Source organism: Paenibacillus sp. FSL A5-0031 (assembly GCF_001956295.1).
Taxonomy (GTDB): Bacteria; Bacillota; Bacilli; order Paenibacillales; family Paenibacillaceae; genus Pristimantibacillus.
On sequence record NZ_MRTD01000027.1, the window covers coordinates 1 to 57343 of the forward strand.

The 57343-nt window shown below is 44.7% G+C and carries 68 protein-coding genes (1 of these 68 cut by a window edge); 3 read left to right on the top strand and 65 right to left on the bottom strand.

Going from position 1 to position 57343, the window contains the following annotated elements; translation table 11 throughout:
• Positions 1-708: 708 nt before the first annotated feature.
• The 48 genes from BK120_RS30815 to BK120_RS31045 all read right to left on the bottom strand — a co-directional run bounded on the left by BK120_RS30815 (position 709) and on the right by BK120_RS31045 (position 40135).
• Positions 709-945, bottom strand: a complete 237-nt coding sequence (locus tag BK120_RS30815) for a hypothetical protein (protein ID WP_076271328.1) — start codon at positions 943-945, stop codon at positions 709-711.
• Between the two features lie 346 nt (positions 946-1291).
• Positions 1292-2383, bottom strand: coding sequence for a prephenate dehydrogenase (locus BK120_RS30820; protein WP_076271329.1), 1092 nt, complete (start codon positions 2381-2383; stop codon positions 1292-1294).
• Between the two features lie 4 nt (positions 2384-2387).
• Positions 2388-3485 (bottom strand): histidinol-phosphate transaminase, encoded by a 1098-nt coding sequence (gene hisC, locus BK120_RS30825; RefSeq protein WP_076271330.1) that lies wholly within the window; start codon positions 3483-3485, stop codon positions 2388-2390.
• Positions 3486-4212: 727 nt separating this feature from the next.
• On the bottom strand, positions 4213-5022 hold the full coding sequence (trpA, locus tag BK120_RS30830) for a tryptophan synthase subunit alpha (protein ID WP_076271331.1): 810 nt from the start codon (positions 5020-5022) through the stop codon (positions 4213-4215).
• A complete protein-coding gene (gene trpB / locus BK120_RS30835) occupies positions 5009-6214 on the bottom strand; it encodes a tryptophan synthase subunit beta (RefSeq protein ID WP_076271332.1) in 1206 nt (401 codons plus the stop codon). The genes trpA and trpB overlap by 14 nt, the downstream gene beginning before the upstream one ends.
• Positions 6211-6888: a phosphoribosylanthranilate isomerase gene (locus BK120_RS30840; protein ID WP_076271333.1), complete on the bottom strand. Its 678-nt coding sequence runs from the start codon at positions 6886-6888 to the stop codon at positions 6211-6213. The genes trpB and BK120_RS30840 overlap by 4 nt, the downstream gene beginning before the upstream one ends.
• Entirely contained in the window at positions 6885-7685 is an 801-nt protein-coding gene (gene trpC / locus BK120_RS30845) for an indole-3-glycerol phosphate synthase TrpC (RefSeq protein ID WP_076271334.1), read from the bottom strand. Before trpC ends, BK120_RS30840 begins: the two co-directional genes overlap by 4 nt.
• Positions 7672-8724: an anthranilate phosphoribosyltransferase gene (trpD, locus tag BK120_RS30850; RefSeq protein WP_076271335.1), complete on the bottom strand. Its 1053-nt coding sequence runs from the start codon at positions 8722-8724 to the stop codon at positions 7672-7674. Before trpD ends, trpC begins: the two co-directional genes overlap by 14 nt.
• Positions 8724-10295, bottom strand: coding sequence for an anthranilate synthase component I (gene trpE, locus BK120_RS30855; RefSeq protein WP_076271336.1), 1572 nt, complete (start codon positions 10293-10295; stop codon positions 8724-8726). Before trpE ends, trpD begins: the two co-directional genes overlap by 1 nt.
• Positions 10296-10654: 359 nt before the next feature.
• Positions 10655-11023, bottom strand: a complete 369-nt coding sequence (aroH, locus tag BK120_RS30860) for a chorismate mutase (protein WP_076271337.1) — start codon at positions 11021-11023, stop codon at positions 10655-10657.
• Positions 11023-12123, bottom strand: coding sequence for a 3-dehydroquinate synthase (gene aroB, locus BK120_RS30865; protein WP_076271338.1), 1101 nt, complete (start codon positions 12121-12123; stop codon positions 11023-11025). Before aroB ends, aroH begins: the two co-directional genes overlap by 1 nt.
• A gap of 2 nt (positions 12124-12125) precedes the next feature.
• Positions 12126-13295, bottom strand: coding sequence for a chorismate synthase (gene aroC, locus BK120_RS30870; protein WP_076271339.1), 1170 nt, complete (start codon positions 13293-13295; stop codon positions 12126-12128).
• Positions 13296-13590: 295 nt separating this feature from the next.
• Complete coding sequence (locus tag BK120_RS35615; protein ID WP_179089935.1) at positions 13591-13761, bottom strand: hypothetical protein; 171 nt, start codon at positions 13759-13761, stop codon at positions 13591-13593.
• Between the two features lie 73 nt (positions 13762-13834).
• Positions 13835-14614, bottom strand: coding sequence for a CheR family methyltransferase (locus BK120_RS30875; RefSeq protein WP_076271340.1), 780 nt, complete (start codon positions 14612-14614; stop codon positions 13835-13837).
• A gap of 29 nt (positions 14615-14643) precedes the next feature.
• Positions 14644-15087 carry a nucleoside-diphosphate kinase gene (gene ndk, locus BK120_RS30880; RefSeq protein ID WP_076271341.1) on the bottom strand — a complete coding sequence of 148 codons (444 nt, stop codon included), beginning with the start codon at positions 15085-15087 and terminating at the stop codon, positions 14644-14646.
• Between the two features lie 29 nt (positions 15088-15116).
• The gene (locus BK120_RS30885; RefSeq protein ID WP_076271342.1) at positions 15117-16091 is read right to left on the bottom strand and encodes a polyprenyl synthetase family protein; all 975 of its coding nucleotides are present in this window, start codon (positions 16089-16091) and stop codon (positions 15117-15119) included.
• A gap of 8 nt (positions 16092-16099) precedes the next feature.
• Positions 16100-16948, bottom strand: a complete 849-nt coding sequence (locus tag BK120_RS30890) for a menaquinone biosynthetic enzyme MqnA/MqnD family protein (protein ID WP_083682661.1) — start codon at positions 16946-16948, stop codon at positions 16100-16102.
• Positions 16911-17576 (bottom strand): UbiX family flavin prenyltransferase, encoded by a 666-nt coding sequence (locus BK120_RS30895; RefSeq protein WP_076271343.1) that lies wholly within the window; start codon positions 17574-17576, stop codon positions 16911-16913. The genes BK120_RS30890 and BK120_RS30895 overlap by 38 nt, the downstream gene beginning before the upstream one ends.
• Positions 17570-18445: a UbiA-like polyprenyltransferase gene (locus BK120_RS30900; protein WP_076271344.1), complete on the bottom strand. Its 876-nt coding sequence runs from the start codon at positions 18443-18445 to the stop codon at positions 17570-17572. Before BK120_RS30900 ends, BK120_RS30895 begins: the two co-directional genes overlap by 7 nt.
• 2 nt (positions 18446-18447) lie before the next feature.
• Positions 18448-19158: a demethylmenaquinone methyltransferase gene (locus BK120_RS30905; RefSeq protein WP_076271345.1), complete on the bottom strand. Its 711-nt coding sequence runs from the start codon at positions 19156-19158 to the stop codon at positions 18448-18450.
• Positions 19159-19176: 18 nt separating this feature from the next.
• Positions 19177-20037: a heptaprenyl diphosphate synthase component 1 gene (locus tag BK120_RS30910; protein WP_076271346.1), complete on the bottom strand. Its 861-nt coding sequence runs from the start codon at positions 20035-20037 to the stop codon at positions 19177-19179.
• Between the two features lie 125 nt (positions 20038-20162).
• Positions 20163-20738: a hypothetical protein gene (locus BK120_RS30915; protein ID WP_076271347.1), complete on the bottom strand. Its 576-nt coding sequence runs from the start codon at positions 20736-20738 to the stop codon at positions 20163-20165.
• Between the two features lie 160 nt (positions 20739-20898).
• Positions 20899-21120, bottom strand: a complete 222-nt coding sequence (gene mtrB, locus BK120_RS30920) for a trp RNA-binding attenuation protein MtrB (RefSeq protein WP_054024369.1) — start codon at positions 21118-21120, stop codon at positions 20899-20901.
• A gap of 227 nt (positions 21121-21347) precedes the next feature.
• Positions 21348-21650 (bottom strand): HU family DNA-binding protein, encoded by a 303-nt coding sequence (locus BK120_RS30925; protein ID WP_441883526.1) that lies wholly within the window; start codon positions 21648-21650, stop codon positions 21348-21350.
• A gap of 202 nt (positions 21651-21852) precedes the next feature.
• Positions 21853-23331: a stage IV sporulation protein A gene (gene spoIVA, locus BK120_RS30930; protein WP_076271348.1), complete on the bottom strand. Its 1479-nt coding sequence runs from the start codon at positions 23329-23331 to the stop codon at positions 21853-21855.
• 295 nt (positions 23332-23626) lie between these two features.
• Complete coding sequence (locus BK120_RS30940; RefSeq protein WP_083682663.1) at positions 23627-24379, bottom strand: hypothetical protein; 753 nt, start codon at positions 24377-24379, stop codon at positions 23627-23629.
• A gap of 129 nt (positions 24380-24508) precedes the next feature.
• Positions 24509-24856 (bottom strand): 2Fe-2S iron-sulfur cluster-binding protein, encoded by a 348-nt coding sequence (locus BK120_RS30945; RefSeq protein WP_076271350.1) that lies wholly within the window; start codon positions 24854-24856, stop codon positions 24509-24511.
• Entirely contained in the window at positions 24844-25458 is a 615-nt protein-coding gene (locus BK120_RS30950; protein WP_076271351.1) for a nucleotidyltransferase domain-containing protein, read from the bottom strand. Before BK120_RS30950 ends, BK120_RS30945 begins: the two co-directional genes overlap by 13 nt.
• A 32-nt stretch (positions 25459-25490) precedes the next feature.
• The gene (locus tag BK120_RS30955) at positions 25491-25787 is read right to left on the bottom strand and encodes a 2Fe-2S iron-sulfur cluster-binding protein (RefSeq protein ID WP_076271352.1); all 297 of its coding nucleotides are present in this window, start codon (positions 25785-25787) and stop codon (positions 25491-25493) included.
• A gap of 55 nt (positions 25788-25842) precedes the next feature.
• Positions 25843-26022 (bottom strand): DUF2768 family protein, encoded by a 180-nt coding sequence (locus BK120_RS30960; protein ID WP_076271353.1) that lies wholly within the window; start codon positions 26020-26022, stop codon positions 25843-25845.
• Positions 26023-26158: 136 nt separating this feature from the next.
• Positions 26159-26434, bottom strand: coding sequence for a stage VI sporulation protein F (locus tag BK120_RS30965; RefSeq protein WP_076271354.1), 276 nt, complete (start codon positions 26432-26434; stop codon positions 26159-26161).
• 81 nt (positions 26435-26515) lie between these two features.
• Positions 26516-27550 carry an NAD(P)H-dependent glycerol-3-phosphate dehydrogenase gene (locus tag BK120_RS30970; RefSeq protein WP_305953922.1) on the bottom strand — a complete coding sequence of 345 codons (1035 nt, stop codon included), beginning with the start codon at positions 27548-27550 and terminating at the stop codon, positions 26516-26518.
• A gap of 10 nt (positions 27551-27560) precedes the next feature.
• Positions 27561-28157: a glycerol-3-phosphate 1-O-acyltransferase PlsY gene (plsY, locus tag BK120_RS30975; RefSeq protein WP_076271355.1), complete on the bottom strand. Its 597-nt coding sequence runs from the start codon at positions 28155-28157 to the stop codon at positions 27561-27563.
• A gap of 12 nt (positions 28158-28169) precedes the next feature.
• Positions 28170-29492, bottom strand: a complete 1323-nt coding sequence (der, locus tag BK120_RS30980; protein WP_076271356.1) for a ribosome biogenesis GTPase Der — start codon at positions 29490-29492, stop codon at positions 28170-28172.
• A gap of 77 nt (positions 29493-29569) precedes the next feature.
• Entirely contained in the window at positions 29570-29749 is a 180-nt protein-coding gene (locus BK120_RS30985; protein WP_076271357.1) for a capping complex subunit for YIEGIA, read from the bottom strand.
• Positions 29742-30659: a YIEGIA family protein gene (locus tag BK120_RS30990; protein ID WP_076271358.1), complete on the bottom strand. Its 918-nt coding sequence runs from the start codon at positions 30657-30659 to the stop codon at positions 29742-29744. Before BK120_RS30990 ends, BK120_RS30985 begins: the two co-directional genes overlap by 8 nt.
• Positions 30659-31303 (bottom strand): YphA family membrane protein, encoded by a 645-nt coding sequence (locus BK120_RS30995; RefSeq protein WP_144376899.1) that lies wholly within the window; start codon positions 31301-31303, stop codon positions 30659-30661. Before BK120_RS30995 ends, BK120_RS30990 begins: the two co-directional genes overlap by 1 nt.
• 195 nt (positions 31304-31498) lie before the next feature.
• Positions 31499-32734, bottom strand: coding sequence for a 30S ribosomal protein S1 (gene rpsA / locus BK120_RS31000; protein ID WP_076271360.1), 1236 nt, complete (start codon positions 32732-32734; stop codon positions 31499-31501).
• Between the two features lie 81 nt (positions 32735-32815).
• Positions 32816-33394, bottom strand: coding sequence for a lysophospholipid acyltransferase family protein (locus BK120_RS31005; RefSeq protein WP_076271361.1), 579 nt, complete (start codon positions 33392-33394; stop codon positions 32816-32818).
• Positions 33395-33397: 3 nt separating this feature from the next.
• Positions 33398-34066, bottom strand: coding sequence for a (d)CMP kinase (cmk, locus tag BK120_RS31010; protein WP_076271405.1), 669 nt, complete (start codon positions 34064-34066; stop codon positions 33398-33400).
• 171 nt (positions 34067-34237) lie between these two features.
• Entirely contained in the window at positions 34238-34435 is a 198-nt protein-coding gene (locus BK120_RS31015; RefSeq protein WP_076271362.1) for a hypothetical protein, read from the bottom strand.
• Positions 34436-34488: 53 nt separating this feature from the next.
• On the bottom strand, positions 34489-35145 hold the full coding sequence (locus BK120_RS31020; RefSeq protein ID WP_076271363.1) for a flagellar brake protein: 657 nt from the start codon (positions 35143-35145) through the stop codon (positions 34489-34491).
• A 58-nt stretch (positions 35146-35203) separates the two neighbouring features.
• On the bottom strand, positions 35204-36556 hold the full coding sequence (ypeB, locus tag BK120_RS31025; RefSeq protein WP_076271364.1) for a germination protein YpeB: 1353 nt from the start codon (positions 36554-36556) through the stop codon (positions 35204-35206).
• A 103-nt stretch (positions 36557-36659) separates the two neighbouring features.
• Positions 36660-36821 (bottom strand): hypothetical protein, encoded by a 162-nt coding sequence (locus BK120_RS35620; protein WP_179089937.1) that lies wholly within the window; start codon positions 36819-36821, stop codon positions 36660-36662.
• A 74-nt stretch (positions 36822-36895) separates the two neighbouring features.
• Positions 36896-37591: a glutamic-type intramembrane protease PrsW gene (gene prsW / locus BK120_RS31030; protein WP_076271365.1), complete on the bottom strand. Its 696-nt coding sequence runs from the start codon at positions 37589-37591 to the stop codon at positions 36896-36898.
• Between the two features lie 15 nt (positions 37592-37606).
• Complete coding sequence (locus BK120_RS31035) at positions 37607-38857, bottom strand: Glu/Leu/Phe/Val family dehydrogenase (protein WP_076271366.1); 1251 nt, start codon at positions 38855-38857, stop codon at positions 37607-37609.
• 136 nt (positions 38858-38993) lie between these two features.
• Positions 38994-39608, bottom strand: a complete 615-nt coding sequence (locus BK120_RS31040; RefSeq protein WP_076271367.1) for a genetic competence negative regulator — start codon at positions 39606-39608, stop codon at positions 38994-38996.
• Between the two features lie 203 nt (positions 39609-39811).
• Positions 39812-40135 (bottom strand): hypothetical protein, encoded by a 324-nt coding sequence (locus tag BK120_RS31045; protein ID WP_076271368.1) that lies wholly within the window; start codon positions 40133-40135, stop codon positions 39812-39814.
• 178 nt (positions 40136-40313) lie between these two features.
• Here BK120_RS31045 and BK120_RS31050 point away from each other — a divergent pair, with 178 nt between their 5' ends.
• On the top strand, positions 40314-41171 hold the full coding sequence (locus tag BK120_RS31050; RefSeq protein WP_076271369.1) for a polysaccharide deacetylase family protein: 858 nt from the start codon (positions 40314-40316) through the stop codon (positions 41169-41171).
• Here BK120_RS31050 and BK120_RS31055 read toward each other — a convergent pair.
• The gene (locus tag BK120_RS31055; RefSeq protein ID WP_076271370.1) at positions 41161-41394 is read right to left on the bottom strand and encodes a hypothetical protein; all 234 of its coding nucleotides are present in this window, start codon (positions 41392-41394) and stop codon (positions 41161-41163) included. The genes BK120_RS31050 and BK120_RS31055 overlap by 11 nt on opposite strands.
• The gene (locus BK120_RS31060) at positions 41391-41984 is read right to left on the bottom strand and encodes a CPBP family intramembrane glutamic endopeptidase (protein ID WP_076271371.1); all 594 of its coding nucleotides are present in this window, start codon (positions 41982-41984) and stop codon (positions 41391-41393) included. Before BK120_RS31060 ends, BK120_RS31055 begins: the two co-directional genes overlap by 4 nt.
• 111 nt (positions 41985-42095) lie before the next feature.
• Here BK120_RS31060 and BK120_RS31065 point away from each other — a divergent pair, with 111 nt between their 5' ends.
• Positions 42096-43016, top strand: coding sequence for a hypothetical protein (locus BK120_RS31065; protein ID WP_076271372.1), 921 nt, complete (start codon positions 42096-42098; stop codon positions 43014-43016).
• A gap of 15 nt (positions 43017-43031) precedes the next feature.
• Here BK120_RS31065 and BK120_RS31070 read toward each other — a convergent pair whose 3' ends face one another.
• Entirely contained in the window at positions 43032-43358 is a 327-nt protein-coding gene (locus BK120_RS31070; RefSeq protein WP_076271373.1) for a rhodanese-like domain-containing protein, read from the bottom strand.
• Between the two features lie 240 nt (positions 43359-43598).
• On the opposite strand from BK120_RS31070, the gene serA reads away from it, so the two are divergent.
• Positions 43599-45191 carry a phosphoglycerate dehydrogenase gene (gene serA / locus BK120_RS31075; RefSeq protein WP_076271374.1) on the top strand — a complete coding sequence of 531 codons (1593 nt, stop codon included), beginning with the start codon at positions 43599-43601 and terminating at the stop codon, positions 45189-45191.
• 131 nt (positions 45192-45322) lie between these two features.
• Here serA and BK120_RS31080 read toward each other — a convergent pair whose 3' ends face one another.
• From BK120_RS31080 to ribH, 14 genes are all read right to left on the bottom strand, one after another.
• Positions 45323-46789: a HAMP domain-containing sensor histidine kinase gene (locus BK120_RS31080; RefSeq protein WP_076271375.1), complete on the bottom strand. Its 1467-nt coding sequence runs from the start codon at positions 46787-46789 to the stop codon at positions 45323-45325.
• Positions 46790-47506, bottom strand: coding sequence for a response regulator transcription factor (locus tag BK120_RS31085; RefSeq protein WP_053376699.1), 717 nt, complete (start codon positions 47504-47506; stop codon positions 46790-46792).
• A gap of 27 nt (positions 47507-47533) precedes the next feature.
• Positions 47534-48793 carry a cytochrome c biogenesis protein CcsA gene (ccsA, locus tag BK120_RS31090; protein WP_076271376.1) on the bottom strand — a complete coding sequence of 420 codons (1260 nt, stop codon included), beginning with the start codon at positions 48791-48793 and terminating at the stop codon, positions 47534-47536.
• Entirely contained in the window at positions 48790-50448 is a 1659-nt protein-coding gene (resB, locus tag BK120_RS31095) for a cytochrome c biogenesis protein ResB (RefSeq protein WP_076271406.1), read from the bottom strand. Before resB ends, ccsA begins: the two co-directional genes overlap by 4 nt.
• Positions 50449-50465: 17 nt before the next feature.
• Positions 50466-50996: a redoxin domain-containing protein gene (locus BK120_RS31100; protein WP_076271377.1), complete on the bottom strand. Its 531-nt coding sequence runs from the start codon at positions 50994-50996 to the stop codon at positions 50466-50468.
• 88 nt (positions 50997-51084) lie between these two features.
• Positions 51085-51831, bottom strand: a complete 747-nt coding sequence (locus tag BK120_RS31105; RefSeq protein ID WP_054026970.1) for a pseudouridine synthase — start codon at positions 51829-51831, stop codon at positions 51085-51087.
• 54 nt (positions 51832-51885) lie between these two features.
• On the bottom strand, positions 51886-52389 hold the full coding sequence (locus tag BK120_RS31110; RefSeq protein WP_179089938.1) for a spore maturation protein: 504 nt from the start codon (positions 52387-52389) through the stop codon (positions 51886-51888).
• 25 nt (positions 52390-52414) lie between these two features.
• A complete protein-coding gene (locus tag BK120_RS31115; RefSeq protein WP_076271379.1) occupies positions 52415-53071 on the bottom strand; it encodes a nucleoside recognition domain-containing protein in 657 nt (218 codons plus the stop codon).
• A gap of 71 nt (positions 53072-53142) precedes the next feature.
• The gene (locus tag BK120_RS31120) at positions 53143-54339 is read right to left on the bottom strand and encodes a D-alanyl-D-alanine carboxypeptidase family protein (RefSeq protein ID WP_256711078.1); all 1197 of its coding nucleotides are present in this window, start codon (positions 54337-54339) and stop codon (positions 53143-53145) included.
• Between the two features lie 129 nt (positions 54340-54468).
• On the bottom strand, positions 54469-54951 hold the full coding sequence (gene ytfJ, locus BK120_RS31125; protein ID WP_076271380.1) for a GerW family sporulation protein: 483 nt from the start codon (positions 54949-54951) through the stop codon (positions 54469-54471).
• Positions 54924-55616 (bottom strand): DUF2953 domain-containing protein, encoded by a 693-nt coding sequence (locus BK120_RS31130; RefSeq protein ID WP_076271381.1) that lies wholly within the window; start codon positions 55614-55616, stop codon positions 54924-54926. Before BK120_RS31130 ends, ytfJ begins: the two co-directional genes overlap by 28 nt.
• Positions 55617-55674: 58 nt before the next feature.
• On the bottom strand, positions 55675-56277 hold the full coding sequence (scpB, locus tag BK120_RS31135) for an SMC-Scp complex subunit ScpB (RefSeq protein WP_076271382.1): 603 nt from the start codon (positions 56275-56277) through the stop codon (positions 55675-55677).
• Positions 56246-57025 carry a segregation and condensation protein A gene (locus BK120_RS31140; RefSeq protein WP_076271383.1) on the bottom strand — a complete coding sequence of 260 codons (780 nt, stop codon included), beginning with the start codon at positions 57023-57025 and terminating at the stop codon, positions 56246-56248. Before BK120_RS31140 ends, scpB begins: the two co-directional genes overlap by 32 nt.
• A gap of 35 nt (positions 57026-57060) precedes the next feature.
• Positions 57061-57343 carry the 3' portion of a 6,7-dimethyl-8-ribityllumazine synthase gene (ribH, locus tag BK120_RS31145; RefSeq protein ID WP_053376708.1) on the bottom strand. It continues 188 nt past the right edge of the window, so the window shows 283 of its 471 coding nt (coding positions 189-471); its start codon lies off the right edge, out of view; it ends in the stop codon at positions 57061-57063.

Sequence of the window (57343 nt, forward strand, 5' to 3'; positions counted from 1 at the left end):
CATGCTTTTTTACCAGTATAGCACCCTTCGTTTTCTTCATTAATAATTAAATATTGACAGCCTATTGGCTGGTATAGCTTAATGAATCGTCTTCCTCGAACCCCCTTCAATTTCTCTTAAATTATTCTTAATCGCTATATACCTTTGCGATCCTAATAATAATTCACTATATAAATACATGTATTGTAGGTGATACCTCATATCAAATTTATTTTTGTGATATTTCAATAAATGATCTACATAGTCCGTAAAGAAGAATAAAACATCCTTTGACTGTTTATTGAACTTAATGGTATTCAAATAATTTGATATTTCATTTAGTTTCTTTTGAGTATAGACTAAAATACTTTGAATATCTTCTTCTGGTAGCGATTCATAAGCTTCTGTTCGTGCTTGCCAATGATCTTCAAAGACTTCTTTATTTTCATGCAAAATGACATGTATTGGTTTGAGTAATTTTAATTGGTGTTTAAGTCGTCGAGTCTTGAATAGGTTTCTGATTTTTTGGAATATGAGAAATTCCTCCTGGATAGAGTCATAAGAGTCGCTGTACTCAGCATACTTCCTTCTAATTACGAAGACGAATTTTATTTTGTTTCGCATAACTGCCCGTTAGATTAATAAAACGAGCAGGCTACCGCAGTGCCTGCTCATCGTTGTGTGCTATTGCCTAACCTTCTCCGTTAGTTGAGCAGCGTGGTGATGTTGTTAAATATAACGAATAAAACTAATCAAGACTGCTACCGCACCCATTAACACTAAAATTGAAAATACAAAGTAGCCGAAGATCTTTAGAGGACGCGGCATTGAATTTAAATCTATTTTTTTCATTGGTCCTCCACCCTCAATACTTTGAATAGAGCGAAGGTTCTCATCTAAATAATTATAGTTACTGTGCAAATGTTCCTTTTCGGGCTGGGTTTCATGGATCTTGTTTGTGCTCATTCCAAGTCCCCTTTCAATTCGGTTTACATGGAATATTCTACCACATTTACGAAAATCATGTAACCCACCAAGCACCATGCTAACCTGCCCGTTCATATTAAGGTTCAACTAGATAGATCCTTATACCGCAGCCATTGTCAGATAGGTCACCTTATAAACAAAAAAAAACCACCCCGAAGGGTGGTCCGTACTCATGATGAGCACTATAGGATTTGGATAGGAGTGGAGAGAAACCATACTGTACCTTTATTATATGTATACGCTTCCATTTTGTCAATAAGCGTTTTCATTTTGTTCGAAATAAATTGTAAACGCTTTTTTTAATCAAAAAATGACGAACACCCGATTAAAGGTGTACGTCATAGCCTTTAGCAGTAAGTACGATAACAGCCTGATCCAAATACTCTTGACTTCGGAAAGAAAGTCTTAGAACGCCCGGCACGTCTTCTCTGCTCTCAATAATATGAATGTTGCTCAGGTTGATAAGGCTATTCCCAAGCTCACTTGTGATTTTACCGATAATACCAGGATGATCTGGAATATCGACATAACAGTCGAATGCAGAATGAATCATGCCTTTGCGACGCTCAGGCATTTTGCTGCGGAATTGACCTGCTGTTCCAAAAGCTTCAGCAATCGCATCCCCATCTGAACTCTCCAGCATGGACACAAATTTATCTGTTTCCTTGCTCCAATCGCGCAGCAGCTCAAGCAAAACCTTGCGATTATTAATTAATATATCACGCCAAATAATCGAATCGCTTGATGCTATCCGTGTAATATCGCGGAAGCCCCCTGCTGCTAACGATTCATATAGCATATTATTTTCATTATATCCACGAACCTGGTTCACAAGCGATACGGCAATGATATGCGGCAAATGGCTTATCGCGCCTGCAATCTCATCATGCTCTTTCGCATCAACTTTTACGATATTCGCTTTTGTATGGCTGAGAAGTTCAACTAGACGCTCCACTGCTTCCTCAGGCGTATTCTCATCAGGTGTCAGCACATAGAACGCGTTCTCGTAAAGATGCGATGAAGCCGCTTCAACTCCTGTACGCTCAGAGCCGGCCATCGGATGCCCGCCAATAAAAGTAGCTTGTCCAAAATCGAGTGATTTTGCACATGCCATAACAGAAGCCTTCGTGCTCCCAGCATCTGTAATTATACAGCCGGGTTTTAATTTAAACGCACTGAGTTTCTCGATATATTCCTCAATGTTGCCGACCGGTACACAAACGAATATAAAATCTGCTTGCTCGGCCGCTTCTTGCATTGAAGTCGTTGCAAAATCAACCACACCCCGCTGCATGTACTTCTCTACCTGCGAGGGACGGTTTGAATGTCCGATTACTGTAATACCTGGTTTTCCTTTAAAACAAAGGGCGATCGAACCACCGATCAGCCCTACTCCAAAAATCGCTACAGTCGTCATAACTTTATCCTTGCACCGCCGATTCCTGCAAAACCTGTTCTAGTGCTGTAATGAATTTTTCATTTTGCTCACTTGTACCAACTGTAATCCGAATATGATTCGGGTAGTAAGTCCAGCGCGGTCTTGAAATAATTCCTCTGCGCAGCAATCCGTCGAATACTTCAGGTGATGGACGCTTCACATCTACCATTACGAAGTTGCCGTATGCAGGGAAGTAAGATAAGCCAAGACGATCAAATTGCTCCGACAAATAAGCAAGACCTTGTTTATTTTGGTCACGACAATATTCAATAAATGCTTTGTCAGCAAGTGCTGCTTTCGCTGCAGCTTGTGCCGCTCGCGACGTGTTGAATGGTTCACGTACCTGATTCGTATAGCGAATGACATCAGGATGCCCAACGCCATAACCAATCCGCAACGCAGCTAGGCCAAAAATTTTCGAAAAAGTTCTCAGCACGATTAAATTGCGGTGCTCGCGCAGCAATTGTATTCCGTCTGGAAACTGCGGATCATCGATATATTCCCCATAGGCTTCATCAAGTACAACAAGCACGTTCGTTGGCACCTGCTGCAAAAACTCAGAAAGCTCAGGCAGTGTGACAATGGTACCCGTTGGGTTGTTCGGATTGCAAATCCAAATGATTTTAGTTCGCTCAGTAATTTTAGACAGCATTGCAGGCAAATCATGCTTGCCTTCTTTTAGAGGAACCTCTATGATCGTTGCATTCTCAATTTCTGCATTATGCTTGTATTGCGGGAAAGTTTCGTCCGCCATAATCGTTTCGTCGCCAGGAACGATAAACGCTCTATTAATCATAAGAATAATTTCACTGGAACCTGTGCCAAAAATAATTTGGTTTGAATCAACGCCAAGCTCTTCCGCAAGTGCAGCCGTTAGTTCAACGCTCGCACCATCTGGATAAATATTAAAATTGCCTAATTCTTCAATGACTGCTGCTTTAACTTGTTCAGAACAGCCAAACGGATTTTCATTAGATGCAAGTTTGATGACTTCTTTTAACCCTAGCTCCCTCTTAACATCTTCAACCGGCTTTCCGGGTTGATAGACGGGAAGGTGGACGATATTACTTTTGGGCTGCATGAGCCGTTCACCTCTTTTATAATTGACTAGTCTCATTACTCGACATCCATTGTCTCATATCTGTGTTAGGTTTTAAAGTTTTTTTAACACAAGATTGGTCTATTGCGCAAGATTATATCGAAATTGTGATATATGTTTGATGAACTTATTAACCGGAAGGCACTTTTTTAATCAATGGTTCTGTTTCTGTATATAAAATGAAGTGAAGAATCACCGCTACCATGCCAATAACACTTCAAAATCATCATTAGAAAATGATTTTTTAAGTTCTTCATTCAAATAACGGACATCAGATCCCTTATTTGATGATAATCATGCTTTTTCTCGATATAACGGACATAGGATCCCTTATTTCTTAAATTTACATACAATTGAACGCCTTTTAGATAAAATAGCGGATTCTATGTCCGTTAAATAATATTTTTAGCCAATTATTTTAAAATAAAGGATCCTATGTCCGTAAGCTAGCTTCAAAAGTTACTTTTCAAATCAACAGCTTCGTGCTTCCCCATTTATCCTTGTGCTTTACCATCCGTCCTCTCCACCCCCGAATCACTGTACCGAAATCCCTCCAAAACAGCTCCCTGCTACAAATTCCTCTCTTAACCCGATAAAGCAAAAAAAGCTCTCCTAGACCAAGTCTAGAGAGCTTTCCGCTATTATTAATATCCTATGTCACTTACAAACCACTTTCGTAGGGTATAATTCCATCATCAAAAAATTCCATTTACCCTTTAAGCTGTGCAACAAAATCGCCGATTTGTTTAAGTCCCGCTTCACGCGTATCTGCAGCATTCAGCAGTGGAATAGCATCTTCTATCGTACGCACAATCGCACTGCCCACGATCACGCCGTCACATTGCTTTTCAAAGCGAGCAACCTGCTCACGGCTTGAAATGCCAAAGCCTACCGCGATTGGCAAATCGGTCGCTTCGCGAACCATCGAGAGGAATTCATCAATACCCGTATGAAAATCAGCTCTCACGCCTGTTACGCCAAGCGATGAAACGCAGTAGACAAATCCTTTTGCTTTGCGTGAAATACGTGTTACCCGATCCTTGGATGTCGGTGCCACAAGAGGAATAAGATGCACATTAGCTGCTTCCGCAAGCTGCCTAACCTCTTCATCTTCTTCGATTGGCAAGTCAGGAATAATAAGACCACTGATGCCTTTGCTCTGTACAAGCTCGAAAAACGCTTCAAGCCCATATTGAAACACCGGGTTGTAATAAGTGAACAATATGAATGGAATTTTAACGCCGGCCTCACGTGATTGCTCAGCTATTTCAATACAATCCTTAATTGTAATGCTGTTATGGCGCAATGCTCGCTCAGATGCACGCTGGATAACAGGACCATCTGCTAGCGGGTCGGAATACGGCACGCCAAGCTCGATCATGTCAGCGCCTGCCTTCTCGAGCGTTTGGATGATAGCAACCGAAGTAGCTAGATCAGGATCACCCATCGTAACAAAAGGAATTAACGCCGTTTTGCCTTCAGACTTCAGTCTTGCAAATGCTGTATCAATGAGATTCATGCTTATTTACCCCCAAGTAACCCATAATTGCTTCTACGTCCTTATCTCCACGTCCGGATAAGCTGACAACGACGACTTTGTCTTTATCAAGCGTAGGCGCAAGCTTAATCGTCTGAGCGATCGCATGTGCTGATTCCAGAGCTGGAATAATGCCTTCTGTGCGCGATAGCAGCTGCAACGCATCAAGCGCCTCGGCATCCGTTACAGGAACGTATTCAGCGCGTCCGGAATCTTTCAAGTAGGCATGCTCTGGTCCAATACCAGGATAATCAAGTCCCGCTGAAATCGAATGCGCAGGTTGAACCTGTCCATACTCATCCTGCAGCACATAGCTCATCGAGCCCTGGAATACACCGTGACGTCCTTTGGTCATTGTTGCCGCATGCTCAATCGTATCTACACCGCGGCCAGCAGCCTCAACGCCAAGCAGCTTCACGCTGTCATCATTAATAAATGGATAGAAAATCCCCATTGCGTTGCTTCCGCCGCCAACAGCTGCAACAACATAATCCGGCAATCGACCTTCTTCAGTCAATATTTGCTTACGAGCCTCGTCGCCAATGATACGCTGGAAATCACGAACCATCATCGGATAAGGATGCGGGCCTGTAACTGACCCCAAAATATAATAAGTATCTTCAACATGGCTGACCCAGTAACGAAGGGTTTCGTTACATGCATCTTTAAGTGTTCTTGTTCCAGATAGAACTGGCACAACTTCAGAGCCAAGCAGCTGCATCCGGAAAACATTAAGCTGCTGACGCTTCATATCTTCCTCGCCCATAAACACTTTGCATTCTAGACCAAGCAAAGCTGCTATCGTTGCAGAAGCAACGCCGTGTTGCCCTGCGCCTGTTTCTGCAATGATTTTTGATTTTCCCATACGTTTGGCAAGTACGCCTTGACCAATCGTGTTATTAATTTTATGTGCACCTGTATGGTTCAGGTCTTCACGTTTTAAGTAGATTTTTGCGCCGCCAAGATGCTCGCTAAGTCGTTCTGCATAGTATAGTGAAGTCGGACGACCTGAGTACTTATGCAACAAATAAGTAACCTCGTCTTGAAACGCTTGATCCTTGGAATAATGCTGATAAGCTTCCTCTAGCTCTAATAATGCTGTCATTAATGTTTCTGGCACATATCTACCGCCAAATTTGCCGAAGCGTCCATTCTCATCTGGTACTTGTGTCATGCTTCCATCACCCTTCTTACAAATAATCGGATTTTCTCAATATCTTTCCGTCCATCCGTCTCAACACCGCTTGATACATCTATCCCGTTTGGCGCATATGTCCTTAGCAGCTCTTGTACATTTCCTTCATGTAGACCACCTGCTACATACAGTGTAATGCCAAGCTCTTCAGCTGCTTGCATATATTCTTTTATCGCTTCCCAATCGAAGGTTTGACCCGTGCCGCCGCCAGGTGCGTCTATCAGTACGGCATCAACAGCATCTCGGTATGGCGTTAATCGCTCTAGAGCAGACATTGGCGAGCTGCCCTCGGCTTCCTTCTTCATGGAAAATACTTTCCATACTTGAACGTTCAGCTGCTCACGCACCATTTGGCAAAACGCTGCCGATTCATTGCCATGCAATTGAACCACGTCTAAAGGAGCGACTAACAAAAGTTCTTGCAGATTAGTAAAGGTTTCATTTACGAATACGCCAACCGTTCTCGGGCGCTCACCGCCAGCTGCCTTTAACTTCGCAGCCGCTGATATAAGCTGCGATGCAGTCGCCTTTTCCACCAATCGCTTGCTGGGAGCAAAGATGAAGCCGATTTCGTGAATGGGCAATCCATCCATCTGCTGAATCGTTTGCACATCCATTAGACCACAAATTTTGATACGTGTCTGCTGCTTCATCGAACGGTTACCGCACCCATTAAGTCAGTAACCGATTGTCCTACTTGCTCATGCCGCATAAAATATTCACCAATCAATACACCATGAGCGCCGATTGACTTTAAGTAATCCATATCACTATTACCCGCAATTCCGCTCTCGCTAATGACAGTAACATTTTTCGGCATAAGTCCGATTAACTCTTCGGTCGTTTTTAGATCCGTAGCGAATGTTTTCAAATCACGGTTATTAATACCAATGAGCGTTGCTTTGTCCAGCTCAAGAACACCTTCCAGCTCTTCTTTGTTGTGCACTTCTACGAGCACATCCATCCCAATCGACTTCGCAAGATCATGAAACTCACCAAGCTGCGTTGGCGTCATAATAGCTGCGATGAGCAAGATTGCGTCCGCTCCGATTAAGCGAGCCTCATAAATTTGACGATGGTCAATCGTAAAATCTTTTCTTAATAGAGGTACCTTAACCGTTTTTTTCACGGCCTGCAGAAATTCATTAGATCCTTGAAAGTAATCACGATCCGTCAACACTGAAATACAATCCGTACCAGCTGCTTCATATTGTGCAGCAAGCGTGGTTGGCTCAAAATCAGCACGAATCAGTCCTTTTGATGGCGACGCCTTCTTTACCTCGGCAATTAGTCCCATACTTCTGTTGCGGCCAGCTGCCGATAATGCATGTTCAAAGCCGCGGCATGCTTCCATCTCCGAAATTTGTTTCTCCACCTGTGCAAGGTCAAAGCGAGCCGCCAGCTCCTCAACCTCAGTTCGTTTTGTAGCTACAATTTTATCCAGAAACATTTGCCAACTCTCCTGTCGTATGAATAAGACTAACGAGCTTCCGCTGCGCCTCGCCTGAATCGATCACCTTGGCAGCAATCTCTGCCCCCTCGCGAAGCGATTGTGCTTTCCCGCCTACATATATACATGCACCCGCGTTGGCAAGCACGATATCACGATAAGCCCCGCGCTGCTCGCCTGAGAAAATAGAACGAATAAGTGCTGCGTTAACTTCCGGCTCACCACCCATAACTTCCGCAATCGGCCAACGTGTTAGTCCAAGCTCCTCTGGCGTAACATCGTAGGTTTTCACAACACCGTTTAATAGCTCAGATATTTGTGTAGGTGCAGAGATGCTAATTTCATCAAGTCCATCATGACTGCTTACAACCATGGCACGTTTCAGTCCAAGCTCACCGAGCACCTCGGCAACCGTAGAGGTGCGGCTCCGATCGTAGAATCCAAGAAGCTGTCTATCTGCTCCAGCTGGATTTGTGAGCGGTCCAAGCATGTTGAAGATTGTTCGAATACCAAGCTCACGCCGCGGAGCAGCAGCATGGCGAAGCGATGGATGATACAACTGAGCAAACATAAAGCAAATGCCGATATCCTCCAAGCATTGTGCAGCTTGTTCAGGAGTTATCGTAATTTGTACGCCAAGCGCCTCCAGCACATCAGCACTGCCCGTTTTCCCAGACATCGCGCGATTGCCATGCTTGGCAACTCGGATGCCTGCCGCCGCAGCAATAATGGAGGAAGCAGTTGAGATGTTGAATTTATGAATACCTGATCCTCCGGTGCCACATGTATCGAGCAAACCTTCTTGTTCGGTATGGAGATGGCTGGAATGCGCGCGCATTGCCTCAGCGAACCCGGTTATCTCCTCCTTCGTCTCGCCTTTCATCCGCAGCGCAGTTACGACGCCAGCTATTTGAACAGCTGTTGCTTCGCCGTTCATGATGATGTTCATCACCATTTCTGCTTGCTGCCTCGTCAAACTTGAGCCGCCAATAAGCTGGTTCAGCGCTTGCTGCATCGTTATCGCTTCGGTTGCCTGCATTATTGACCAATCCCCTCTCCGACCTTGACGTAATAATCCGAGTTAATGGAATTGAAGGAATCCGGTGCACTTTTTGGCTGTGCAAAAATCGCTTCAGCCGCACGAATGGCTTTAAGGCTGCCTTTCGCCTTGTTGACCGTCTCCAAATATTCGCTCTCCGGAACAGAATCCCAAACGATTCCCGCTCCTGCTTGTACATAGGCTTTGCCGTTCTTGAAAATAATGGTGCGGATCGTAATACAAGTATCCATTGTACCGCCAAAGCCCAAGTATCCAATTGCGCCTGCATATGCGCCGCGTGCTTCATTCTCCAGCTCCGCAATGATTTCCATTGCTCTTAGTTTAGGTGCGCCAGATACAGTGCCTGCCGGTAAACAAGAGACAAATGCGTCAAAAAAGTCTTTATCCTTGTGCAGCTTGCCAGAAACGTTCGATACAATATGCATGACATGGGAGTAACGCTCAATTTCCATAAACGAATCACATGTTACCGAACCAAACTCCGATACGCGTCCGATGTCATTGCGGCCAAGATCAACCAGCATCAAATGCTCAGCGCGCTCTTTCTCGTCCGCAAGCAGTTCTACCTCGTAAGCCTTATCCTCTTCCGGCGTCTTGCCGCGCGGCCTTGTTCCCGCTATCGGTCTTGTCTCCACACGGTCGCCCGTTACTTTCACTAACGCTTCCGGCGAAGCGCCAACAATAACTTCCTCGCCCATCTTCAAATAATACATATATGGTGAAGGATTCATCATACGGAGCACGCGATATACATGCAATGGATCAACATCTGTATCAATGCTAAAGCGCTGTGACAATACGACCTGGAAAATGTCACCTGCGCGAATGTATTGCTTCGCCTTCTCAATGTTTCCGATGAATTGCTCCTTCGTCACATTGGATTGTACGTCACCTAACTCGTAATCAACTTCAATTGAGCGTCCAGATGTTACTGGAATGGTCACCGGCTGCTGCAAACGTTCAATAGTTGCTTCAATTTTGGCAACTGCCGCTGCATAGCTCTTCGCGATTTCCGCATCCGTAGAGCATTCGGCGATATGAACATTTCCAACGATTTGCAGCTGCTGCTTAAAGTGGTCAAACACAATGATTTGATCACAAAACATAAATTGCATGTCATTCATATTCAAATCGTCGATGCGGTGGGCAGGAAGCTTCTCATAATATTGCAGCAAGTCATAGCCGAAAAATCCGATTGCTCCGCCTGTAAAGGGAGGAAGCTCTGGCAGCGACGGGCTGCGGAAAGAACGCAAATGAGCTTTTAGAAGCTCAATCGGCTTGTCATTAAGCACATGCTTCACGCCGTGATGCTCAAGCACCATCTCACCATTTTTACCGTAAAGCATCATGAACGGGTCCGTTCCTATAAACGAATAACGCGCCCATTTCGCTCCACCCTCGACACTCTCCAGCAGAAAAGCATGATCCTCTTTCGCAAAATGCTGGAATAGTCGAATTGGTGTTTCAGTGTCCGCCATCATATAGCGAACGATTGGAATTAAATTGTACTGACTGGCAAGACGGGTGACGTGCTGCAGCTCATTTGACATTCCGAACAACCTCCCTCAGTAGTGAAAATTCTATTATTAAAAACAAAAAAAGCTCCTGCCAGAGCAGGAGCGTTGGTTTAGATGATGACGGAAGTGTGTAAGCGGAAAAGACGCATGTGTAGATACGTTGAAGCAGCACTTTTACAATCCTGTGTGCCATTGCACATAAGATCGTTCAGCTTTTTCTCAAACTCGCGTATCTCTCATTGCCTAACTCTGCTTCTCTCAACTAATCTCGACTCATCTCTACTCAGCTCATAAAACTACTCTGCTACTCTCACTTACGTAACTAAATATACAACAACGTACAGCTATGCGTCAACAAAGGGATTTGTTCTTTATGAGCTAAAGTCACAGCTTTATGCTTTAGATAAGTCCGGACGAAGCGCCTGCGCGCCGTTTAAATAAACGTGACGAATCTCCGCTTGCGTCTTGTCCGTGTTGATAAGAACCATTAATCTAATACAGCGCTCAAGACTGCCTTTAACCGGAACTTCAAGCGCGCACATAAGCGGAACAAGCTCCCAGCCCTTCATTTGGCGAATAGCTCTAGCAGGGAATGTCTCGTCCAGATCGCTGGTAACCGTCACGAACACGCTGCAAATATCGTCAGGTACGATCTCATTATCGGCCACGATTCCATTCAACATTTCAATCGTTGCATTCAAAATGGGCTGTTCTTCATTAGCATCTACAGTAATAGCACCACGAATTCCTCTAACACTCATTATTGTTGCACCTCCTGCTTTAATTGCTCTACGATCTCACGTACCCATTGGATGCGGACATCGGATTTTATTTCAACTGAACCTATTGCAGTTGGCACAACAAAAACCATCGTACCCTCAGCAAATTTCTTGTCATGCATCATTGCTTCCATAATCTTATCTACGTCCAAATGCTCAGGGAGCCGCACTGGCAGTCCTGCTTTCGCAAGAACGCGCTTCGTTATGGTATATACCTCTTCTGGAGCACCATATCGCATACCCAGCTTAGCAGAGCCTACCATCCCGATGGAAATGGCTTCCCCATGGAGCAGCTCCCCATATCCAGCTACCGCTTCTAGGGCATGACCAATCGTATGACCCAGATTCAAGATCGCTCTCAAATCGTTTTCACGCTCATCCTTCGATACGACTGCCGCCTTCACGCTGCAGCCTTTATACAAAGCATAACCAAGTGCTTCCGCATCAAGAGTGCGCAATTTCTCCGCATTCTCTTCACACCATGCGACAAACGATTCATCCCAAATTAGTCCATGCTTGATCACTTCCGACAAACCAGCGCTTACTTCTCTTGGGGGAAGGGTTTGCAGCGTGTTCAAATCATACAGGACAAGCTCAGGCTGATGAAAAGCACCGATAATATTTTTGGCAAGCGGATGATTGACGGCGACTTTGCCGCCTACACTGCTGTCATGCGCCAATATTGTCGTTGGAACCTGTACGAATTTGATGCCTCTCATGTATGAAGCGGCAACAAATCCTGCAAGATCTCCAACAACACCACCGCCAAGTGCAACGATAGCAGATTTGCGGTCGAGACCTTCCTCCAAAGCTTTAGCGACAAGCGTTTCGAGCATTGCTAGCGACTTTGAGCTTTCTCCAGCTGGAACAACGACGCTTGCCGTTTTAAAACCTGCGCCAGCAAGCTCAGACTCAAGCGTTTGCAAATGAATGTCTGCAATATTCGAGTCAGTAATGATGAGCAGCGGCGATTTTTGGCTAATGCCATGCTTAATAAAATAAGAGGATGCCTCCTTCAAGAGGCCTTCCCCGATATAGATAGGATAAGAGCGATCACCAAGTTCAACTGTAAGCTCGCGCATTTTTAATACCGCCCTAGCTGTTCAAGATAATTGTTCAAGTTGGTGCGAATTTCCTCAATGGAATCGCCGCCGAATTTTTCAAGGAATGCTTTGGCAACTTCCCATGCAACGACATGCTCCATCACGACGCTTGCCGCTGGCACAGCACAGCTGTCCGAGCGCTCTACTTGAGCCGTAAACGGTTCTTTAGTATCAATATCCACACTGCGAAGCGGCTTGTAAAGCGTCGGAATCGGTTTCATTACACCTCTTACGACGATTTGCTCCCCGTTCGTCATGCCGCCCTCGAAGCCGCCGAGTCGATTCGTTGCACGATGATAGCCGCGCTCTGCATCATACATAATCTCATCGTGCACTTGCGAGCCGCGAAGCTTGGCTGCTTCGAAGCCAATTCCAATCTCACAGCCTTTAAATGCATTGATCGATACGACCGCTTGCGCGATACGTCCATCGAGCTTGCGATCCCACTGTACGTGGCTTCCTAGACCAATTGGCACGCCTTCGATAATACATTCCACGATTCCGCCAATCGAATCGCCTTCTGCTTTAATTTGATCGATATAATCAGTCATCTTTTGTTCGGTTTCTTTGTCAACGACACGAACCGAGGACTCCTCCGTCAAACGGATCAACTCATCCACGGAAAGCTGATTAGCTGGTGCTTCGATTTCACCGATGCGAATAACTTGTCCAGCAACTTTAATTCCGAATTCCGCGAGAAATTGACGAGCTACCGCCCCTACAGCTACACGCGCAGCAGTTTCACGGGCACTAGAGCGCTCAAGCACATTGCGTAAATCCTTCAAATCATATTTAAGTCCGCCATTCAAATCCGCATGACCAGGACGCGGACGATGAACGCGGCGCTTCTCTTCATCGCTGCCTTCAATCGGTTCAATATTCATAACGGAAGTCCAGTGCTTCCAATCGTTGTTTGCAACGATCAGCGCTACAGGAGCACCAGTCGTTTTGCCGTGGCGTACGCCCCCAACGATGTTTGCTGTATCCTTCTCGATTTGCATCCGGCGTCCACGACCATGACCCTTCTGACGACGGTGCAGCTGGAAATTCAGTTCCTCAAAATCAATTTTCAAATTGCTTGGCAATCCTTCAATAATAGCGGTTAATTGGGGACCGTGTGTTTCCCCTGCGGTTAAATATCTTAAAGTCAACTAAAGCTCCTCCTCAAGTGTAAACGACTAACACAGTCCATTGACGGCACAAGCTCGTTTCGCGATGAAATTTAAACCATTTTATAAATGCATCACTTATAAAATTATAAATTTTCAAAACAGCTTTCAAGCGCCTGCTATGCTTTACAGCACTAAACATCTTTGCTCATTATAGTACACAGTTACAGGTTTGACAAGAATTTGGACACCTTGAAAGCCGCTGTAACCGTATAAAAAAAGGGCTGGTGGAACTGTCATCTAAAATGACAAATCCGCCAGCCCGGGCAGCGTGCAGTTAATTTGCTGTTAACCGATCTTTTCTAAGTATCGCCGTGCCTTCACTCGTCAGCAATGGATCATCAACAAGTCTTGTCATTTGTCCACTGTCCACTCCGATAATTTGCGCACATTCCTGAATAGAAATAAAACCACGCCTATAGGCAGCTATAACCTTACGTTTATCCATCGGTTGCTTCATCCTCCAAGTTTATTACATACTAACTAGTATAGGAGAAGATGGAAAACGGTATACATGCCGCTTATACCCGGCGATAAAAGAATGTATCAGCGGTCTCAAATCCGTATTGAGCAGGGGAAAAAATTTGTTCCGTACTGCCTACAAACAGCAGTCCACCCGGTTTAAGTGCATTAGAAAATTTATGATACAATAAGTGCTTTGCTTCTTCTGTAAAATAAATCATTACGTTTCGGCAAACAATTAAATCAAATGATCCATCAAACGTATCATGCAGCAAATTTTGCTGCTTGAATTGAATAAATTGCTTCAGGGAGTCTGAAATCAAATACGCTCCCTCTGCCTGCTTAAAATATTTTTGCCGGCAAACCTGCGGAACATCGCGCAGCGATCGCTCTAAATAACTGCCTTCCATTGCCTTTTGCAGCACATTTGAATCGAGATCAGTTGCAAGAAGCGAGGATCGCTGCAAGGCACCGAGCTCCGATAAAATCATAGCGAGCGTGTAAGGCTCCTCGCCTGTTGAGCATGCCGCACTCCAAACCTTTAGACGATTAGAAGCAGCAAGCATCTCGGGAAAAAAGCGCTTTTGCAAAACTTCCCAGCGGGAAGGATTTCTCCAAAACTCAGAAACATTAATTGTCATACGGTCCAAAAACTCATTTAGCATCGTCCGATTTTGCTCAATCGCCTTCCAATACTCATCGAACGTTTGATAGCCGTGCTTCATTCGTAATGTAGTCAGCCTGCGTTTCATTTGAGCTTCTTTGTACTGCGACAAATCAATGTCGGTCTTTTGCTTTATTCGAGCAATAAACTGTGCAAAATCACGATCTTCAAGCATAGGCTCCTCCATCGCTTGTGGGCGAAATATTAAATCCACCGTTGAATTGTATGCTCGTATTGCACCAGCTCCGCTGGCGTGAAATAAATGCCGATCTCTTTTTCGGCATTAGCTGCCGAATCCGAGCCATGAATAAGATTGAAATTCGTATGTACAGCAAAATCAGAACGAATAGTGCCGGGATGAGCATCTAGTGCATCCGTTTTGCCAATAAGGGCACGCGTCAATGCAATGACATTGTCACCTTGCCATACCATCGCAAATACAGGACCTGACGTTATGAATTCAAGCAATGGCTCATAAAAAACTTTGCCTTTATGCTCCTCATAGTGGCGCTCAGCAAGCTCATGGCTCAAAACCATAAACTTGGCTGCTGCAAGCTGCAATCCCTTTTTTTCAAATCTCGAAACGATTTCGCCAATTAATCCGCGCTGAACGCCATCAGGTTTAATCATCAGAAAAGTTCTTTCCATCCCCAACCATTCCTTTCTATTTTGCACGATTAATAATTACGTTTACCAAACAAAATCGCAATATCACTCAAGTTCTTCTTCGCTGTGACGTTCGGCAATCCCTCTAATGCTTTGAGAGCTTTTTTAATATAACGGTTTGCAAGCTGGTCTGCTTGATCACCGCCATCGCTCTTGCGTATCATTTCGATGGCTCGTCCAGCATCTCGTTTCCCGCCTTGCTCCCTGATCAAAGCAATTTCCTTTAACAAAGGGTCGCGGGTTTTGGGGTCCTGCAACGCAAGTAGAACCGGCAACGTAATATTTCCTTGACGCATATCTGAGCCTGAAGGTTTGCCGATCTGTTTCTCTGTTCCATATAGATCAAGCAAATCATCACGGATCTGGAATGCCATACCCACATTATAACCATAGCGATATAAGCTATTTGCTGTTTTTCGGTCCGTTCCCGCGGCAACAGCGCCAAGCTGACAGCTAATAGCAATTAATAAAGCTGTTTTGCGTCTAATCCGAAGCAAATAATGCCGTACCGATTGTTCTGTGTTGAAGAAATCACGAATTTGTTCCATTTCTCCGATACACATTTGAACAAGGGCATGCGACAAAATTTGATGTATCTGCGGATTTGGAAGCTGAGCAGCGATTGACAATGCTTTGCCATGAATGAAGTCGCCCGTATACATCGCTATTCGATTGTCCCACTTGGACTTTACAGTGAGCTGTCCACGACGTGTTTCCGCGTCGTCAATAACGTCATCATGTACAAGTGAAGCCATATGAATAAGCTCGAGAGGGACGGCGACGCGCTTCATTACTTCAAGCTGATAATCGCCAAACTTGCCAGCCAGCAGGACAAACACCGGTCTAATCCGTTTACCCCCAGCTCTAAGCAAGTGCAAAGAAGCTTCGCCAAGCAGCACATGATCATCCGAAATGCTGCGCTCAAGCTCCTGCTCGATCTGATTTAGGTCGCCTTTCATCTTTGCATACAAATCTAGTAGTTTCATTCTTTCACCTATTGGGCAGATTGGTCTTCAAAAAAAGTAAGCTCCACGTCATTCGCTAGCAACCCTAGCTGCTTAGAATAATTGAAATATAATTTAAGTCCTTCTTGCAGCTTGCTCCCAAAATCATATTGAAGCGAATGAAAGTACATCTCCCAGTAAGTTGATTCTCCTCCAAGCTGCATACAGGCCTGTTCAATTAGTGGACCAAGATGGCTCTTATTATACTGTTTGCTCGCATTTAACGCTTTATATACAGCACGAACGGCTTCTGGGTCTGCAAGAGCTGCTTCTTTACGTACAGCAACAACAGCGTAAGTCATGCCAAGTCCCGTCCACTCATTCCATAATTGTCCTAAATCAATGACATGAAGGCCGTGGTTTTGCCAAGAAGCATGAATGGCGGGATCGCCAATGATGAGTGCAGCATCGGCAGTCTCCAGCATACTTTCCAGATTTGGAGCTGCAGTGACATACTCTGGGTTGCATTCAAAGTGCAATGTCATCAAAATTTTCAACAGATTAACTGAAGTTGCTGATGTTGTCGTTACTGAAATTCGCTCAGGACGTTTACGGCTGATCGGCTCTTTCAGAAATAAAAAGATCGAGTTGACCTTCCCTACCGAACCTACGGACAATTCTGGCAGCAGCACATAATCTTCCGCATTTAATCCGTAGGCAAATGATGATATAGCCGAAATATCCAATTCACCAGCTTGCAGAAGCCTATTTAATTCAGAAGGTACACGTTTAATGACCTCAAAGCTATCCCCATCCATTCGCTCCTCGAGCTGATGGAAAAGAGGCCATGCATTCGCGTAATCAATTCTTCCGATGGTGATCGGGCGATTCATGCCCATTCTGTTCATCTCCCCATCTTCTGTACAAATCATGTTCGATTGTCATATTATCAAGTACTTTACCAACTAAAAAGTCAATCATTTCATCCATCGTTTGCGGTTTGTAATAAAAAGCCGGCATAGCCGGTATGATCCTAACGCCAAGACGAGCCAGCGTCAGCATGTTTTCAAGGTGAATCGCATGAAGCGGCGTTTCTCTTGGGATAATAAGCAGCTTCCTGTTTTCCTTCAACATAACATCGGCGGCTCTAGTCATCAAATTATCGGAAATGCCGTGCGATATCGACGCAAGCGTCCCCATCGAGCACGGCACAATAACCATTCCTTGAACCCGGTAAGAGCCGCTTGCAATGCTTGCGCCAATATCCGCATTGGGATGAAAAACGAGTCTAGCTTCCGCGATAGCATCGCCAAAACGTTGTTCAAGAGCTGCTGAACGACGAGTCGTCTCAAAGCCTAGTTCTTCTTTTAGTACTCTCCAACCAGCTTCTGTTATGACGAGATGAACCTCGTATTTCATCTGAAGGAGAACTTCAATAAGCCTTATTCCATAAATTGAACCGCTTGCTCCTGTAATGCCTACTACCCATCGATTCGTCCAGTTGGTTTCGTTGCGGCCGTCTACCATTGGTGAATAACCAATAAATCAACGATAACAAACAGAAAGAGCACGACGCTTAATGTACCGTTCATTCCAAAAAAAGCAGTTTGGACGCGCGACAAATCATGTGGCCGTACCATCCAATGTTGATAGAACAGAAGCGAAATCGATATCAAAGTACCAAGCAAGTACATCCAGCTAAGGTCTGTCAGCCAAAACAAAGCTATAAAGCCGATTGCCGTAACGACATGAAAGGACCGAGCAATCCAGATAGCCCCTTTAATACCGAATCGAGCTGGAATCGAATGCAAGCCAGCATTGCGGTCATACTCAAAATCCTGCGTTGCATAAATAATATCAAACCCAGCAATCCATAAAGAAACGGTAATATATAATATCCAAGCAGCTAGATCAAATTGACCTGTTATGGCAACCCAGCCGCCAAGCGGCGAAAGTCCAATTGTTAATCCCAGCACAACATGGCATAACCATGTAAAGCGTTTTGTATAAGAATAAAGAACAAGCAAAGCTACTGCGATTGGCATAAGTTTCATTGCGATTGGCGCTAAGTTCGCAGTTGCTACAAACAACAAAACGAAGGAAACAATGATAAATAACATAACTTCTGCTGATTTAAGCAAGCCAGCCGGAAGTGCTCTTTTTTCAGTACGCGGGTTGCGTAAATCGATAGCCTTATCAATCAGTCGATTCAAGCTCATAGCAGCGCTTCGAGCACCAAACATCGCAAGCGTTACCCAGCCGATCTCCCCCCATGAAGGAAGGCGCTGCTCCATCATTACTGCACCTAGAATCGCTCCCATAAAAGCAAAAGGCAAAGCAAACACAGTATGTTCAAACTTAATCATTTCCAAAATAATACGTAATTTGCGAATCATTGCTATTTCTTCTCCTTTGTCCCCATATGCAGCGCAGCTACTCCACCGGTCAGAGGATATGCCTTCACCTGATGAAGACCCGCTTCTTCAAACAGCTCAGCGAGCTGCTGTCGACCGGGAAACATTTTCAGTGATTCGGGCAGCCATTTGTATTCACTGAAGCTTTTGGCTACCACTTTACCCATAACTGGCAATATACGTTCGAAATAAAGGTTGTACATCGATTTAAATGGCTGCCAAGTTGGTTTGGATACCTCTAAACATACAACTAAACCGCCTGGTTTAACAACGCGGTGCATCTCCTTCAGTACCTGTAAATAATCAGGAACATTGCGCAGACCAAATCCAATCGTAACATAGTCAAAGGAATTATCCTCGAACGGCAAGCTCATTGCATTTCCTTGGACTAATGTAATTTGCTTATTCAAGCCCATTTTGTTTACTTTGACAGCACCCACATCTAGCATGTTTTGGCTAAAATCAAGTCCTACGATTTGTCCATTACCGCTCGCTTCTGCAAGAGCAACCGTCCAATCACAAGTGCCGCAGCAAAGGTCAAGTGCTGTTTGTCCTTTTGCAACGCTCATTTTTTTCATCGTAAACTTCCGCCATGCCTTATGTCTTCTAAAGCTGATCAGATCATTCATCAAATCGTATTTTGGAGCAATCCTCTCAAATACGCCATGCACATGGCTCTTGGAGTTCGTATCCACCCTTGCAAGTCACCTCGTCTAATTGAGTGCAGGCGTGTAATCGGTTTTTTCGGTCAATAGATTATCGACGATAGTCGTCAATTCTCCGAGCAACTTGTCCGATTCCAGCTTGCCAGCCAAAACCTTCACTAAATCTGCTGATACATTCAGCTTCGTTATAAGCTGGCTGCGCACCTTATATTTTTCCACCAAACTGTTAATAAATGCAGGTTCAAAAATACGCTGAGAGAGCTGCATGCGCTCATCTTCTGACCCCGCTTGCATGATATGCCAATAGGACCAGCTTTTATCGAACGTGGCTGGATTCTCACTGCGCTTGATTTCATCAACTATAACCTCGCACCGGCTAATGCTATCCAGAATCCCTGGCCAGATGCGAGAAAGCTCGCCCTCCAGCACATCAGTGAAAATCTGAAACAACGTGCTCTTAAGCTGAACCGCAAGACCTAAATATTCTTCTGAGGTCATTTTAAGCTGCCTCATTCGAACGTAAAGATTAACCTTTAGTCTGTTGACCTCGCTAACCGCGCTGCTGATTTTGGAAACCATCTCAATTTCGCCGGCTTGCGAGAGCAATTGATAAAAAGTTGCGCTAAAGTAGTCCCCTGCCAGCACCTTAAGCTGCCTTGAACGCATCTCCGGCTCAGAGCGCTGCTCTTGGTGTGTGTCGATTAAATCATGCGTATCCATTCCTAGCTGAACGAGAGATACGACGAGCGTGTAGAGCTCACTGTGGGTCTGTAGCGACGCTTGCTGGCTCAGGAAGGCGTATAGCAAGCGAAGCCTTGCATTCGCTAAGTCAGGAAGAGACGTATGCTCCTCGATCATGTCATATTTCACATATTTTTGAGCTATTTCAGGTATACGGTATGTTCTCATTGGGGAAGCCTCCGAACAGAGAAGCGCAAATCGCCGCTCAATAATCTAAACTATTATAGCACAACTTATTCTAAAGAACATATGATTGAGCCTGCTTGTTCAACAAATTGCAATATACATCACCTTTATTGCTGCGAAATGGAGGAAGGCTTTACAGTAAATCCCGATACTGGTCCAAAACGTTTTTCCCAGGCCGAAGTAAAGCTAACTCTTAGCCTCTTTCTCCACAGCTCATCATGCACAGGATCCGCTTGCGCAAGATGGTCCAGCTCCGAAATAAGCCAATCGTCGGTTTTCCGCACATCAACAGCAGCTAGCAAAGCATCGCCTTCCGCTTGCTCCTCAATGATTCGAATCAGAATACGTTTCACATTCTCTAGCTGTATGAATGAGACACGAATAAGCTTCTCAACATCCGAGAACCAAATTGCCGGCCGGCCTTCAATGGTGCTTACCCGCATATCGATCGATAAAACGCCGTTATTCCATTCCGCCTTATTCAACCGCTCATGAAGCTGAGTTGCAATGAGCACATCTACTATATTGTTGTTGGAGAGCCGTACGACCGGCGTCGTGCGAAAAACAGCCACGTCGCCGCGATTTGCCGAATGCTGCCATCCTGCATGAGGAAGCCAAGTAAATAATAATGTAGCTGCTAACGCAGTCACACAAGCTGTTAGAAGTGGTTTTCCGATGTTCACTCTGCACCTCCGAAAATTAACTTATCACCTTAACCTTTAAATTCATTCGATCCGCATGAATATAAAGTCCCATCTCTCATTGTACGAGCGGTGCAGGATGATTATTCGGACTGCAGGCAGGCAAAAAAAAGCAGGCATAGCCTGCTTTGCACATTCGTTGTTACTGATCGGTTTCCATCGTACCGTATTTCGTCATCACAACCGCTTTACCTCGAATTTTTATAGCTGAAGTATGATCGGTAAATTGGCAAATTAATATTTCGTTTTTATCCAACTTTTCCGTATGATGAAATTTTGTGTCAAGCCCGCGTGTTAATCCGATGACTTGAACGCCTTGATCTTTTGCCTTTACGACAATGTACTCGCCATGTGTAGGCTCCATCGTTATCCCTCCGCATCCGTAATTCCATACTATCCATGTGAATTATAGTGGATGTGTAACGTTTGTGCAATCCATTCTATCATGCAAATAAACAAATAACGCCCGAACGGTATCCCGTTCGAGCGAAATTAGGCCGAATTATAAGCAGCAAAATCATGCTTATATTCCGTGGCATATGGATGCTTGCCGCCAAACATCGGCGTCAATGCAGTTAAGCTGGAGTATGCTTAATTGGATACGAGGTCCTTGAGTGATTTTCCTGGTTTGAATGCAGGCGTTTTGCTTGCTGCGATCTCAATAGGATCTCCCGTTTGCGGATTGCGGCCTTTACGTGCTTGGCGCTCGCGAACTTCGAAATTACCAAACCCAACCAATTGGACTTTATCCCCGCTTTGCAGCGCATCGGATATCGCATCAAAAACAGCGTCAACTGCTTTCGTTGCATCTTTCTTCGAAAGATCAGTCAATTCAGCTACTTTTGTAATCAAATCTGTTTTGTTCATTGTTTCACCTCCTCCAAAGTGCATTATGTACTTTTTTTTGGTGTAAGCATATAAACTCTCATCTTATCCCTCTTATTAACGGAAAACTTCAAAAATATACCTTTTAACCGAACAAACCTATAGTAATACAGCCGTTTGCCAATTTCAAGTGCCAACCAGCATTTCCTGCAAAACAAATAAAACCGCTCCCTTTACGGCAGCGGCTTATTCGTATTCTAGTATCGATCAACTACAGAATGATAGCAATCAATCCGCCGGAGCCCTCGTTGATAATACGTCCGAGCGTTTCCTGCAGCTTGTAGCGGGCATTATCCGGCATCATTGCAATTTTGCCTTGAATGCCTTCTCTCACAATCGAATGCAGGGAACGACCGAATATATCAGACTCCCAAATCTTGATTGGATCATTCTCAAAGTCTTGCATTAAGTATCTTACCAGCTCTTCGCTTTGCTTCTCCGTGCCGATAATCGGAGCAAATTCCGATTCCACGTCGACGCGGATCATATGGATGGATGGTGCTGTTGCCTTCAGTCGAACCCCAAAGCGTGAACCTTGGCGGATTAACTCCGGCTCGTCAAGTGCCATTTCCGCAAGTGTCGGTGCTGCAATGCCGTATCCAGTTGTCTTGACCATTTCCAGCGCTTCGGCAAAACGGTCATATTCCCTCTTGGCATGAGAGAACTCCTGCATCAACTGTAGCAAGTGGTCTTTGCCGCGAATCTCAACGCCGACTACTTCCATCAAAATACGGTCATACAGCTCATCTGGCGCGTACAAGTCGATTTCTGCTACGCCCTGCCCCATATTCATGCCGCTTAGTCCAGCTTTGGCGATGAAGTCATATTCCATGAACTGGGTGACTACTCGGTCCACATCGCGCAGCCGGCGAATATCTTTAACCGTATCGCGAACGGAGCTCTCATAGTTGCTGCGCAGCCAGTGCCGATCATTAAGCACCATGACCCAGCTTGGTAAATTAACATTTACCTCATGGACAGGGAATTCATAGAGTACTTCCCGCAATACCGAGATGACTTCTTCCTCACCCATCGTAGCTACGCTAAGCGTCATTACTGGAATGTCATATTTAGCTTGCAGCTCGTTTCGCAATTGAAGCGCCTCTTCACCCTTAGGACGAGTGGAGTTGATAATGAGGACAAATGGCTTGCCGACTTCTTTCAGCTCGTTTATAACACGCTCTTCTGCTACAACATAGGAGCTGCGCGGAATTTCTGCGATAGAGCCGTCCGTCGTAACAACAACACCGAGTGTAGAATGCTCTTGGATTACTTTACGCGTCCCGATCTCAGCCGCTTCCTGGAATGGGATCGGCTCATCGAACCAAGGAGTTGTAATCATACGTGGACCATTTTCATCCTCATAGCCCTTCGCGCCTTCAACCGCATATCCAACACAATCGACGAGTCTCATGTTTACCTCAAGTCCATCGGTAACCCTGAGCTGCACCGCTTGATTCGGAACAAATTTAGGCTCTGTTGTCATAATCGTCTTACCTGCGGCGCTTTGAGGAAGTTCGTCCACGGCTCTCGCACGGTCTGATTCGTTCGCAATGTTCGGAAGTACAACCGTCTCCATAAACCGTTTAATAAACGTTGATTTGCCCGTCCGGACAGCCCCGACAACCCCGAGGTAAATATCCCCGCCGGTTCTTTCGGCTATGTCCTTGAAAATATCTACTTTCTCCACTGAATATCCCCTCCCAATTGATTTTTCCGGTTCGCCGCCATCCACCGGTCAATAGGGCAGGCCAGCGACGCAACTCGTACATGCTTTTTGGACTAGTAACATCTTATGTGCAAGCTTTCCGATTATGACGATTCCTTCAATGAAATCTTTTTTTGTGCCTCTGCGGGGCTTCCCTTCCAAGATTGAGTTATATGAGAAAAAAAGCAAATCTATGACCCAAATAGCCAAAAAAACCTCTCCGAGACGATAGTCAAGGAGAGGTTTGGAACTAGCTTATTGAGGAATGAACATGGATTTAAGGTTTTACAGCCTGCGGCTCATTATTTACAAAGTGATAGACCGGAGCTTTGACAGGGACAAAGTCTGATCCATCGACGAGCAATGTACGCAAATCAAGATCTGCCTCAAAATCATTTTTTCCACTCTTTTGTATGTATTGCATGATATCTATCCCGTAATCGGAAAATACTACCCCATTCTCATCCACGATTGCTTGAATCGTTTGCCCTGAGAACACGCTTCGAATCGTTGGGGCTGTTTTGCTCATTGCTTTGTAATCGATTTGATAAAACCCTGGATATGTTTGCTCGCCCTTTGGAAGGACACTGTTTGTTTGGATATAAGAAGTTACCCAGCTCTGAATATCATTAATTTTTTGAAATGCCAAAATATCAAGCAGCTTCACTCTAGGCTTACTCTCTTCATCAATAATAAGGTAGCTGTAATTGCCGCCCTTCTCAAAAGCAGAAGAAGGTATATCCGACATATAGCCTGTCCGATTTAGCACTCCAAAATCAATATAAAATTTCTCATACTTCGGCGTGTTAGCGGTACTGTTTTTCATGGGCAGCATGCCCGTTTCGGACTGATATTGATCAATCGCTGCCTGAACATTACGAACAGCTTCTTTCGGAGCTACTTGGTTTTGCTTCATTTGACTTTTTGGATACATACACCCCGATAAAGCAAATAGCAAAACAATTAAAGCAGAGAATGCTGCGAACTGGCGTATGTAACGGGGCAGCCTTCCCATAAATAATTCGTTCATTTTTTTGTAACCTCCTAAAGGTTTGCGCAGCAAACCTACTTCGTAAGGATATGCTTAGGTTTGTGAAGCAAACCTACTTCGTAAGGATATGCTTAGGTTTGTGAAGCAAACCTACTTCGTCATTCAGGCCTACCATAAATCATCGTTTTCCTCTGCTTGCCTTGCAAGCTGCCTTGCAACTGCCGCTCGCAGCGGATCTAGTGGAATTTCCACATCCACTTTCCCAGCTACTCTAGCTTGGCATGACAAACGTTCATGATTTCCGTCTAATCCAGACAGCTTGTTTCTCTCCACCTCACCAATCGGCTGCAGCTGGCTTCCCGGCCTCACAGTGACCTTGCACATGAAGCAAGCAGCTTTTCCCCCGCAACGTGTGCGAATCGGTATATTCGCACGCCTGGCAGCGTCTAACAGCGTTGTGCCCGGCTTCACCTTAATGCTCTTGCCCAATGGCCAAAAAGTAACTACTCCGTCCATGACAAGCCACCCGCCTTTCCATACGACAATAGCTGATGGAGAGTACGCCTTGCCTCAGCGGTGAATGCATTGTTAGTTTCAATCGCAAGGAATGCACCCTCATGCTGAGCAGGCGCTTTTGCAATCGCTTGAACGATTAGATCAACGCGATCCATCCGATCTCGCAAAAAATTAAACCACAGCTCATGCGCAAGCGGAACGATCGCTACTGAATAATTAGCATCGTTTAACTGCACTTGCTCTGAGAAAGGCATTAGTAATTTATTAACCATCGTCTCATACTTACAGCCTTTAGCACTCACCTCGAACCCGCCGACTAGCTCTACCTGTATTCCTTGTATAATAAAATGGCTAAGCGTTGATCGATACATATCTGTCACGCTTAATGTTGGTTGATCCTGGGCAAAAGGCTCGAGAGCATCATAAATTTCTTCTACATTCTCTTCATCACAATAAATGTCCAAATCACGCGGATTGTTTGAAAGTTCAAGTCCTCGAAGCATTAGACTGGCGCTTCCGCCAATAATCCACTGCGCCTGACTTGATTCTGTCGCTTTTTTAACGGCAGCCAGCGCTTTATGAATGCGTTCATTTTCTGACATCGCCGGCACTTCCTTCATCAGTAGCTTATGCATTAAAAATAAGGCTTGTTGGCTGCAGCGATTTTCGCATCAGCACTTTTGACGATGGCCTGGCAGCCGAGCCGGTAGCCTTCTTCAAACTCCTCCGGCTCAAGACGGTCCCACTCCTCGTCCGTAATGCCTTCAAGATGCTCCATGCCTTCTGTAACCAAGCAGCGGCACCGGGCACAGGTTCCTCTCGCGCAAGAGAAGCTCCAATCAATCTCATGCTTAAGTGCATGATCAAGTAGCGACAAGCCTTCTTCTGCTTTTACAACAGCTGTTTTGGTTCTACCCTTTAATTCAATCATTGTATGTCAAAATCTCCCTTTTGTTAGTGAACGACCGTCCCCTATGTAATAAGTTCTAAATAATGGATATAAGTCCGCATACAAAGCCAATGATTAGAACAATAAATGCAATTAACGAAAGAATAAATTTCACTGCGCCTTTCGTTTTCAAACGAGCAAACGTAATTAAAAGGGCCGCAATCGCCATCATCCCAATGCCGAATAGCGAAACCCACATTTTTGTCATAGCATCCATAGAAATTCCATTCTCCTAATCTATATCATAATGAATTCTCACCCATTATAACATCGCACAAAAAAAAGGACAAAAGCTGACAGAACACTTTGCCGAATAAAATATTCGGGGCGTTCCACGCTTTTGCCGCAATTTTTTATTTTTTTATCATCATTTTCATGATTGCTTCCATATTGCTGGCGCTCATGCCGCTGGCTTTGACAGCTCTTACGATATCATTAATCGTAGATTCCGTAACCTTGACCTTAGCCACTTCCGACACTTGCTTAATCAGCTTGCGAAGCTCAGCTTCGTCAGTCATCGTCTGTGCTGTAACTCCGCTGGCAAGCTTCTTGACTGAGCTCTCGGAAATTCCTTTGCCCGTCTTTTTATTGATCGAATTAAGAATGTCCTTGGAGAAATCCCTCGCCATACTCTACACCTCCAGCATGCGCATGTGTATTGCTCCATGCATCATATGAGAAGGCAAGAAGATTGGTGTAGGCGCTGGTCCTTAGCCTAACTCTTCGATCTCATGCGTCCGCAGCCTGCCCATCAAATGCTCAACAGCAGTCCTAGGCGCTTTGTTCGCGAACAATACCTCATATAACTGAAACGTAATCGGCATCTCCACATCGTACTCTTTGGCTAAACTGTAAGCCGCACGCGTCGTACGAACACCTTCTACGACCATGCCCATCCGAGTGAGCACCTCATCTAGAGGCGTGCCATCTGCAAGCATGTAGCCAGCACGCCAATTTCGACTGTGCTTGCTCGTGCAAGTAACGACAAGATCGCCGACGCCAGCTAATCCTGCAAAAGTGAGCGGATTCGCCCCCATTGCCGTTCCAAGCCTGCTGATCTCCGCTAGGCCACGGGTTAATAAAGCTGCCTTGGCATTGTCGCCAAACTGCAGCCCATCCGTCAAGCCTGCACCTAATGCAATAATGTTTTTGATGGCTCCAGCCACTTCCACACCTACGACATCCGGATTTGTATACACTCGGAAATGCGTATTCATGAGCGCATCCTGGGCTTGCTCAGCTGCTTTCAAATCAGTTGAAGCAACAACTACTGTAGTAGGCTGCTTCAAAATAACCTCTTCAGCATGGCTTGGTCCTGATAAAACAACAAGCTGCTCCATCGGCCTGCCAAGCTCTTCCGAAAGTACAGTTGTCATCCGCTTCAGAGTATCTGTCTCAAAGCCCTTTGTTGCATGAACAACAAGTGTCTTATCCGATAGAAACGGTGCCGCTTGCTTAGCTACCTCGCGCATTGCACCAGAAGGCGCAACGAACAAAGCGAGCTCAGCATCCTGCAGTGCATCCTTTAAGTCCGTAGTTGCATGGATTAGCTCAGGAAGCTGTACACCAGGCAAAAACTTGCTATTCTCATGGCTGAGGTTAATGTTCTCCGCTTGCTCCGCACTGCGCGTCCATAGCTTTACATGATAGCCATTTCTCGCGAGTACAGAAGCAAGAGCAGTGCCCCAACTTCCAGCAACCAGCACTGCCGCATTTTTCATTGTTGATGAATCCAGCTTTGTCATGCGACGCTCACTACCCTTTCTTTGCACCTAACTTGTTTTCCGTTCCTTGAAACAGCTTTACAATATTCGACCGATGGCGTACGAATGCAAAAATACATATCAGAAGACTTGCACAAAGTAAAGGAACCGAATAATAGAACAAAGTAATAAATAATGGCGTTAAAGCAGCAAACAATAATGAGCCAAGCGATACGTATCTGGTCAAAGCAATTGTCGCAATGGCAATGGCTCCTGCACAAAGTGCAGGCACGAAAGCAAGGGTCGCAATGACACCTACAGTCGTAGCAATGCCTTTGCCTCCTTTAAAGCGGAACCAAATCGGCCAGTTATGGCCTATGATTGCGGCTAATCCGCACAAAACTGGAATCCAGTCGTTTTCACTTAGAGCGCGGCCAATAAATACAGCTGCAACCCCTTTGCCGATATCGAGTAAAAACACCAGTAAGCCCGGCCCTTTGCCGAGCACCCTGAGTGTATTCGTAGCACCAGCGTTTCCGCTGCCGTGCTGACGTATATCGATACCTTTCACCCATTTGGCAATAACAATGCTAAATGAAATTGAGCCTAACAAATAGCTTAAAGCAACCGCGATTACTCCGTATAACAAGCTACTTCTCCCCTAATCTTCTTCGGACTTACGACGCGAGAATATGCGTATAGGAGTCCCTTCAAAATTAAATGCAGCACGAATTTTATTTTCCAAATAGCGCTCATACGAGAAATGCATAATTTCCGGATCGTTGACAAAAACAACAATCGTCGGTGGTTTGATCGCTACTTGTGTAACATAGTTAATGCGCAGACGTTTACCTTTGTCGGATGGCGGCGGATTAATCGCTACTGCATCCGAAACAACGTCATTAAGAAGATGAGTCTGAATGCGCATGGCATGCTGTTCAGAAACATGCTTCACAACAGGCAACAGCTTATGCAAACGTGTTTTGGTTAATGCTGATAAATAAACGATCGGTGCATAAGACATGAACAAGAAATGATCACGAATATTTTGCGAGAAGTTTTGCATCGTCTTCTCATCTTTTTCGATTACATCCCACTTGTTCACAACAAATATCGATGCTTTTCCTGCTTCATGAGCATAACCAGCAATATGCTTGTCCTGCTCGATGATGCCTTCTTCACCGTTAATCAGCACTAGAACAACATCCGCGCGTTCAATCGCTTTCATCGCACGCATTACGCTGTACTTCTCTGTGGACTCATACACTTTGCCTCGTTTACGCATGCCGGCTGTATCAATGAGCACATAACGCTGCCCATCACGCTCGAAAGGCGTATCAATGGCGTCACGAGTCGTACCCGCTACATTGCTTACAATTACGCGGTCTTCGCCAAGCAGTGCATTCACTAGAGATGATTTCCCAACGTTAGGACGGCCGATTAATGCAACACGGATGACATCCTCATCGTAGCCATCATCGGTTAGATCCGGAAGCAAAGCGACAGCAGCATCAAGCAAATCACCGATACCTAGCCCATGCGAGCCGGAAATTGCGATTGGTTCACCAAAGCCAAGTCCATAAAACTCATAAACTTCATCCATGCGGCCATGATTATCAACTTTATTAACTGCAAGCACAACGGGCTTGCCCGAACGGAATAGCATTTGAGCAACTTCATCATCCGCATGCGTCAAGCCTGTTTTCGCATCCGCCATAAAGATAATTACATCTGCTTCTTCAATTGCGAGTTCAGCCTGCATACGCACAGATTTCATAATTTCATCTTCGCCATCGATTTCAATACCGCCAGTATCAATAATGCTGAACGGTTTTCCATTCCATTCTCCGGTGCCATAAAGCCTGTCACGAGTGACGCCCGGTTTATCCTCAACAATTGCTAGACGGTCGCCGATGACCCGATTAAAAATCGTGGATTTCCCCACATTCGGACGACCGACAATAGCGATAACGGGTCTTGCCATGTTTGTTTTCCACTCCTTCAAAAATACTCACGCTATCCATCATAGCAAAAAAGTGCGTTCTTGGCTAACTTTTCATATTATCGGTGATTGACCAGTATGATTGTACCGTTCTTTAAATCATGCGCACTCGCATCCAAAATCTTCTCGAGCAGAAACGAGGTTTCTTCCAATTTATCTACATTTTCTGCAATAAAAATCGGAGCTCCGCCACTAACCGCATCTGCATGAATGGATACCACAGCTAAGATTTCAGCCATTTTCCTCTGCCCCTTTCTTGTTCACAGATGCTTCTGTCGGCATGCGAACAGCAGATTCCAAAATCGGCACTCGCATGATAACTGCTTTCCCTTTATCTGCATCCAACTCCTGTGGCAATATAAATACAGCCAATCGCCCATCCTTCATATCCAGCTTCGCCATTGGTATTAAAGCAGGTTCTCCATCATCGCGATATACCCCTAAAATCGTAGCCAAATCGTAAAGAATAGCTTGCCGTTGACCAAGATTGCTTAAAGTAACCTTGCCATTTGAGTTGAAGGGAGTCAAAATAAACCCCATGCCACGCGCTGCAATGATTTCTTGGTTGCTCTTCAAACCTACGTTCATAATATAAACGTTATCGACAAACAAATCCGGTCCATCCACTCGAACCTTCGCGGCTTGCACCTCAGCAATATGGGAGACAGCTTTGCCTGATTTCAGCTTCTCAACGACTAATAGCGAGATAACTCCCGCTATCATCCCTACCCATATATTTACTAATATCCCAAATAGACTTGTAAGCAATGCCGTCATAATAACTAAGTAATTTCGCCCTTCAAAAACCATGGCGATTCCTTCAATATATGTCGAACCGCGTCCTACCAGCTCCATACTGTCGATTTTCGTCAACGTTTCGCGTTCCATTTTTCGCACATCTCTAAATTGCTGAGCAGCTAATGTAAGGAAAGTAATTGCAGTGTAATCTTTGTTAAACAGCGCCGGCACAGCAACAGCTCCTAATGCCGCTGCAATTACACCTAATGATATATGGATGATTCGTCCATGAGGATAAGTTGGATACTGGCGATAATCCGTTCTTAGCATGAGCAAGCGTGAGATAAGCCCAAAGGCAATCCCAAGGAGAACACCGACCAAATATTTGTTTTCAACAAGAAAATGCTGCATTAGGATGGACGTCCTCCCTTTATATGCCAAAGTATTACGCTGAGCTTGGAAAACACTAATCGAACCGATTTCAACAGCAAACTGCATGTCATAGCTGCAGCCAGCGCAATCCAAAAACTGTCCCACCAAGCTAAATTGCCAATATGAGCGGTGTGTGCTCCAAATTGAAGGGCAGTGTTTAACGTTTCGCCAAGTACCGCTCCCCAGACGATCATCCCAAATTGATGTTTTACATGCGAGGTAAACGCGCCGCAAAAAATTCCACAGAGCAAAGGAGCATCCCAGCTCGGATCAATCCAATGAAAAACGGGATCAAAGCTATACATTTTGCGGATGAACCCCCATATGACAGCAATCATTATTGTGCACAATATTAAGTAACCTAGATAACTCCAATCCTCGGCTTTCTTAAATGCGAGTATGCCTAACAGCAATAGAAGACAAACACTCATATGGAGCTCGACCTGAATATGGCCTTGTAACGGCTTCCACCAAAACGAAACACCCATCAGTGCGATTAACGCAATGCTAAGAAGCGACAGCATACGACGGCTAATATCGGGAGCTATAAACGGCTTCCAGCCTGTCGTAATAAGGATAAACATAATAATCATAATCCAAATCGACATATATCCGGGATTCAACGTTATCTCACCTCTTGTACCCCCTATTATGCACCAAAAAAAAGGAGCTATTCCTGCGAGTTTTCGCAGAAATAGCTCCTTTTTGTAAATATAAGAAAGTATATCATTTGCTTCTACTTATCTTACATTTCTCCGTCAAAGCTGCCTCAGCATCCAGAGGACGCTGAAGGCGTTTTTGATTGATATAAAAAAATATTATTTAAGGTTTTTAAGCTTGTCGCCGAAACGCTCTGCAAGTGAGTAGCTCATGCTCTCATTGCTCAAGCTTACATTCGGGTTATCGATTTTCTCGATTTTTGGTGAACGTGGTGCACGATCAGGTCTAGCGCTAGGAGCTGGTTGCTCAGGCGCTTCTTCTGTTTCTTTGATGCTTAGGCTAACGCGTTTTTCAGCAGGGTTAAAGTCAAGAACTTTCGCTTGAACTTCTTGGCCTTCTTGAAGAACTTCGTTAGGTGTAGCAATGTGACGGTGTGCGATTTGCGAGATGTGAACAAGACCTTCAACGCCTGGAGCGATTTCAACGAAAGCGCCGAATGGAACTAGGCGGCGAACAGTACCCGTTACGATATCGCCAATTGCAAATTGACCACCTGCAGAATCCCAAGGACCTGGTTGAGCAGCTTTCAAGCTAAGGCTGATTTTTCCAGCAGCTGGATCAACTTTAAGTACTTTAACGCGTACCGCTTGACCTTCAGAAACTACATCCTTCGGATGTGCAACATGCTGCCATGACAACTCGGATACGTGAACTAGACCGTCAATGCCACCGATATCAACAAAAGCGCCGAATGGTGTAAGACGTTGAACCGTACCATCAAGTTCTTGACCTACTTCAAGCGCAGCAATAACTTGCTTTTTGCTGGATTCGAACTCAGCGTCAAGTACTTCTTTTTGAGACAAGATCACTTTGTTGTTCTCACGATCGATTTCTTTGATCTTAACGCGAAGCGTGCGACCTTTGTAACCTGCGAAATCTTCAACGAAATGACGCTCAACCATCGATGCCGGAATAAATCCGCGAACGCCTACGTCAGCAACAAGGCCGCCTTTTACAACGTCAGCAACAGCAACTTCAAATACTTCGCCGCTTTCAAAACGTTTTTCAAGAACATCCCATGCTTTTTCGCCGTCAACTTGACGTTTTGAAAGGACAAGCTTTTCTTTCTCGTCGTCGATGCTTACAACTTTAAGCTCAACCTCTTGACCGATTTGAACAGCATCCGCTGCGTTTTCAATCTGCACTGCAGAAAGCTCACGAACCGGAATAACACCGTCATATTTATATCCAAGGCTTACATAAGCTTGGTTATCTTCGATTTTGACGATCGTACCTTTAACGGAATCGCCTTTTTTCAAAGACACGAAATTATCCAAAGCGTCTTGGCTTACTTCTTCCGCCACGGATTCTTGCACATTAGTTTCTTCTGACATTGAAATAACCTCCTCAGTTCTAACCCCAACTTTATTTAAATCCGCAAGCGCCTAGAGCGAAAGCAGCATTTAAAACATAAATTAACGATTGTTTGCAGCTAACTCGCGAATGCGAGCCATAATGGCATCTGTTACTTGCTCAAGCATATCAGGCGATGATTCTTCAATAATTGCAGTAAGATCAATAGGCTTGCCGTAACAAACGATTATTTTGCTGAATGGTCTATATTTACCGACAATGGCAACAGGAACGACTGCTGCGCCGCTGCGAACAGCAATCATGGCTGCACCCTTCTTGGCTGCTCCAGATTGATTGTTGCGAGAGCCCTCCGGGAAAATACCCATAACATTGCCGTCTTTCAGCAACGTGATCGCAGACTTGATAGCGTCCTTGCTCACACCGCCGCGTTTGACTGGAAACGCGCCAAACGAACGAATAAGAGGCCCAAATACGGGAACTTTAAACAATTCCTCTTTCGCCATAAAATAAACCTTGCGTTTCACCTTGACTCCAACCGTAGGCGGATCAAAGTTACTCAAATGATTCGAAGCGAGGACAACTGGTCCGTCGGCTGGAATATTTTCCGTGCCTCTAGCTTCTAATCGAAATAACACCGTGTAAATAACACGCAGGAGAAACCTGAAAATAAGATATGACATAGTTTACTTCGCCTCCGCCAATTTGGTTCGGCTTAATTTCACAATTGCATGAATTACTTCATCAATTGTCATGGCGGTGCTGTCGAGTACAATAGCATCCTCCGCACAAATGAGCGGCGAGATGTCACGTTGCTCGTCCAAACGATCACGTTCAGCGATCTCCGCTTCCAATTGGGCAAGCGTAATGGTTTGGGTATCCACTATTTCACGGTAACGGCGAAGTGCCCGTTCCTTAACGGATGCAGTCAGAAAAATTTTCAGTTCCGCATTTGGCAGCACATGTGAACCAATATCACGGCCATCCATAACGACGCCTTTACGCTCTGCAAGCTTGCGCTGCAAGTCGCCAAGAACTTCTCGTACCGTTTCATTCGCAGCAATATGAGACACCTGAAGCGTCACTTCGCGCGAGCGAATCAATGCGGTTACATTTTCACCATTCACAAATACCGACTGGCCATGTTCACCAGGTTCTAGCTCAATCTCTAATGCTTTTACTAGTTCAGCAAGTTTGGCTGTCTGGTCCACCTTTACTTCTGCTCGCTGGGCGCTTAGTGTTACTGCGCGATACATAGAGCCCGTATCGATATACACATAGCCAAGCTGCTCGGCGACTTTCCGTGCAACCGTGCTCTTGCCCGCGCCTGCCGGCCCGTCAATTGCAATGTTCATACGGTCGCTGTCACCTTCGTGATGCACCACCTAAGGTCAACCCCCTTTTAGTAGAGACGGCTGGCCGAATGCATGTAAGAATGCGACGCAAACCTCTCAAGAAAAAAGCAGGCTTTGCCTGCGAACGTGAAAATTATACCACACTATATACGCAGATGCAAAAGCTGAGCGTCAGTTCATATGGGTTCCTTCCCACTGATCCACACCCGTCAGCCAATATCTAACCGTATCATTTTGCAATGCTGCTTGTGAGCATACGAGTAAAATAACGAGCGTAATGATGATTTTCTTCAATACGCTGCTTACTTCATCCGTTAGCTTAATCATTTTTTTGCGGTTTGTTTTTTTATGTAACAGATTTCGTGTCATATGAATAACCCCTCCCTCTTTCTGGGTAGTTTTCCATAATTAACGAATGTTATTCAGCGATTGCGATATTCCAGCTGCTTCTCAAAGCAGTACCTGATAACCTTTTGCCGCTCTGAATCATTAATGCTCACATATTTAATCATAGCCTGCTTCCTTCCGGATTCAAGCTGGACAACACGTACGACTTCCCCTCGGAAAAAAGCATGTTCAATGGTCCCGTTCTTAAATGGAACTAGCAACCAGCACTCTAGTACTTGTTCAGGTGCGATCTGCCATTTCCCATCACAAATAAAGGAGATTCCGCCACCGCCAACATCATCGGTTTCACATACAAATCGGATGTTGCTTGACATTTTAACTGCAATCTCAAGTTCAGCTGATACGCGCAAGAAGCTGCGTCTTTGAACTTTAGTAATGCGATCCAGTTCAGGCCTGCGAATTTTTATGAGTTTAACTACGCCATCCTCTTTGAATCCAAGGACATGTGAATCGAAATAATTTTTTATGCCATCCTCTGATACAAAATAAACAGAAAGCTCATCTCCTAAAAAAAGGCGCTTGTATCTTCCTGATTTTTCGCTGATTGGAACTTCTATTAGTAAGCCGTCCTCTTGCTCATCGGCAATACGGGACTTGTATTCAATCGCTGCTTCCTCTTCGTCTGACGATGCGATCTGATAGTAAAGCATTTGGTTCACTTTTGGCAACAAATTGACTCCCCCCATTTACATGTCATTATAACACGTCGATTTGAGGGGAGCCATATCGTTATTTGTCAGAAGCTGCCTTAGAATCTGCATGAGACATTTCCTCAATCGATTCTTCCGTGCCGGTTTCTGCATTGATATATACGCGATAAATCGAACCGTTCATATTACCCGTATACTCATAGCAAAGAGCCTCTTTGCCTAAATCGTTGAAGATGATCGCCATTTGCTCGGTTTGCACCTTCATCTCCGGATTTAGCGTCTTCCTTGCCTCAGCTTTTGTAATCGTTGGACTAGGTATCTTGCGAGTGTGATGTTGATACACATAATCATTTGCTTGCAAGCCTACCGTCTGCCCTTTATCAAGAGCAACCTTCAAGGTCAATTTATCAGGGTAAATAAGAACCCCGTTCTGCGTACCTACATAGGTAAATGCGCCTGTGTTTTCATACTTGTCGTAGCTAATAGCTTTCATATCTTTAAATCCGTGTTTCTTCAAGAAGGAATCAGCCGATGCTTTTGCCTCTTCAAAAGTCACTTTCGCTTCTCCAATATCACGAGAATTCAAAAAGTAGAGAAGCTGGCCGCCTTTTTCCGTAAAATCCATTTGAAGCGTACTGTCCTTGCCTTCTTTCACCGTTGCTGAGAACGAAGCATATTCAGTTCCCTTCGCATTTTCAACAACACGGATGTCAGCATTAGGAACATCAGTAAACTTAGCCGCTTCTTTTTTAATTTCTTCAGCGGTCACCATGTTTCCGCCAAGCATTTTAATCGTACGCTTCTGATACATGCTGCTAACGGAAGGGCCCCAATTGATTTCTGGATATTCACTTACCTTCTTGTCTACCGATCTAAAGCCGTCAATAATAATGTTGGGGTCACTTGCGTTTTTGGCAGCTGCGATTTCAGCGTCCATCCAGCGCAGACGGTTGTTCAGCACATCCTTCTGCATCTTTGACAAATCCTTCGATATTTCCTGTGAATTCGTATAGAGCGTCTTAAGCGTCTTGAATTCATCAGGCGAAAGCGGCTGCTTCGTCAAGTCGCGAACAGATGTCTTGTATGCAAAGTTTGCAATGCGCGACAGGAAGTCTTCTGCTTCATTGAAAGGAAGCATCGATACAGGAAGCTGGTTGATCTCATTTTGCGCTTGGCTCGTTAAACGCCAGACATTGACAAGCCCTTTGCGATGAAAGGCTTGTGAGGTGGAGTTAACAGCTAGCGTGTTGCCTAATTGCTGATGCAGCTGCTCAACATGGTTAGTCAAATCGTGGAACGCTCGTTGATATTGGTTTTCAGCCTTTATCAAAACTGCGTTTTTCTCTTGTTGCTCTTGATAACCCCAGTAGGCAGCGCCGATAAACAGCACTGTCATAATGGGAAATAGAATTGAACTGAGTCGACGGTACATAATACAAAAGCTCCTTTCTTGTGCAAAACCTGGTTTTAGTTTGGTTTGCCCAAGGGAGCTTTATGCATCCATCTATTTATTTGTCATTGCTGCATCTATTTCCCTAAAATACGCTATGCTCTTCAATTTCCAGATCATTTGCATTGTTGCAAATACATTGCTTAAAGCCAGTATCAATCGAATCTTTTTCTCTTCGTCCGCGAAGCACAAATTTTTCTCCGCATAGATTGCATCTAATCGTTACCTTTATTCTTGCAGCCTCCATAAGCCCCTCCTCAGCCATTATTCGAACGCCATCATTTCAGGCATTACAATATAATGTAAGTATGGACGGATCGACTACAGTTTAATCTCATCCTCACGGACCATAAATCGAAAGGGCGACCGTGCATTCGCATGACTCATTTTGCGCAAGCCCCATATCCAAAGCACGATCATAAACGGAATAATAAAATACATCCAATTTGTGCGCAACGTAATCATGATCCAATCGTAAGTACCATGTAGAAGCACTGGCAGCAAAAGTGAAATGCCTAAGAAATAGACGGTTTTGTTTTTTGGAGCAAACTTCGCTTTCCCTAAATAATAGCCCATCATTATACCGAACAAGGCATGGCCAGAAACGGGAAGCAGCGCCCTCACGAGAAGCGTGCCGAACGTAGCAGGCGAGTAAATGGCATACAAGACATTTTCTAAGGTTGCGAACCCAAGCGAAATGGCTGAAGCATAAACGATTCCGTCATAAGGCTCGTCAAATTCGGTATGGTTGTATATGACATGATACAGTACGAACCATTTTACGAACTCTTCTACGCCTGCGGATTCGCCAAAGGCAAATATGAGCGAGTGATCGCCAAGCCAAAGCTGAAGTCCCCGCTGAATAACCATGATCGGTACAACGACAAGAATGCCTAGCACAAACATTCTCGCTACCATGTGGATAGGCTCCGCTTCATAACGATCTCTCAAATATAAATAAGTAAGCAGCGAAACGCCTGGCGCAACAGCCGCAGTCAAAACGGAAAACAACAGCATTCTTCCCCTACTTTCTTACACCCAGCCACGATAGCGTACAGCTTCAGCCATTTTGCGTACACCGGCCATATAAGCTGCAAGACGCATATCGACCTTACGGGTGCGGTGTATTTCATACACTTGGTTGAAGCCCCTTATCATCATAAGCTTCAGCTTATCATCCACTTCTTGTTCATCCCAATAATAGCCTTGATTATTTTGCACCCATTCAAAATAGGACACGATGACGCCACCGCTGCTCGCGAGCACATCCGGAATAAGCAAAATGCCTTTGTCCGACAGGATTCGCGTAGCTTCCAGCGTCGTTGGGCCATTCGCTGCTTCTACTACGATGGTTGCTTTAATGAGATGGGCATTTTGTTCCGTTATTTGATTCTCGATTGCCGCAGGCACAAGCACATCACAATCGAGCTCGAGCAGCTCAGCATTCGTTATTGTGTTCGTAAACAAGTTCGTTACATTGCCAAAGGAATCTCGACGATCGAGCAAATATTCTATATCGAGTCCTTCTTTATTATACAACGCCGCGTTCACATCGGAAATACCTATCACGCGCGCACCGGCCTCATGCATGAATTTGGCAAGATAACTTCCAGCATTACCAAAGCCTTGAATGACGATTCGCGCATCTTTTATGTCTATATTTTTCATGTTCAAAGCCTCATGGATCATCATAACGACCCCTCTGGCTGTAGCTGTCTCTCTTCCTTTGGACCCGCCAAGCACAAGCGGCTTCCCTGTTATAAAGCCTGGAGAATCAAATTCACGAATGCGGCTATACTCGTCCATCATCCAAGCCATAATCTGTGAATTTGTCATCACATCAGGTGCAGGAATATCTTTGCTTGGTCCTACGATTTGGCTGATGGCCCGCACATAACCTCGGCTTAAATTCTCAATTTCTCGGAAAGACATCGTTCTTGGATCGCAAATAACGCCGCCTTTACCGCCGCCATAGGGCAAATCAGCAATTCCACATTTTAGACTCATCCAAATGGACAAAGCCTTAACCTCATTTTCAGTGACGGCTGGATGAAAACGCACACCGCCTTTTGTAGGTCCTACCGCATCATTATGCTGTGCTCGATAGCCCGTAAACACTTTTGTTTTGCCATCATCCATCCGAACTGGAATACGGACGGTCAGAAGCCTCATGGGCTCCTTCAATAAATCAATCATATCCTGATCATAGCCAAGCCTGCGCAGCGCTTCTTCAATAACAATCTGAGTAGAATGCAACACATCGTTTGCTTCTTTATCACTCATTCCATTCACCGCCTTTGTCTACATCTAATATGAGCGCCTTTTCCTTCGTATATTCCATTATTATGACATGCTACATGCAAGAAGAGCATCGTACAGACAAAATCAGCCTGCAGATGCTCTATCTGTGTACATTTGATTAAAAATTAAAATGATTACATATTTCCCTTACCGCTGTTTCGGGTATAATCACTTTTCCGTACTCTTCCAGCATGGCATAGGTTACCGATGTTGCTTCACCATATTCAGCGAGCAATGCAATAACAGCGTTATGCCTGGAAGCCTCGATAAGAGCAGGTTCCAGCGCTAATATATATTTGCCATGATAGGAGTACAATCGTCCGTCTTCCGTAAGCGTAGAGCTTAGCAATTGCTTGCAAACCGATATGACATCCTCAAAATCGCGGAAAGAGTACATCACAATATCGCTTTGCTCAAGCGTCACTTCCATCTCGTATATTTCGTCTTCCGTGTCGTCATCTTCAGTTGGCCTATCGCCTGCATGACTGTTCATTTTGCCACGGGTGACAATCACTACCATACCTTGAGCGGGGAGGGCAAACACTTCGACCGCTAATGGGCCGCTGGCATCGAATCCAAGTTCACTATATGCTTGATCCATCATTTCACTGAATAGTTCGTGTACTTTTGGAATTTCGCGCCACATGTCGTCCTTCTGGATCCCCCGTTCCAGCAGGTCGTCGAACGTCAGGAAAATCCGAATCTTATCCTGGCTCAGTCGTTCGATTTTCATGACAGGATCCTCCTCTGCAGCATCTGTTGTAATAGCGTATGAATTTCTAAGTAAGATGTGATCAAATTGACCAAATCATGCTATGTAACTACTTTATCATGTCTTTTCACTGATTGCACTAATAATGAACGAAAAAAAGAATCGTTTGATCGCATCGCATTTCTGCTTTGCGTCCCTACGATTCTGCATGCTTGCTGCTTTACTTAGTGGGAAAAGGCTGACGATTCCGCTTTGATCTTGTCCGCTTCCTTCTTCAATGAGGGATCGCTGTTTACGATAGCCTCAATTTGTCCCCAAGCGGCTTCGGATTTTACGGCGGTATCGTCTGAATGCTTTGGGGAAAGCGCAGACGCATTTTCCTTCACAGATTTACTCATCATTTTCGCAACAGAATTGCGTGCAACATTGGAACAAACGTCAGAAAACGCATGTGCTGCCCATGATACTGCTCCAGGCTTTCTGCGCGAGATATATACCGTTGCTGCTGCGCCAATTATTCCACCGACTAAAAAGCCACTTAACCTCATGATCTCGAACACCTCTTTCCTAATTCATCTTGCGTATTCAGTTGTTAGTTTGACCGACAAGCAGAAGCGCCATTCCATATAAAATAAGGAAATCATCCTTATCCTTCGATTAGGCAAATATGATACAATGATGTCGTTTCAGCAAGCATTTACATCAAAATTATGGAGGGCAAGCATCATGAAGCGTAACCTGCCTATAATCATTCTGCTTCTCGGGTCGCTTCTAACGGCCTGCAGCGCTCAGCAGCAAAACGAGAGCCAGCAGTCTTCAACTGAAGCCACTGAGACAGCAGCCGTACCCGAGACTTCACAAAGCTCAAACAATGCTATAAACGATGATACAGTCGTAACGAGTGAGGAACCTACGCCAACCGCTTCGAGTGAGCAGGAAACCAGCATAACAGCACTATATCGAATGAGCGAAGCCTATCGCTTCGTACCGATTGAAGAGAGTACATCGAGCAAGGTTGTTTTGCTTACTTTCGATGATGGGCCAAAAGATGAAACCGTCTTAACCAGCATGCTTGATACCCTTGATAAACATAAAGCTAAAGCGATTTTTTTCGTAAATGGTTATCGGGTGAAAAAAAATCCCAATCTGTTGAAGCTCATTGATGAACGCGGACAAACAATCGGCAACCATTCTTGGGATCATAACGATTTGAAAAAAGAAGCTAAAGAAGTCGTTGAACAGCAAATCGGCGATGTTCAAACAGACGTCGAAGCTTTAATAGATAAAAAACCATTGTTTTTCCGCCCCCCGTACGGCTCTGGCGGTGATACGGTCAAGGATATTGCAAAAAACCACGGCATGCTTTACATGACGTGGTCAAATGGTTCCCTTGATTGGGATAAAACGGCCAAAAACAAGCCTGAGGTTGTCATTAAAAATGTGCTGGAGCAGCTGCATCCAGGCGCAAACATACTTATGCATGAGCTGCAATGGACTGCCGATGCTCTTGATGAGCTGCTCACCTCACTTGAAAACAAAGGCTACGGATTCATTGATCCAGCCACCATTGAGGTCATTCGCTAAATTTTAAGCCATACCAAAAAAGTCCACCAACTAAACTTACAAACAATAGGAACAATAAATTGTAATAAAACTTTGTAACCTTATTCATTTGTGTAGGATGTTTCTTTCGCCGAGGCGGCAGAGCTTCTCCCTGATTGGAATCCGTTCCGATGATGGACGGCTCTGCCGTCTCTTCATGCTGTGCTGAAGCTCTCGAATTTCCAAACTTTTCTTTCCTGCTCATGACTCCCTCCTGAATCTTATAATTAAACCCATGATGAAATCGATCAAAAAGTGTGCAATAATCGGTGCCCAAATCGTACCTGATTCCATATAAATCCAGCCTAAGCCGTAGCTAATCGAAAATACGAGTCCAGTAGGAATCCAATGTTTTAAATACCTTACATGAATAGTAGCAAAAATTATGCTTGTCCAATAGGGACCTATGGCATGCTGAATCGCCCCGCGAAAGAGCAATTCCTCACAAATAGCTACAACTAAGGAAATAACTGCAATATGCCAAACCTTCCGCGTCCGAAAAATACGATCATTTACTCCGCCGTCATCGCTTGCTTCCTCTGGAACAAAGCGCGAAATAAGCAGGTCAACTACAATTACAGCTGCTGCTAAGCCTGCACCCCAATAAACAAAAGCAAGCTCCTTTGGAGGCGTAAATAAAGCAATCACATTTTGATGCTGAAATAAAACCCATATTAAACCGATAATAAAAGTAAATGCTTGCGTAGCATATAAATTGATTAACAACATGCGGTCATCTAGCTCATCAACGGACACCTTTCGAATGCGAATATTGCGAATATCAAATTTCTTCATAGCTTCCCGCCTGTCTGGAACGTTCATATTTTCTTTTTCGACCTTTTCACCTATACTGGTAGAACAAATCGACAGAATTATTTTTTTACATAGAAGGAGATAGAGATAGAGATGGAAAAAAAATTAACGACGACCGCAATGTTATTCAGTGTTGGATTTGTATTTCTACTTATTTGTACAGTTGGAGCCTTTTTCTATGGCATTCAAATTGGCACTGAAAAGACGAAAGCCCGCTATGTGAATGAAGCAGATGACGCAAAAACAACAACCGCTTCAGCAACCCCTTACCAGCAACAAGACTTGGTATCGTTCTATCATACTGTATTTCTTCCTTATCGTGAATTTCAAAACGAATGGTTCGCAGCTATGAACAAATTATCGCAAGGAAAGTCATTTGAAGCAACTTCTATGTTTAAAGATTTGGCAAGACTTGCTAGCGCCAAAGCAGATGAAGCAAGCTCGATTGATATGCAAAAATCTCCACTGCTCGGAGAAGCTCAGGTTAGTTACATACGAAGTCTAAAACTATTTAATGAAGCTGCTGTCAACGCAGCGGCTAGTGCAAAGAAATTATCCTTTAATGAATTGATGAAAAATGTCGAACAAGATAAAACCTATCTCTCTGCCGCTCAATTTGCACTAAACGCTCAGCAGCAATATTACTCTGCTATGCTGAAATGGTCAGCAACGGTAGATCTTGATATTCCTTCAGAATACAAGGCTCCAGCTCTGCTGGAACTGTCAGCATGGAAAAACTTTAACATTACGATAAAAAACAAACTAATGGCTGATCAGCTAATGACTCGTAAAAAACTTACTGCCTATTATCCGCAGGATTTAACAAGTCGAGTAGATGAGCTTGTCCTCTCTGGACAAGCAGCCAAGTTAAAATTGCATTCCGTATCTGCAGTTGTTGATTTGCTGATTAATACGGAAGCCGTTCGTTCAGGTGATTTCAATGAGAGCAAATCAAGGCTCTATCAACAGGCACTTCTGCCGCAGCTGCCTTTTTTCTACCCTGAAACAAATTAAATTCCAATTCCTTTGTTAATCATATTGAAACCCTTGTAAAGAGGCTATAGCCGCCATCCCACCGGTAACGTTGTGAAGGCTGCTGTAGCCTTTTTCTTCTAAGTAATTGCAAACCGCTACACTTCGTACGCCATGAGCGCAGATGATATAGATAGGCAGCGTGTCGTCAAGCTCATTCAGTCGCACAGGAATCGTGTTCATTGGAATTAATTTTGAAGTCTCCAAATGATAAAACTCCCATTCAAACTCTTCTCTTACATCTATGATTTGACTTGCTTCTACTTGTCCATTCCCTAGCAGATCAAGCAAAAATTGCGGTGTCACATCCTGCCATTTCGTCATGAATAAAGACCTCCATTGTCGTAAATTGTTGCTAATGATGCTTGAATCATAACGAAATTTTCACAATTCAGCAAGTTTGAGGATTGCTTTTGTCCACCACATTGCTTTAAAATAGAAAAGTCTAAGTTCGATGATCAAACTCTCGACCCGCTGCTGCACAACGGTGCCGGGTAGAGGGTTTTTCTGTTCATATTAAGCGAAGCCTAATAGCTTCGCCCCATTTTAGGAGGCATACTTCACATGTTTAAAGTGTTAGTTTCCGATCCAATCAGCGATTTGGGCATTCAGCAGCTTGTTGATGCGTCAGATGTCGCAGTCGACAAAAAACCTGGACTCAGCGAAGACGAATTAGTTGCAATTATTGGTGAATACGATGCGTTGCTAGTACGCAGCCAAACCCGCGTAACAGCAAAAATTATGGAAGCTGGCAAACAGCTTAAAGTAGTTGGCCGTGCAGGTGTTGGCGTCGATAATATTGACCTAGACGCAGCAACTCAGCGCGGTATCATCGTAATCAATGCACCAGATGGCAACACCATTACAACTTGTGAGCATACATTTGCTATGATGATGGCGGTAGCCCGTCATATTCCACAAGCGTACATGAAAACAGTAAATGGAACATGGGATCGCAAATCTTTCCTGGGCGTTGAGCTTCGCGGCAAAACGCTAGGCGTACTCGGTATGGGACGTATCGGCAGCGAAGTTGCCAAACGTGCAAAAGCCTTCGGCATGGATATTTTGGGTTATGACCCGTTTATGACAGAAGAAAGAGCAACAAAAATCGGCGTGAAGCTTGCTAGCGTAGATGAAATTGTTAGAGGTGCAGATTTCATGACTGTACATACACCTTTAACTCCTGAAACTCGCCATATGATCGGCAAAGCTCAATTTGAAGTGATGAAACCCGGCATGCGTATTGTAAACTGCGCGCGCGGCGGCATCATCGATGAGATTGCTTTGGTTGATGCAGTGGATGCTGGTATTGTCGCTGGCGCCGCATTCGACGTGTTCGAAGTGGAGCCTCCTGCTAATGACCATCCTTTCTTGACACATCCAAAAATTATCGTAACTCCGCATCTTGGCGCTTCGACTGTTGAAGCACAAGAAAACGTTGCGATTGACGTCTCGGAGCAAGTGCTTCATATTCTCCGCAGCGAGCCATTTATCAATGCAGTGAACATGCCTCCGATTCCGGCAAACCTGCAAAGCATTCTTCAGCCATACTTTACTCTTGGCGAGAAGCTTGGCAACTTTATTGCACAATCAACTGAAGGTGCTGTAACCGAAATCGTTGTTGGTTATGCTGGTGAGCTCGCAGAGGTTGATACGCAGCCACTCACTCGTTATATCGTTCGCGGCGTTCTAGCGCATCACCTTGGCGCAGAGCAGGTTAATGTGGTTAACTCCCTTCACCTTGCGAAAGTGCGCGATGTAAACATCGTCGTTCAAAAATCGCATGCTTCGAAAGACTTTACGAACCTGGTAACCGTGTCCCTTCGTACGAAAAAAGAAGAACGTGTTGTTTCCGGCACATTGCTCACTGGATACGGACCTCGTATTGTCCAAATCGACAAGTTCCCAGTTGATGTGACGCCTGAAGGAAACCTAATTCTAATCTCGCATAACGATAAGCCTGGTATTATCGGACGAGTTGGAACGCTTCTGGGCAACAATGACGTTAACATTGCAACGATGCAAGTAGGTCGTCAGCTTGTTGGCGGCTCCGCAATCATGGTTCTGCGTGTGGATAAAGCGACACCTAAGGAAGTGCTTGAGCAGCTTACAAGCATGCCTGAGTTAAACACAGCCAAAGAAATTACACTTTTTTAAATAAATTTGTTTACTATATAGGAGAAGAGCCTGCCGAATGAATCGGCAGGCTCTTCTTTTGTTTCACGAACAACAAGAATTATCTTCTGCTTTCTACAAAAAAAGCGCCCCAAGCTGGAGCGCTTTGACAACTATTGATGAGCTTCGACAGGAAGTAAGATTGTAAACGATGTCCCTGTACCCGAACTGCTTTCGACTACAATTCGACCCTGATGAAGATCGATCAAATTTTTTACGATGGCAAGTCCAAGACCCGTTCCACTTGATGAGCCGCGTTTACGCGCTTTATCTGCCTTATAGAAGCGTTCGAATATAAAAGGTACATCCTCGGTTGGAATCCCTTGCCCCTCGTCTCTGACGCGAAGCTCCACATACTGTCTTCCGTTTACGTTTGCATGCTGACCTGAAATAGTAATCGACTTGCCCGATGGCGTATGCCGCAATGCGTTGTCGAGAAGATTAGTCAATACTTGCTCCAATCTATCCTCGTCTGCTTCCTTAACAAGCAGCGACTCATTGGGCAGATCCGCGACCAGCCTCACCTCGCGCTCCTTCGCATACACCTGGAATTTCCGATGTACCCGCTTCAAGACATGAGCGAGATCTATCTCTTGGAAGTTCATATCGACGTGGCCGGCTTCCATTCTAGCGATATCCAGGAAATCATTTACGAGTCTGCCCATTCGCAGTGATTCATCATAAATAACTTGAACAAGCTCCTTGCGATCTTCCTCCGACACGACAATATCATCAAGCAATGCTTCACTATAGCCTTGCAGCATCGATAGCGGCGTCCTGATCTCATGTGAGATATTAGCCACAAAATCTCGTCTCAGCTTCTCAAGCTTATGCTCCTCCGTTACGTTACGGATAACAGCAACAGCCCCGCGAATTACATCCTTCGACTGCAGCGGAGCCATTACAACTGACCACACGCTGCTTAGAACATGAACCTTATCGGTAACATCCCTGCCCTCTTCCATCACTCTTTGAAACAACTCGCGGAGCGGCATTGGAACCTCGGAATATGCAGTCGAGCTCTCGGACTCATCCTCTTGCCATGCAAGCTCTACTCCTGACCACTGATTGATTAGCAAATGACCAACTGGATTCGTAAGTATGACTTTACCTTCCGCATCGAAGGTAATGACTGAATCTCCCATGCTTCGCAAAATGCTCGCAAGATGGTTTTTCTCATGATTGATGTCATGAATCAGCTTGTTCAGCTGCTCCGTCATATGGTTAAACGTATCCGCAAGCTCGCCGATCTCATCACTGGAGCGTATATGAACTCGGGTTGTATAATTGCCTTGAGAAATCGATACCGCTGCATCCTTTAGTTGAAGCAGCGGCTGTTGAATTTTTTTGGATAAGAAGAAAGCAAAAAATGTTGATAACAAAAATCCGATAATCGCTGTTACAACAAATAGCACTTTCACCTGATGCGTATTGTTTTCTTTAAACCATATATCAACGTATTGAAGTAAAAATACGCCAACGATAAGCAATACGACAGCAACAAGCAGCATGATTGTCGCCCAGAGCTTTCCAACTACACTGCGGTACAACTTGCCAATCGAACGATGCCACAAGCTCATTTACTTAGGTACCTCTAGCTTATAGCCGACTCCCCAAACGGTAGTAATCATGGATGCCGCATCAGGAGACACTTTATTCAATTTCTCGCGCAAACGTTTTACATGGGTGTCGACAGTCCGCAAGTCACCGAAAAACTCATAATTCCATACATCCTTCAAAAGCTCTTCACGAGAGAACACTTTATCAGGCGATACTGCCAAGTAATGCAGCAGCTCATATTCTTTAGGCGTTAAGCTTACCTCTTGTCCACCAGCTGTTACACGGTGAGCATCATGCTCAATAACCAAATGAGGGAATACAATATTGTTGCTTGAATTAATTTCTTTTGTTAAGAACGCAGTAGCCGAGGATCGTCTCAAGATAGCCTTCACTCGGTAGATAACCTCGCGTGGACTAAAAGGCTTGACGACATAATCGTCCGCGCCAACCTCAAAGCCCTGCACACGGTTCATTTCTTCACCTTTAGCCGTTAGCATAATGACAGGAGTAGCCTTCACTTGACGCAGACGAGAGCACACTTCTACGCCGTCGATTCCTGGCAGCATCACATCAAGCAGAATGAGCGCGTAATCCGTATTTGAAGCTAATCTTAGGGCAGTTTCTCCATCTTCTGCCTCGTCGATTGTGTAGCCTTCCTTCTCTAAATACATTTTGAGCAAGCGACGGATCCGTTCTTCATCATCAACGACCAAAATACGGCTTGAATAATCAGACATAGGGCAATTCTCCTCTCAATCTAAGTTCTAAACACCAGAATAGGAATGCAAACCTGCAATGACGAGGTTAACCCCAACGAGCGTAAATAGTACAACCACGAAGCCGATTACAGCGAGCCATGCAGAAGGTTTTCCTTGCCAGCCGCGCGATAAACGGAAATGCAAATACGCACTGTAGTACAACCAAGTGATTAAAGCCCAAACCTCTTTCGGGTCCCAGCCCCAGAAACGGCCCCATGCAATATTGGCCCATATCATCGCGAATATTAATGCACCGAGTGTAAAGATCGGAAATCCAATTGCGATGGATCTGTAGCTGATTTCATCCAAATCTTCTGGATCTACGCCATCCATAACAGGATGAATGACTGCTCCGAGCGGCTTTCTGAATACTAAGCGCAGCAAGCCATAAAGCAAGGAGCCTGAAATAATCGTCCATATAACGGTATTAAACTTGCGTCCTGAATTTGCGCCTTCCATCCAAGATGGTGCTTCGAATAATGGCTTGCTCATGCCGAGGAATGATTCATATTCGACCACCTGGCTGTTATAAGGTTTAACAATTGGCGGCAGTGTATAATTTACTGTCTCCGAAGTCGTCGACTCTATTCCTTTGGCATCAATAGTAGATGTTTCTTGAATAAATTTCGCTTCATAGCCCATTCCGCGGAACGCGAATACTGCGACGATAAAACCTACAATTAGAATAATCGTATATAAAGAGAACTCGACCCAGAACTGCGATCTTTTTGCTTCTTTTGTTTTGCTTTTGAAATCAACCACTCTTAGCAAATACATGAGGCCGGCAGCAAAACCAACGGCAAAAAATGCTTCGCCGAGAGCGGCTGTCGTTACATGTACTTTTAGCCAGTAGTTGTTTAGAGCCGGTATTAGCGGTTGTACCTCTTGTGGAAACACAGATGCATAAGCAACAATAATTACCGTTAGCGGCAATGAGAACATGCCGAGCAGCGGTTTTCTGTAAATACTGAAGACAATCGTAAATGCAATCATGATTGCCATTCCAAGGAAAGTCATGAATTCATACATATTGCTCGTTGGAATTTGACCGCTTCCAGCCCATCTTGTAAAGAAGAAGGTCAAATGCGATGCAAGACCAAGACTCGAAGTAATGAATGCAATTCGTCCCCAACGCTTCTCATGCTGCAAAGGATCACGATTGCTCCATTTCTTACCCGCAATGGCAATGACATAAAACATAAATGCGAAGCAATACAGGAAAAATGCGACAATAAATGCGTCGCTGCTAAAATCGACTAAGCTCACGCGTTGTTCCCTCCGTTATCTAGCGACTTCGGATCTACGGTTATCCCTATTTTTTTAAGGGTTCCCGCTACATCTGAGCGCATACCGTACCAGTTTTTATTCGTATGAGCGCCCAATGAAAGCTGTCCATTGTCCACTCGCAGCCAAATTCGGCGGTGCTGCCAATAGGACCCCATCAGCAAGCCGAGCATAGAGAACACTGCACCGACCCAAACATATGGCAGCGCCTTATCCATCCTTACATTCAAGTAAGTGGATGCTTCAGAGAAATCTACATTTTCCATACCGTCCACTCGAATTTCGATCTTATCCGCAATACCGTGATTAATGGCATCCTGCGAAAATTTAACTTTATCTTTTTGCATTGGGAAATACATATACGGCTCGCCTTTTGGATCAAGTCCTGGACCTTTAACCGTGTATACGAACGCAGGAGCAATCGGATCACGTGACAAAGTCGTTGGCTCGCCATTGTCGCCAATTGCAAATTCCATGTAATTCGCAAATAAATCAAGGGTGTATGGCCCAAGCTTATGCTGCAGCGCTGAATCCTTCATCGGCAGATCGAACGGACCGTATTTCTCTCCCGTCGCTTTATCTATGAGAATAGGATGCACAGCGTTCAAGCGAGGCGTCGTATCATAATCAAATTGATACAGCTTTAATCCTTTGTACTTAAGCGGCTCGTTGACGATAATATTATGCCGCTCTACTTCTTTAAGCTCTGGTTTCTTGGTTTGATCACTGCAGTTGCTAACGCATTCATAAAGAACCGCTTTTGTCTCAAAAAGCTTCGCACGGCTTATTCCTTTAAGCTTGTCCGGCAATTCTTCGTCTTTATAATACTCTACAGTAAACTTTTCGTTTTTAACATAATAATTCGTATTCGCTATTTGGACTGTATCCCCATCAGGGACCATTATGTAGCTATCCATTTGCCAGCTTGGAATGCTTCTTGCCAATATGGCTAAAAGAAACAAGATAAGGCCGATGTGATTGATGTAGGGTCCCCAGCGGCTAAAACGATTTTTCTCCGCTAGCAGCGCAGAGCCATCTCGATGAATGCGATAACCTTTGCGTTTCAGCTGCATGCCGAAATTTTCAACCCATTTTTCCTCATCGCCTTCAATCTGATATTTAAATACCGTCTTCTGACGATGAATAAATTGCAGATGCTTACGAATTTGCTGCTTGCTGAGCGCTCGATAAAGCGGGAGCACACGATCCAAGCTGCAAATAACGAGTGAGGTGCCAATCATCACAAGCAAGCCAATGAACCACCAGGATTCGTACGTATGTGATAATCCTAGCAAATAATACATTTTGCCAAGAAATCCGTACGTTTCTTCATAATAAACGGATGGATCTAAGTTATTTATGAATGTGTTTTCCTGTGGATAAATTGTTCCAAGCATCGCAGTCAAAAAGGTAATGACGATCAAATAAATCGCAATTTTGACTGACGAGAAAAAATTCCATATTTTATCGATATAATTGGGATTGCTTTTTTGCGATCGACGAGCTACACCATCGTAACGCATTTCTAACGGCAAATCGGAAACCGTATCGTTCACAAGCGGTTTACCGCAGCTTTCACATAGTACGGTGCCTATCGAATTTTGATGACCGCACTCACATTTTGTGTTTTCAACCACTAACACAATAATACCTCCTACAGCTGAAGAAGCCGTTCAATCCGTTCATCAATTTCCTCTTCCGTCATGCCTCCTACTTTTATTTCCATAATCGTCCCATTTGGATTAATGAAAAAAGTAGTAGGGTATGACTTTAGACGATAGCTGCGTTCTGTCTTGCGATTTACATCGCGCAGAATCGGATAGTTCAAATCAAAACGACGGACAAAATTGTTCACGGTCAACGTGTCCTCGCTTAAATTTATAGCTAAAATCACAAGGCCTTGATCCTTCCATTTTGCATACTGTCGTTCAAACTCCGGCATTTCCTTCACGCACGGTGGACAGAATGTGCCCCAGAAATTAATGACGACAGCTTTCCCCTCATAATCAGACAGTTGTTTAAGATTGCCCTCTAAATCAACAAGCTCAAATGCAGGCGGCTTCCCGCCTTCCTTTAAAGGACCTTTGTCATCCGCGTCAAATAAGGTAGATCCAATTGCGTACCCACCTATGATCAAGACGGCAATCAAAATGACAATTTGTACCGTCTTGCGCGATTTTCCCATAATTGTTTTTCACCACCAGCTTCTTTCTATGCAGCCACGAATATTTCCATTATAACGAAAAGTCGACGGCAATTACTGCCGCCGTCGATTACTTTTTATGAACTTTATGTGTCTTGCTTTGCGCTATCGCAAGCAATTCTTTAATTTCCTGAGGCGTGAGATGACGATACTTTCCTCTGCCTAGGTTTTCAAGTCCAACCTCGCCAAAACGAATTCTTTTCAGCCTAATCACCTTATGTCCAATAGCTTCAAACATCCGGCGAACCTGACGGTTCCGGCCTTCAAAAATCGTAATTGTAATCGTTGCTTCATTTCCGTCCGTATCTACATCATGATATTCCACTTCTGCAGGCGCGGTCATGCCATCCTCTAGCTTAATCCCTTTTTGCAACTGCTCCAATGCCGTTCCATGAGGAACGCCCTTAACGGTTGCACGGTATGTTTTGGGAACATGATGACTTGGATGTGTTAACAAATTAGCGAATTCGCCATCATTCGTAAGGATAAGAAGTCCTTCCGTATCATAATCCAATCGACCGACTGGATATACTCGCTCTTTAATACCTGGCAAGAAATCAGAAACCACTTTGCGGCCTTGTGGATCTTTGGCGCTAGTAATGACTCCCTTGGATTTGTTAAGCATGAGATAGAGCTTCTTCTCGCTCCGAATCGGCTTGCCGTTAACCGTAATTGCATCAACCGCTGGATCAGCCTTAACGCCTAGCGTCGTAACCTTCTCACCATTAACCTCAACCATTCCTGCCAAAATCATTTCTTCACATTTGCGACGGGATGCAATTCCCGCTGCTGCTAATATTTTCTGTAAACGTTCCAATGCTTTCACCTCAATCTCCATCATAACGATATGAAGGAGAAAGTACAAGCTTCACTAGCCGAATATGTATAAGCAAATGAAAATTGCTGCGAAAAAACCGACTATATCGGAAAATAAACCAACTTTTAACGCATAACGTGACTTTCTTATTCCAATCGCTCCAAAATATACAGTAAGCACATACAGGGTTGTATCCGTGCTGCCTTGAATCGTGGAAGCAATTCTGCCGATCATAGAATCCGGGCCAAAGTTTTGAATGAGGTCAGTCGTGAAGGCTAACGAGCCTGCGCCAGTCAAAGGCCGCAAAATCCCGAGCGGCAGCACCTCGCTTGGAATACCAACCCAATCAAAGAGAGGCCGAACTGTTGAAAGCAGCAATTCTAAAGCTCCAGATGAGCGAAACATACTGATAGCAACCATCATGCCAACCAAATGAGGAATGATATTAATCGCTGTACCGAAGCCATCCTTGGCCCCTTCAACAAACGTTTCATAGACAGGTACTTTGCGTCTTAAAGCTGCGTAAAGCGGAATAAATACGATAATGGCAGGAATCATCCATGCGGATAAGCTTGTAAAAATATTATACAATTGCCTCACCTCCGGAAGCTGGTGAAGCCGACTTCTTATTCTCAGGTCTAGGTGGCGATGGAGCTATTGGCGGCGGTGATTTTCTTCGATACCAGCGGTCGGCAAGTATTGCAGCCGTAGTAGCAACAAATGTCGCTGCCAGTGTTGTACCGATAATTTCAGCAGGGTTAGCTGAACCATAATTCATTCGAATGGCAATAAGCGTGGTGGGAATGATCGTAATGCTGGATGTATTTAGCGCAAGCAGCGTGCACATCGCTGGCGTTGCTGTAGCAGGATCAGGATTAAGCTTCTGAAGCTCCTGCATCGCTTTTATCCCCATTGGCGTGGCTGCATTTCCTAACCCAAAGAGATTTGCGCTTAAATTACTCATTATATATCCAAGAGCTGGATGATTGGGAGGAACGTCAGGAAAAAGCTTGCGCACCACAGGCCCGAGCATTCGAGCAAGTGTACGCAGCAGCCCTGCATCCTCCGCTATTCGCATCATGCCAAGCCAAAACACCATGATACTAATTAATCCGAAGCTCACGGTGACTCCCGACTTGGCTCCCTCGAAAGCTGCTTGCGTTACCGCATCCATCTTACCTGTTATCGCAGCTACTACAACGCTCGCTACGATGAAAAACAACCAAATCCAGTTAACCATTTAGGTCGCCTCCCCCTCTACGCACCTATACTGTTTTGCAAGCAATCAACGTCTCCCGCGCAGATTGCATGCTAATGCTCAAATAATGCATCTAATACTTTGATAAAAGAGTCAAATATCGGCCCGCGCTGATCAAGCTTGTTTGCTCTATGAAAATCAGCCAGCGATTGTAATGATTTTTGCGATGTCATTGAAAGTTGAAATCTGCTGCTGTTTGGATCATACACAGGAACAGCACCAATTTGCTGCTCGTTTAAATACCATTCCAGAAATCCGCGCTCTCCTAGCAAATATCGAGTTGTTCCCGCTTCAAGCAGCACAAGACGTGATTGAACATTTCCCGTTTCCTGCTCTTCCAGCGGGTATTTAAAAGATTGTCCAATAGCATAAGGGTAACCAGAAATTTGCTGCCCTTTAACAGCTATCTCTTGAAGCGGATAATGACCAAAACCCCAATCGAGCATTTTTCGGTGATCTGCCCAATCATCGCTGTCATTTATCGTCACAGCAGCAAGCTGTTGACCATTCCTAGTGGCGGAGCTAACTAAGCAGCGCAGTGATTTTTTGGTATAACCTGTCTTTACACCGTCAGCTCCCTCATACATCGTTAGCATTTTATTTTTGTTCGTGTAGCTGTACTCCCATTTCTCATGCGGATTAGGCACTTTTTTTACGCGTGTGCTTACGATTTCTGCAAATACGTCATTTTTCAAAGCATATGCTGTCAGCTTCGCCAAATCATTAGCTGAGGAATAATGCTCATCATCATCCAGACCATGCGGATTTTTAAATTGCGTATGTTTCAAACCTAGAAAGGTCGCTTTCTCATTCATTAAATGAACAAAACCTTCCTCCGATCCTCCAACATGCTCCGCGATTGCCGTTGCCGCATCGTTGCCGGATCTGAGCATCAGACCATACAACATATGATGCAAACTCATTTCTTCGCCAAGCTGAAGATAAATCGAAGAACCCTCTTTACCAACTGCTCGTTTGCTTGTCTTTACCATATCCGTCAGCTTCCCATGATCTATTGCAACAATAGCTGTCATGATTTTCGTTAAGCTTGCTATCCGCATCGGGATATCGCCATCACTGCTATACAATACTCTACCTGACTCGACATCTATTAGAGCCGACGCTTTGGCATTCGTGTGCAGCTTGCTTGGAGTTGCGCTAACTGAGGGCAATACGCTTGTCCCAATCAATAAAGCAGATAATAATCCAACTGCAGCAAATCGATGCAGCTTTTTGAAATACATATTCATACTTGCCCCTCCCGCAGCGATAGTAGATAAAGCTTGTGTGTGCGTATTTCAGTATATGCCTGTACATGTGGCTCTAGACGAAAAGTAGCTAACAAAAATGAAAAACTGCCCTCTCGGGCAGTTATGTCATCAGTTGTGTTCGTTTGCTTCGACACGTTCACTGATCACAGTTTGAGACGTATCCGTGTATACACCTGTACTCGAAGGCTGCTTCATCATCGATTGCAGCTTATCAAATACATGCGGAGCTGAGTCGATAACCCGCTCAAGCAGATGTGTTTGATTATCGAGCGGAACAATTTTTACGCCATGTGTTCCTACGACCAAGAAAGCAATTGGCGTAATTGACACGCCGCCACCGCTACCGCCGCCGAATGGAAGCGAAACGGAAGCATGCTGTGCATCAGATTGAGAGCCGTTCTTATGATCGGCATCATCTAATCGAATGTCACTGCCTCCTGCTACAAACCCAAAGCCTACTTTGGAGATCGGCATAATAATGCTGCCATCCGGCGTTTGGACAGGGTCGCCTACAATAGTATTGACGTCAACCATCTCTTTAATATTTTCCATTGCGGTTTGCATTAAGCCTTGAATAGGATGTTCTGCCATACCTTGACGCCTCCTTTCAATTTCCTCATCCGAACTAAAAGCTGCAGTCCGGCAAGAATAGCATAACCGAAGCGGATTTGAGCTATGCATGACCATTCCGTTGTAAAAGCAGATCGTTGATAAATAGGCTGAACCATCATTTTCGGCTCCGTTTTGAGCTTAACCATTTGGGACAATACGCCAATGATCGATGTTTTTATAGACCAAACAAATCCTGTCGACATTGCCGTCCACATTGCGTCACCGGTTCCTACTGATGTGGACCAGTTCCATTCTAAAAGACGGACCTTCGTCAGCGATTTTCTAACCCATCCCGTTAAGTTTTTCGTCATTTGTAACAGATGTTTTGTTCTTTCCATTAGATGCGCTATTTTTTCTGCGTCAATGTCCTCGTTATATTGTTTCCAAGTGTCAACGGCCACATTCTTTTTTGAAACCTGTTCCTTAAGTTGGATGGAGGTTCCTGTGAACTGAATAATCGGCACTTTAAAGCGGTATCTGAGGATTCCAAATAAGGCCTTTATATTCAACTCAAAATCATCGTTTTGATCTATTCTCCTCAGATGGCCTCTTAATTCGACCTGCGAAGTGAGGCAGACGACCAAAATGAGCAAAAAAAAGAGACCGACCGCCGTCATCCAACCGTAGGGGTAACCGAGCATCATGATGCTTCCTCCGTTTCCCTAATATGGGTTGAATATAGTATGACCCGGCGGCCAAATCTCATTCTTTTATTTCTTCAATTGTCATCTGCGTGCCATCTAATCTCTCGAATAGCAGCTGAGTTTGTTCCTCCAAGGCATCATCGATATCAACGCTGCCTGGTTCTGGCAATTCTTTTATGGACGGCAATCCAAAATAATCTAAAAATGATTTCGTTGTTCCATACAAAATAGGTCTGCCAATCTGCTCGGCGCGGCCAACCTCTTCGATTAAATCCTTTGATACAAGCGATTGAATCGCTCTGTCGCTCTTTACGCCGCGAATTTCTTCAATCGATATTCTTGTTATCGGCTGGCGATAAGCGACGATGGACAGCGTTTCTAAAGCAGCTTGTGAAAGCTGCGATCTCGTAGGAGTGTATGCCATACGCTCAAAATAAGGCGCATGCTCCAAATGAGTCGTCAGCCGATAGGAGGCTGCCACCTCTGCGATTTGAATACCGCGCCCCTCGCGCTCCAAATCGCGCTGCAAATCATAAACCAAATCGGAAGCGAGCTCCGCATCCAGCTCCAAAATATCAGCTAGCTGCCGCTTCGTAAGGCCTTCATCACCTGCCATAAACAGCAGGCCCTCAATAATTGTCTTCAACTTCGGATAATCCAATTTGCGACGACTCTCCTCTCCAATGAATGACGATGTCGTCAAATAACTGATGCTGAAAACAACGAATATGTTTCATTTTCATTAATTCCAGAATGGCTAGAAAAGTAACCACGATTTCATGCCTGTCCATGTTCTCGCGAATAAGCCGTGAAAAACGAACCGTTTCGAATTGCTTCAGCACGTCGACAATGTCCCGTATTCGATCCTTAACGGAAATCTCGTCTCGATGTATGGTAGCAACGACATTACGCCTCGATGCGCGGCGCAGCGCCTTTTGAAAGGCATTAATCAAATCCGACAAGTGAAGACCCTCAACCGGATTAACAATCTCTTCCTTCAAAAATGGCGTCATATCCTCAGGTTCCCTTGAATAGACAAGGCTGCGCTCGAATTCCTTCTCGCGCAGCTGCTCGGCTATTTGTTTGAATTTCCGGTATTCTACGAGCTTCTGGATGAGCTCATCACGTGGATCTAATCCGTCATCCGGCCAATCCTCATAGTCTTCCTCAAATACAGGCGGCTTTGGAAGTAGCTGCTTGCTCTTTATCGCCAAAAGGGTTGCCGCCATAACTAAAAATTCACTCGTGACCTCAAGCTCGAGCTCTTTCATCGCATGAAGATAATCCATATATTGAATCGTAATCTCACTGATAGACACCTCATGGATATCGATCTCCGCCTTGTCGATCAAGTGAAGCAGCAGATCCAGCGGCCCCTCAAAAGAATCCAGCTTATAAAGCACTGACACTTACATTTCCTCCCGCCTAGCCTTATCTTCGCTGCTTAGCCTTGCAATTGTTTGGTTAGGTTCGCCATTTCAATTGCGCTTGTAGCAGCCTCATAACCTTTGTTGCCTGCTTTTGTACCAGCACGCTCAATGGCCTGTTCAATCGAATCAACAGTCAATACACCAAAAATAGTCGGAATGCCTGTTTTCAAAGCGATTGCCGCAACTCCTTTTGCTGCTTCGTTGCAAACAAAATCGAAATGCGGAGTTGAACCACGAATAACAGCGCCAAGCGTAATGACAGCATCATACTTTCCGCTTTCCGCCATTTTTTGCGCG

What these genes read in the sequence shown, in the direction of transcription:
- BK120_RS30815 (WP_076271328.1), bottom strand. Translation starts at nt 945, where the DNA reads ATGAGCACAAACAAGATCCATGAAACCCAGCCCGAAAAGGAACATTTG.
- BK120_RS30820 (WP_076271329.1), bottom strand. Translation starts at nt 2,383, where the DNA reads ATGACGACTGTAGCGATTTTTGGAGTAGGGCTGATCGGTGGTTCGATC.
- hisC (WP_076271330.1), bottom strand. Translation starts at nt 3,485, where the DNA reads ATGCAGCCCAAAAGTAATATCGTCCACCTTCCCGTCTATCAACCCGGA.
- trpA (WP_076271331.1), bottom strand. Translation starts at nt 5,022, where the DNA reads ATGAATCTCATTGATACAGCATTTGCAAGACTGAAGTCTGAAGGCAAA.
- trpB (WP_076271332.1), bottom strand. Translation starts at nt 6,214, where the DNA reads ATGACACAAGTACCAGATGAGAATGGACGCTTCGGCAAATTTGGCGGT.
- BK120_RS30840 (WP_076271333.1), bottom strand. Translation starts at nt 6,888, where the DNA reads ATGAAGCAGCAGACACGTATCAAAATTTGTGGTCTAATGGATGTGCAA.
- trpC (WP_076271334.1), bottom strand. Translation starts at nt 7,685, where the DNA reads ATGTTTCTGGATAAAATTGTAGCTACAAAACGAACTGAGGTTGAGGAG.
- trpD (WP_076271335.1), bottom strand. Translation starts at nt 8,724, where the DNA reads ATGCAGGCAACCGAAGCGATAACGATGCAGCAAGCGCTGAACCAGCTT.
- trpE (WP_076271336.1), bottom strand. Translation starts at nt 10,295, where the DNA reads ATGTCAAATGAGCTGCAGCACGTCACCCGTCTTGCCAGTCAGTACAAT.
- aroH (WP_076271337.1), bottom strand. Translation starts at nt 11,023, where the DNA reads ATGAGTGTTAGAGGAATTCGTGGTGCTATTACTGTAGATGCTAATGAA.
- aroB (WP_076271338.1), bottom strand. Translation starts at nt 12,123, where the DNA reads ATGCGCGAGCTTACAGTTGAACTTGGTGATCGCTCTTATCCTATCTAT.
- BK120_RS35615 (WP_179089935.1), bottom strand. Translation starts at nt 13,761, where the DNA reads ATGGATAAACGTAAGGTTATAGCTGCCTATAGGCGTGGTTTTATTTCT.
- BK120_RS30875 (WP_076271340.1), bottom strand. Translation starts at nt 14,614, where the DNA reads ATGCTTGAAGATCGTGATTTTGCACAGTTTATTGCTCGAATAAAGCAA.
- ndk (WP_076271341.1), bottom strand. Translation starts at nt 15,087, where the DNA reads ATGGAAAGAACTTTTCTGATGATTAAACCTGATGGCGTTCAGCGCGGA.
- BK120_RS30885 (WP_076271342.1), bottom strand. Translation starts at nt 16,091, where the DNA reads ATGAAACTACTAGATTTGTATGCAAAGATGAAAGGCGACCTAAATCAG.
- BK120_RS30890 (WP_083682661.1), bottom strand. Translation starts at nt 16,948, where the DNA reads ATGGGCATGAATCGCCCGATCACCATCGGAAGAATTGATTACGCGAAT.
- BK120_RS30895 (WP_076271343.1), bottom strand. Translation starts at nt 17,576, where the DNA reads ATGGTAGACGGCCGCAACGAAACCAACTGGACGAATCGATGGGTAGTA.
- BK120_RS30900 (WP_076271344.1), bottom strand. Translation starts at nt 18,445, where the DNA reads ATGATTCGCAAATTACGTATTATTTTGGAAATGATTAAGTTTGAACAT.
- BK120_RS30910 (WP_076271346.1), bottom strand. Translation starts at nt 20,037, where the DNA reads ATGAGAACATACCGTATACCTGAAATAGCTCAAAAATATGTGAAATAT.
- mtrB (WP_054024369.1), bottom strand. Translation starts at nt 21,120, where the DNA reads ATGGAGCCTACACATGGCGAGTACATTGTCGTAAAGGCAAAAGATCAA.
- BK120_RS30940 (WP_083682663.1), bottom strand. Translation starts at nt 24,379, where the DNA reads ATGAACGAATTATTTATGGGAAGGCTGCCCCGTTACATACGCCAGTTC.
- BK120_RS30945 (WP_076271350.1), bottom strand. Translation starts at nt 24,856, where the DNA reads ATGGACGGAGTAGTTACTTTTTGGCCATTGGGCAAGAGCATTAAGGTG.
- BK120_RS30950 (WP_076271351.1), bottom strand. Translation starts at nt 25,458, where the DNA reads ATGTCAGAAAATGAACGCATTCATAAAGCGCTGGCTGCCGTTAAAAAA.
- BK120_RS30955 (WP_076271352.1), bottom strand. Translation starts at nt 25,787, where the DNA reads ATGATTGAATTAAAGGGTAGAACCAAAACAGCTGTTGTAAAAGCAGAA.
- BK120_RS30960 (WP_076271353.1), bottom strand. Translation starts at nt 26,022, where the DNA reads ATGGATGCTATGACAAAAATGTGGGTTTCGCTATTCGGCATTGGGATG.
- BK120_RS30965 (WP_076271354.1), bottom strand. Translation starts at nt 26,434, where the DNA reads ATGGCGAGGGATTTCTCCAAGGACATTCTTAATTCGATCAATAAAAAG.
- BK120_RS30970 (WP_305953922.1), bottom strand. Translation starts at nt 27,550, where the DNA reads ATGACAAAGCTGGATTCATCAACAATGAAAAATGCGGCAGTGCTGGTT.
- der (WP_076271356.1), bottom strand. Translation starts at nt 29,492, where the DNA reads ATGGCAAGACCCGTTATCGCTATTGTCGGTCGTCCGAATGTGGGGAAA.
- BK120_RS30985 (WP_076271357.1), bottom strand. Translation starts at nt 29,749, where the DNA reads ATGGCTGAAATCTTAGCTGTGGTATCCATTCATGCAGATGCGGTTAGT.
- BK120_RS30990 (WP_076271358.1), bottom strand. Translation starts at nt 30,659, where the DNA reads ATGCAGCATTTTCTTGTTGAAAACAAATATTTGGTCGGTGTTCTCCTT.
- rpsA (WP_076271360.1), bottom strand. Translation starts at nt 32,734, where the DNA reads ATGTCAGAAGAAACTAATGTGCAAGAATCCGTGGCGGAAGAAGTAAGC.
- BK120_RS31005 (WP_076271361.1), bottom strand. Translation starts at nt 33,394, where the DNA reads ATGTCATATCTTATTTTCAGGTTTCTCCTGCGTGTTATTTACACGGTG.
- cmk (WP_076271405.1), bottom strand. Translation starts at nt 34,066, where the DNA reads ATGAACATTGCAATTGACGGGCCGGCAGGCGCGGGCAAGAGCACGGTT.
- BK120_RS31015 (WP_076271362.1), bottom strand. Translation starts at nt 34,435, where the DNA reads ATGACACGAAATCTGTTACATAAAAAAACAAACCGCAAAAAAATGATT.
- ypeB (WP_076271364.1), bottom strand. Translation starts at nt 36,556, where the DNA reads ATGTACCGTCGACTCAGTTCAATTCTATTTCCCATTATGACAGTGCTG.
- BK120_RS35620 (WP_179089937.1), bottom strand. Translation starts at nt 36,821, where the DNA reads ATGGAGGCTGCAAGAATAAAGGTAACGATTAGATGCAATCTATGCGGA.
- prsW (WP_076271365.1), bottom strand. Translation starts at nt 37,591, where the DNA reads ATGCTGTTGTTTTCCGTTTTGACTGCGGCTGTTGCGCCAGGCGTTTCG.
- BK120_RS31035 (WP_076271366.1), bottom strand. Translation starts at nt 38,857, where the DNA reads ATGAGTGATAAAGAAGCAAACGATGTGTTGCATTCTACTCAGATTGTT.
- BK120_RS31040 (WP_076271367.1), bottom strand. Translation starts at nt 39,608, where the DNA reads ATGAAAATCGAACGACTGAGCCAGGATAAGATTCGGATTTTCCTGACG.
- BK120_RS31045 (WP_076271368.1), bottom strand. Translation starts at nt 40,135, where the DNA reads ATGAGGTTAAGTGGCTTTTTAGTCGGTGGAATAATTGGCGCAGCAGCA.
- BK120_RS31050 (WP_076271369.1), top strand. Translation starts at nt 40,314, where the DNA reads ATGAAGCGTAACCTGCCTATAATCATTCTGCTTCTCGGGTCGCTTCTA.
- BK120_RS31055 (WP_076271370.1), bottom strand. Translation starts at nt 41,394, where the DNA reads ATGAGCAGGAAAGAAAAGTTTGGAAATTCGAGAGCTTCAGCACAGCAT.
- BK120_RS31060 (WP_076271371.1), bottom strand. Translation starts at nt 41,984, where the DNA reads ATGAAGAAATTTGATATTCGCAATATTCGCATTCGAAAGGTGTCCGTT.
- BK120_RS31065 (WP_076271372.1), top strand. Translation starts at nt 42,096, where the DNA reads ATGGAAAAAAAATTAACGACGACCGCAATGTTATTCAGTGTTGGATTT.
- BK120_RS31070 (WP_076271373.1), bottom strand. Translation starts at nt 43,358, where the DNA reads ATGACGAAATGGCAGGATGTGACACCGCAATTTTTGCTTGATCTGCTA.
- serA (WP_076271374.1), top strand. Translation starts at nt 43,599, where the DNA reads ATGTTTAAAGTGTTAGTTTCCGATCCAATCAGCGATTTGGGCATTCAG.
- BK120_RS31080 (WP_076271375.1), bottom strand. Translation starts at nt 46,789, where the DNA reads ATGAGCTTGTGGCATCGTTCGATTGGCAAGTTGTACCGCAGTGTAGTT.
- BK120_RS31085 (WP_053376699.1), bottom strand. Translation starts at nt 47,506, where the DNA reads ATGTCTGATTATTCAAGCCGTATTTTGGTCGTTGATGATGAAGAACGG.
- BK120_RS31100 (WP_076271377.1), bottom strand. Translation starts at nt 50,996, where the DNA reads ATGGGAAAATCGCGCAAGACGGTACAAATTGTCATTTTGATTGCCGTC.
- BK120_RS31110 (WP_179089938.1), bottom strand. Translation starts at nt 52,389, where the DNA reads ATGATTCCTGCCATTATCGTATTTATTCCGCTTTACGCAGCTTTAAGA.
- BK120_RS31115 (WP_076271379.1), bottom strand. Translation starts at nt 53,071, where the DNA reads ATGGTTAACTGGATTTGGTTGTTTTTCATCGTAGCGAGCGTTGTAGTA.
- BK120_RS31120 (WP_256711078.1), bottom strand. Translation starts at nt 54,339, where the DNA reads ATGAATATGTATTTCAAAAAGCTGCATCGATTTGCTGCAGTTGGATTA.
- ytfJ (WP_076271380.1), bottom strand. Translation starts at nt 54,951, where the DNA reads ATGGCAGAACATCCTATTCAAGGCTTAATGCAAACCGCAATGGAAAAT.
- BK120_RS31130 (WP_076271381.1), bottom strand. Translation starts at nt 55,616, where the DNA reads ATGATGCTCGGTTACCCCTACGGTTGGATGACGGCGGTCGGTCTCTTT.